This is a genomic window from Streptomyces sp. NPDC021019 (assembly GCF_044333295.1).
Taxonomy (GTDB): Bacteria; Actinomycetota; Actinomycetes; order Streptomycetales; family Streptomycetaceae; genus Streptomyces.
Genome location: NZ_JBIRQR010000001.1, coordinates 2,270,487 through 2,328,157 on the forward strand (window position 1 = coordinate 2,270,487; position 57,671 = coordinate 2,328,157).

The window sequence follows — 57,671 nt, forward strand, 5'->3', positions numbered from 1 at the left end:
GGGGCGCACGGCCTGCAGCGCCCGCCCGCACAGATGGGTCAGGCTCGGCCCCGCCATCGCCAGGCCGACCGCCGTGAGCGTCCACCCGATAAGGACCGCCACCGGGGTGGAGTCGTACCGTCCGGGCAGCGGGAACGCGCTCCCCGCAGGGCCCCGTGACGCGATCGCCTCGACCGCGAGTCCGGCAGCCGTCAGCGCCACGCCCCAGGGCAGTCCGGCCGGGGCGGGTGCGGGCTCCGGCAGTTCCTCGGAGCCGAAGGTGTCCCGGGCCGGATCGGGCCGCGTCCGCAGCGCCAGCGCGCTCGCCGTCGACGCGGCCACCGGTACGAGCGCCAGCAGCATCAGCGCGGCGGCCAGGGGCAGCGGGCTGCCCGCGCCGAGGAACTCCGCGGCGCCCCCGTCGAACGGCATGCCGGTGAGATCGCCGCGCAGATGCAGGAAGAAGAGCAGGGCCACCATGGAACCGAGCGTGGTGGAGACGGCGGTGGAGACCGCGGCCAGCGCGGACAGCCGGACCGGGCCGAGGCCCACGGAGGAGAGGCCCGGCCGGGGCCGGGTGCTCGGGTCGGCCCGCGCCACCGCCACGGCGAACTGCACGGTGGCGGCCAGCGGGACGAAGCACCACAGCAGCCGCAGCACCGAACCGGCGGACGCCGGGTGCGCGGCGGCGTACCCGAGGGCGCACAGGAGGAGGAACCCGACGCCGGCCGAGGCGGCGGCCACCAGGAGCCGCCGGGCCAGGACGAGGGGATGGGACCCGCGGGCTAGACGGAGAGCGAGCACGCCGCGCGGCCCTCCGCTTCCGGTTTCGCGGGCACGGTACCGGTGGCGACGCGGCGGCCGTCCAGCAGCGGGACGGCCCGGTCGGCGAGCGCGGCGACCTCGGCGTCGTGCGTCGCCAGCACGACGGTGATGCCGTGCGAACGGGCCGCCGTGGTCAGGGTGCGCAGCACCTGGGTACGTTCCGCGCGGTGCAGGGTCGCGGTGGGCTCGTCGGCGAAGATCACCTTCGGTGTGCCGCAGAGGGCGCGGGCCACCGAGACCCGCTGGCGCTGCGCCTGGAGGAGCGCGTGCGGCCGCTTCTTGGCGAACGCGGCGATGTCCAGGCGCTCCAGCCACTCGGTGGCGGTCTTCCGGGCGGCGCGGTGCGAGACGCCGCGCAGCAGCAGGGGCAGCGCGGTGTTCTCCCAGACGGTCAGCTCCGGCACCAGCTCCGGGTCGGAGGCGATCCAGCCGAAGCGCTCCCGGCGCAGCTGTTCGCGGACCCGGGGGGTCATGGTGTGGACGGGGACGCTGTTGAACCAGACCTCGCCCTGCTGGGGCACCAGCCGGCCGGAGAGACAGTGCAGCAGCGTGGTCTTCCCGCTGCCGCGCGGCCCGGTCACAGCGAGGATCTCGGCGTCCCGGACACCGAGGGAGACACCGCCGAGACCGGGCGATCCGTTGTGGGAGTGGTGCAGGGAACGCGCCCAGATCACGTCGTTGTCCGGCGGGGCCACCATGGCGTACACCTCGGTTCAGGTCAGATTTCCCGTTCCCCCGTACGGGGGAACGAAGACGCGGCCGATCGGTCACTCGGCACCGTAGATAGCCGGACCGGTGTGGGCGCACAGCACGCGGCCCGGATACGCCCCTTGTCACTCGAAGGGGCGTATCCGGGCCGGAGAAGCGTATGAAATGACCGCCGGTGGGCGATCAGCCGGGGGGCCTGGTGCCGGTCAGAGCTTCGTCCAGGCCTCCGTGAGGACGGCCCGCAGAATGCCCTCGATCTCGTCGAACGTCGACTGGTCGGAGATCAGCGGCGGCGCGAGCTGGATGACCGGGTCGCCGCGGTCGTCGGCCCGGCAGTAAAGGCCGTTGTCGTACAGCGCCTTGGAGAGGAAGCCGTACAGGACGCGTTCGGTCTCCTCGTCGGTGAACGTCTCCTTGGTGGCCTTGTCCTTCACCAGCTCGATGCCGTAGAAGAACCCGTTGCCGCGGACGTCGCCGACGATCGGCAGGTCGTGGAGCTTCTGCAGCGTCGTCAGGAAGGCGTTCTCGTTGTCGAGGACGTGCTGGGTGAGGTTCTCGCGCTCGAAGAGGTCGAGGTTGGCGATGCCCACCGCGGCGGAGACCGGGTGGCCGCCGAAGGTGTAGCCGTGCAGGAAGGTGTTGCCGCCCTCGTAGAACGGCTCCGCGATCCGGTCCGAGACGATGCAGGCGCCGATCGGGGAGTAGCCCGAGGTCATGCCCTTCGCGCAGGTGATCATGTCCGGCACGTAGCCGAACTTGTCGCACGCGAAGATGGTGCCGAGCCGGCCGAAGGCGCAGATGACCTCGTCGGAGACGAGCAGCACGTCGTACTTGTCGCAGATCTCGCGGACCCGCTGGAAGTAGCCGGGCGGCGGCGGGAAGCAGCCGCCCGCGTTCTGCACGGGCTCCAGGAAGACGGCCGCGACGGTCTCGGGGCCCTCGAAGAGGATCTCCTGCTCGATCTGGTCGGCGGCCCAGCGGCCGAAGGCCACCGGGTCGTCGCCGAAGAGCGGGGCGCGGTAGATGTTGGTGTTCGGCACCTTGTGCGCGCCGGGGACGAGTGGCTCGAAGGGGGCCTTCAGGGCCGGGAGGCCGGTGATGGACAGCGCGCCCTGCGGGGTGCCGTGGTAGGCGACGGCACGCGAGATGACCTTGTACTTGGTCGGCTGGCCCTTGAGCTTGAAGTACTGCTTGGCCAGCTTCCACGCGGTCTCGACGGCCTCGCCGCCACCGGTGGTGAAGAAGACCTTGTTGAGGTCGCCCGGGGCGTAGTCGGCGAGACGCTCGGCCAGCTCGACGGCCTTCGGGTGGGCGTAGGACCACACCGGGAAGAAGGCCAGCTCCTGGGCCTGCTTGTACGCCGTCTCGGCGAGCTCGTGACGACCGTGACCGGCGTTGACCACGAACAGGCCGGAGAGACCGTCCAGGTAGCGCTTGCCCTTGTCGTCGAAGATGTACGTTCCCTCGCCACGCACGATGGTGGGAACGGGCGCGTTCTCGTAGTCCGACATGCGGGTGAAGTGCATCCACAGGTGGTCGTACGCGGTTCGGCTGAGGTCCTTGCTCACGGCTATCGGGTTCCCCACATATAGGTCTGCTTCTTGAGCTTGAGGTAGACGAAGCTCTCGGTGGAGCGCACTCCGGGAAGGGTCCGGATGCGTTTGTTGATCATCTCCAGCAGGTGGTCGTCGTCCTCGCAGACGATCTCCACCATCAGGTCGAAGGAGCCCGCGGTCATGACCACGTACTCGCACTCGGCCATGGCCGACAGGGCTTCGGCCACCGGGTCGAGGTCGCCCTCGACATTGATGCCGACCATCGCCTGACGCCGGAACCCCACGGTGAGCGGGTCCGTGACGGCGACGATCTGCATGACGCCCTGGTCGAGCAGCTTCTGGACGCGCTGGCGCACAGCCGCTTCGGAGAGGCCGACGGCCTTGCCGATCGCGGCGTACGGACGACGTCCGTCCTCCTGGAGCTGCTGGATGATTGCGAGGGAGACGGCATCGACCGCTGGCGGTGATCCGTTCCCGGTCCTGGAGTCTGCGCTGCGACTGGCCACGCACCCACCATGCACCGCTCCTCGTCTGTCTCGCAACCCCAGATCGATGAAATTCGTTGTCTGGACGCCTGGATATGACTGAATCCGAAGTTGCGGGCGGGTGGGTATGTCGAAAGCGTCACCGGAACGATTAGGGTGGACGTCTCACCCATCGGACAGCCGACAGGAGGGGTGGTTGTGACCACCGAGGTGCGCCGTCTGCGCAACTACATCAACGGAGAGTTCCGGGACGCCGCGGACGGGCGGACCATCGATGTGGTCAGCCCGGTGACGGAAGAGGTCTACGCGACCTCGCCGCTCTCCGGTCAGGCCGACGTCGATGCCGCCATGGAGGCCGCCGCGGCGGCCTTCCCCGCTTGGCGCGACACCACGCCCGCCGAGCGCCAGAAGGCTCTGCTGAAGATCGCGGACGCGTTCGAGGAGCGGGCCGAGGACCTGATCGCCGCGGAGTCGGAGAACACCGGCAAGCCGCTCGGTCTGACCCGCAGCGAAGAGATCCCGCCGATGGTGGACCAGATCCGCTTCTTCGCGGGGGCCGCACGACTTCTCGAAGGCCGCTCGGCCGGCGAGTACATGGAGGGCCTGACCTCCATCGTCCGCCGCGAGCCGGTCGGCGTCTGCGCCCAGGTCGCGCCGTGGAACTACCCGATGATGATGGCCGTCTGGAAGTTCGCCCCGGCGCTCGCCGCGGGCAACACGGTCGTCATCAAGCCGTCCGACACCACCCCGGCGTCGACCGTGCTGATGGCCGAGATCATCGGGCAGATCCTGCCCAAGGGCGTCTTCAACGTCCTGTGCGGCGACCGGGACACCGGCCGCGCCATGGTCGAGCACCCGACCCCGGCGATGGCCTCCATCACCGGTTCGGTACGGGCGGGCACGCAGGTCGCCGAGTCCGCGGCCAAGGACGTCAAGCGCGTCCACCTGGAGCTCGGCGGCAAGGCGCCCGTCGTGGTCTTCGACGACGCCGACATCGCCAAGACCGTCGCGGGGGTCTCCGAGGCGGGCTTCTTCAACGCGGGCCAGGACTGTACGGCCGCCACCCGCGTCCTGGTCCACGAGTCGATCCACGACGCGTTCGTCACCGCGCTCGCCAAGGCCGCCGCCGACACGAAGACCGGGCAGCCGGACGACGAGGACGTGGCGTACGGTCCGCTCAACAACGCCAACCAGCTGAAGCAGGTCAGCGGCTTCATCGAGCGGCTCCCCGCCCACGCCAAGGTCGAGGCGGGCGGCCACCGGGTCGGCGACAAGGGCTACTTCTACGCGCCGACCGTCGTCTCCGGCCTGAAGCAGGACGACGAGATCATCCAGAACGAGGTCTTCGGCCCCGTCATCACCGTCCAGTCCTTCACCGACGAGCAGCAGGCCGTCGACTACGCCAACGGCGTCGACTACGCGCTCGCCTCCTCGGTGTGGACGACGAACCACTCCCGCGCCATGCGCATGTCCAAGAACCTCGACTTCGGCTGCGTGTGGATCAACACCCACATCCCGCTGGTCGCCGAGATGCCGCACGGCGGATTCAAGAAGTCCGGCTACGGCAAGGACCTCTCCGCGTACGGCTTCGAGGACTACACGCGCATCAAGCACGTGATGACCTCCATCGAGGACTGACGGCTCCGCTGCCGGTCGTGCACGGCCCCGGACTTCGGTCCGGGGCCGTTCCCGTGCCCCGCCGTGCAAGGCGTGCGGGGCAGGCTGTACAAGGTGTGCGGGGCGGACCCGCCCCGCTGGACGCTTGGTCCATTGTCCGCGCGACCGGCGACCGGCATTCTGCGCGAGTGCGAGCGATCAGCAAGAATCCCATGTCCCGCCGTTCCCTGCTGCGTGCCCTCGGGGCGGGAGCGGCCGGCGCCACCCTGGCCGGCTGCGGGGTGCCCGCGGCCTACGTCGAGCCCGGCGACCGGGCCGGCCGCGACAGCTCCGCCACCGATCACACCCTGCACTTCGCCAACTGGCCGCTCTACATCGACACCGACGACGACAAAGAGTCGCGGCGGCCCACCCTGGACGCCTTCTCGAAGCGGACCGGGATCTCCGTCACGTACACCGAGGAGATCAACGACAACGACGAGTTCTTCGGGAAGATCAGCCCCGCGCTGATGAACCACCAGGAGACCGGCCGCGACCTGATCGTCATCAGCGACTGGATGGCCGCCCGCTTCGTCCGGCTCGGCTGGGTCCAGGAGATGGACCGCGCCAAGCAGCCGAACGTCGCCGAGTACCTCGACCCCCTGCTGCGTTCTCCCGCCTTCGACGAGGGCCGGCGCCACAGCGTCCCCTGGCAGTCCGGGATCACCGGCATCGCCTACAACCGCAAGAGGCTCGGCCGCGAGATCCGGTCCACCGGCGACCTGTGGGCGGACGACCTCCGGGGCCGGGTCACCCTGCTCTCCGGACTCGACGAGTCGTTCGCGCTGCTGATGCAGGGCAACGGCGTCGACATCACCCGCTGGACGGCCGACGACTTCCACGAGATCTGCGAGCAGACACGGAAACGGGTCCGCTCGAAGCACATCCGCCGCTTCACCGGCAACGACTACATCAAGGACCTCGCCACCGGCGACGTGCTCGCCTGCCAGGCGTACTCCGGCGACGTCATCCAGCTCCAGGCCGACAACCCCGACATCGAGTTCGTCGTCCCCGAGGAAGGCGCCGAACTGTGGGCGGAGTCCCTGATGATCCCCAACCTCGCGCGCCACAAGCGCAACGCGGAACGCCTGGTGGACCACTACTACGACCCCGAGGTCGCCGCCGAACTGGCCGCCTGGGTCAACTACGTCTGCCCCGTGCCCGCCGCCCGGGACGTCCTGGCCTCTTCGAAGAACGCGGAGACCGCCGCACTCGCCGAGGATCCGCTGATCTTCCCCGACGGCGCGATGCGCGAGCGGCTCGCCATCGCCCGCGACATCACCTCCGGGGAGCGGATGGACTTCGCCAAGAAGTGGAACTCCATCGTCGGCTTGTGAAGCCCTGGCGGGGGTGCCGTGAAGGGGCGGCAAATGCGGGCGTACGCTGCGGACATGAGCGAGCGACACGCCCTCACGCGGCGTATACGCAGGTGGTTGGTGTTCTTCATCGTCTGTCTGGTGCTGAGCGGGCTCACGGCTTTCCCGCTCGTCACCGAACTCCGCTGGGCCGAGGACCTGCTGGGCGCCTCGGCCTCCCCGGTCCCCGAGCACCTTCCCGGTCTGATGGAGTGGATCACCCGGGTCCGCGAAGGGCTCGACACCGTCGATCGCGAGCAGCCCTTCATGCTGTACGGCACCGACTGGCTGGCCTTCGCCCACCTGGTCATCGCGGTCGCCTTCTACGGCCCCTACCGCGACCCGGTCCGCAACATCTGGGTCATCGAGTTCGGCATGATCGCCTGCGCCGGGATCATCCCGCTCGCCCTGATCTGCGGCCCGATCCGCGACATCCCGTTCTGGTGGAGCCTGATCGACATGTCCTTCGGGGTCTTCGGCGTGATCCCGCTGCTGATCGTCCGCCGCATGATCAAGCGCCTGGAGGCACTGGAGCAGGCGGCCACCGCGACCCCGGCGCCCGTCCCGGCGGGCGCCTGACGCACCCGGCCCGCCCGACCGGGCTCCTTCACGGCCGTCGGCCTCCGCGGGACGGCGACCGGCTCAAGCGGCCGGTGGCGGTCCGACGGCGGCCACCACGATGCCCATCGCCGTGACGTTCCCGCCCTTCCCGTTCGCGTCCGTCGCGCCGACGCCGTGGACCGGCGTGCGGGAGAGAGGTGGCGGGTGGCCGCCACCGCCGTGTCGTATCCCCGGCGGCCGCCCGTCCTGCACCACACCTGGCGGCCGCCCAGGGCGAGCACCGAGAGGCCGGCGCCGCACTGCACCGGCTTCCCGGAGCCGTGGGTGCGCACCGGGGCGCCCGGGCAGCGTGAACAGATCGACGGTCCGCGGCCCGTGCAGCCGCGCCGCCGTGCCCGGGAAGGGCATCAGGGCTTCCGGGCCACCACCCCGAACTGCGCGACCTCCGGCTCCCGCGGGTTCGTACGCCAGCGGGAGCAGGAGACGATCCCCGGCTCCAGGATCTCCAGACCGTCCAGGAAACCGGCGAACTCCTCCCTGCCGCGGGCGGTGATGGGCGGTGTGGCGTTCTCGTTCCAGAAGCGCATCGCCGCCTCGTTGCCCTCGCCGCCCAGCTCCTGCGTCGGGTGGGTCAGCACCAGGTGGCTGCCCGACGGCACGGCCGCCATCAGCGTCCGCACGATGGACCGCGCCTCGTCCGTGTCCAGCACGAAGTTCAGGATGCCGAGCATCATCACCGCGACCGGCCGCCCCAGGTCCAGGGTGGGCTCGGCGGCCCGCAGGATCTGCTCCGGGTGGTGCGCGTCCGCGTCGACGTACTCGGTCGCGCCCTCCAGCGAGCTGGTCAGCAGGGCGCGGGCGTGGGCCAGCACGATCGGATCGTTGTCCACGTACACGATGCGCGCGTGCGGAGCGGTGTGCTGGGCGATCTCGTGGGTGTTGTTCACGGTCGGCAGCCCGGTGCCGATGTCGAGGAACTGGTCGATGCCCACGTCGCCGGCCAGATGACGCACCACACGGCCGAGGAACGCCCGGTCCGCGCGCGCCACTTCACCGATGCTCGGGTACATCCCGGTCACCCGGTCGCCCACCTCCCGGTCCACCGGGTAGTTGTCCTTGCCGCCCAGCCAGTAGTTCCACACGCGGGCGTTGTGCGCCACGTCGGAACGTATCCGGGCTGTGGCCGGCTGCGGTCGGGGATCCATCACATCTGCTCCTCGATGCCCAAGGGCCCGACGTCTCGGTGCGGCGGCGGGCGGTGCGGGGGCTCCCCATCATGCCGGACCGATCAAGAACCGCCGTGACCGGGCGAGTTGGCCAGCAGCCGGTGAAGCGTGTCGATCCGGTTGGTGGTGATCGAGTCGACGCCCCGCTCGATCAGCCGGCGCATCGTGCGCTTCGTGTCGGCCGTCCACGCGGAGACGAGCAGCCCGTCCCGGTGCGCCCGGTCCGTCAGTTCCCGGCTCACCAGGCCGAAGCGGTAGTTCAGCCAGCGCGGCCTCACCGCGGCCAGCAGCTCCGGACGCGGCGGGGCCAGCGTGGTCCAGGTCAGGGCGATCTCGGCGGACGGATCGGCGGCGCGCACCCGCAGCATCGCGTCCGCGCTCGCGCAGTAGTAGGCCCGGTCGCCCGCCCCGCACTCCCGGACCGTCCCGACGATCTTCTTCACCGAGGCGTCCGTGGAGCCGGGCAGATCCACCATCACCCGGCGCGCCCCGGCGGCGAGCAGCGCCTCGCGGAGCGTGGGCACGCCGCCGCCCGTCAACTCCGCCAGCTCCGCGTGGTCCAGCCGGTCCAGCCTCCGGTCGTGGCCCCACAGCCGCTCCAGCGTCGCGTCGTGCAGCAGGACGGGCACCCCGTCGCGGGTCACCCGCACATCGATCTCGACCGCGTCCGCCCCCCGTGCGAGGGCGGAGCGGATCGAGGGCAGAGTGTTCTCGCGCGCGAGATACGGATCGCCGCGATGCCCCACGGCGGTGACGCTGGTGACGGTGTTGGCCATGGGGCCATTGTCGACGACCGGGTCAGCGGCCGGGAGCCCGGAGCCAGTTCGCCGTGTACATGTCGATCTCCTCGGCCAGCTTCCGCTTGCCCGCCGGGTCGAGGAACGATGCCTCCACGGCGTTCTTCGCGAGCTCCGCGATGCCGCGCTCGTCGAGCTCCAGCAGCCGGGCGGCCACCGCGTACTCGTTGTTGAGGTCGGTGCCGAACATCGGCGGGTCGTCGCTGTTGACGGTCACCAGCACGCCCGCCGCCACCATCTCCCGGATCGGGTGCAGCTCGATGTCCGTGACCGCGCGGGTGGCGACGTTCGACGTCGGGCAGACCTCCAGCGCGATGCGGTGCTCGGCGAGGTGCTCCAACAGTCCGGGGTCCTGGACGGAGGTGGTTCCGTGGCCGATGCGCTCGGCGCGCAGCGCGGTCAGGGCGTCCCAGATCGTCCGCGGCCCCGTGGTCTCCCCGGCGTGCGGCACCGAGTGCAGGCCCGCCGCGATGGCCCGGTCGAAGTAGGGCTTGAACTGGGGGCGGTCCACCCCGATCTCCGGCCCGCCGAGACCGAAGGAGACGAGTCCCTCGGGCCGGTGCTCCAGCGCGAGCCGGGCGGTCTCCTCGGCCGACTCGAGCCCGGCCTCGCCGGGGATGTCGAAGCACCAGCGCAGCACGACGCCCAGCTCGGCCTCGGCGGCCTTGCGCGCGTCCTCGATGGCCTCCATGAACCCGACCTCGGGGATGCCCCGCCGGGTCGAGCTGTACGGCGTCACGGTCAGCTCCGCGTACCGGATGTTCTGCCGGGCCATGTCCCGCGCCACCTCGAAGGTGAGCAGCCGGACGTCCTCGGGGGTGCGGATCAGGTCCACCACCGAGAGGTAGACCTCGACGAAGTGAGCGAAGTCCGTGAAGGTGAAGTAGTCGACCAGGGCCTCCGGGTCCGTGGGAACCTTGGTGTCCGGGTGCCGGGCGGCCAGCTCCGCGACGATCCGGGGCGAGGCCGACCCGACGTGGTGGACATGGAGTTCGGCCTTGGGCAGCCCGGCGATGAAGGGATGCGGATCGGTCATCGAGAATCTCCCGTTCGGCGTGACGTCGGCCGGGCGTACCGGCCCCACCGATCATCGCAGGCGGGGTCCGGGGCCTTGAAGCCTGGCCGTAGCATGACGGGACCACGATGGGGGAGGCCCATGTCAGACAACACAGAGCAGCCCGGGGGCGGGGCCGCGCCGCGCGATCCGTGGGCGCCGCCGGACAGCAGGGTGGAACTGGGCAAGGCGGCTGCGCCCACGCCGCCACCCGCCCCGGTCCACGCCCAGCCGACCGTGACGTCGATGCCGAGCGCCGGACCGGCCGCGGGGGACGGCACCGGGCCGATACCCCAGGCCGGCGGCTTCGGGCCCGCACCCTCGGACGTACCGCCGCCGCCGATCGGCCCGAACGGCCCCGGCCACGCGGCCCCGCCGCCCGCCGCGCACTACGGCTACCCGGCTCCGCCCCCGCAGCCGTACGGCGGCTACCCGGGCTACGGCGCCTACGGAGCAGGTCCGGCCGGCTGGGCCCCCGCGCCCAACAACGGACTGGGCACGGCCGCGATGGTGATCGGCATCATCTCGGTGGTCGGCTTCTGCTTCTACGGCCTCAACATCATCCTCGGCATCCTCGCGCTCATCTTCGGCATCATCGGCCTCGGCCGTGCCAAGCGCGGTGAGGCCACCAACCGGGGCATGGCGCTCGCCGGGGTCATCCTCGGCCCCGTCGGCATCGTCATCGGCGCCGCGTTCCTCGGGCTGGCCATCTGGGCAGCGACGAGCTCCGACAGCGACAGCGACAGGGACGGCAACGACAGCTACGACGACCCGTTCGCCACGTCGCTGGTCGTCGAGGACCGCCGCTAGGGCAGGGCCTGGCACCGCCGGCGCCAACGCCGTACACCTCGGCCGGGCAGGAACCGATCCCCGCCCGGCCGAGCTTCGGTGGCCGCCTCCCCCCGCGCCTCCGCAGGGGAGCCGCCCCGAATACCTGCGTACGGAACCCGCCCCGAATACCTGCGTGCGGAAGCCGCCCCGGACACCTGCGTACCGGAACCGTCGCCAGGCACCTGCGTACCGGAACCGACCCCCAGTCGCCCCCGTACGGAATCCGCCTCAGGCCTCCGCGCCCGCCCGCAGCCTCTCCCGCGCCTCCATCAGCGCGAAGCCCAGCAGATTGAGCCCCCGCCACTGCTGCGGCCGCTCCACCCGCTCGTCGTCCGCCGCGAGCCCGACGCCCCAGATCCGGTCCAGCGGGGACGCCTCCACCAGCACCCGGTTCCCGGTGCCCAGGAGGAAGCCGCCCAGCTCCGGGTCCTGACCGAACTTGTGCGTGCTGCCCTCCACCACCAGGGCGAACCGCTCCCGTATCCACACGTCCTCGTCGAAGGCGCGCACCAGGCGCCCCGCCCTCTTCGCCGCCGCGGGGCTCTTCGCGGACACCGCCGCCCGCTCCGCCTCCGGATCACCGAAGAGCCGCGCCTTGCCGGCCATCATCCAGTGCTCGGCACTCGCGTAGGTCACCCCGTCCACCGTGAACGGCGACGGCCACCACTGACTCAGACAACTCGGCCCCAGCCGCCCGTCCGGGCGCGGCCGGTGCCCCCAGAACGGCAGGTACTTCACCCGCCTGCCCCGCGCCACGTCCGCCAGAAGTTCATCGATCGGCCCCATGGCATGTGAGTGTGGCATCCGCCACTGACACTCCGTACGGGGATTTCCGCACCGACGCGACACATGGTCGACAGATTCCGTCGCGTAACCAAAAGGCAACAACGGAATCACTTGTTGGGCTTGAACCCCTCTGCCAGGATCGGCACTCAATTCACGAAGTAGCTACGCCGACCCCGCCCAGCGGGTACAGCGGCGGAGGAGAGCGTCATGAGCAACGGCTTCCAGGTCCACGACCGCTTCGCGGAAGGTGCGCAGTACATCGGCGGCAGGCTGCTCCCCGGTACCTCCGGCAGCCACCACGAGGTGGTGAACCCCGCGACCGGCGAGACCGTGCTCCGCTACGAGCTGGCGGGTGCCGACGACGTGGACGCCGCCGTCGCCGCCGCCCGCGCCGCCTTCCCCGGCTGGTCCGGAGCCACCCCCGGCGAACGCTCCGAGGCGATGCACCGCTTCGCCGCGGTCCTCGCCGAGCAGGCGGACGACTTCGCGTACGCCGAGTCCCTCCAGTGCGGCAAGCCGATCAAGCTCTCCACCGAGTTCGACGTCCCCGGCACCGTCGACAACGCCGCCTTCTTCGCGGGCGCGGCCCGCCACCTGGAGGGCAAGGCCGCCGCCGAGTACGACGGCGACCACACCTCCTACGTACGCCGCGAGGCGATCGGCGTCGTCGGCTCCATCGCCCCCTGGAACTACCCCCTCCAGATGGCGGCCTGGAAGGTCCTCCCGGCCGTCGCCGCGGGCAACACCATCGTCCTCAAGCCCGCCGAACTCACCCCGCTCACCTCGCTGATGTTCGCCCAGGCCGCCACCGAGGCCGGTATCCCCGACGGTGTGATCAACATCGTCACCGGCGCGGGCAAGGACGCGGGCGAGCACCTCGTGGGCCACCCCGACGTCGTCATGACCTCCTTCACCGGCTCCACCGCCGTCGGCAAGCGGGTCGCCGAGATCGCCACCGCCACCGTCAAGCGCCTCCACCTGGAGCTCGGCGGCAAGGCCCCCTTCGTGGTCTTCGACGACGCCGACCTGGAGGCCGCCGTCCACGGCGCGGTCGCCGGCTCCCTCATCAACACCGGCCAGGACTGCACCGCCGCTACCCGCGCCTACGTCCAGCGCCCGCTCTACGACGCCTTCGTCCGGGACGTCGCCGCGCTCATGGAGACCGTCCGGCTCGGCGACCCCTTCGACGCCTCGACCGACCTCGGCCCCCTGATCAGCCACGCCCAGCGCGACCGCGTCGCCGCCTTCGTCGAGCGGGCCCGCGGCTACGCCCGGGTCGTCACCGGCGGCGAGGCCCCCGGCGGCGACCTCGCCGACGGCGCGTACTACCGGCCCACCCTCGTCGCGGACGCCGCCCAGGACAGCGAGATCGTCCAGTCGGAGATCTTCGGCCCCGTCCTGGTGGTGCTGCCCTTCGACACCGACGACGAGGGCATCGCCCTCGCCAACGACACCCCGTACGGACTGGCCGCCTCCGCCTGGACCCGCGACCTGTACCGCGCGAACCGCGCCACCCGCGAGATCCAGGCGGGCTGTGTGTGGGTGAACGACCACATCCCGATCCTCTCCGAGATGCCGCACGGCGGATACAAGGCCAGCGGCTTCGGCAAGGACATGTCGGCGTACTCCTTCGAGGAGTACACACAGGTCAAGCACGTCATGTACGACAACACCGCGGTGGCCCGCAAGGACTGGCACCGCACGATCTTCGGGGACCGATAGCAGCTGCCGCACGACCGGGGCCCACGGGCCCGAGCGGCCTCCCACCCGAAAGGGCAACGCGTATGGAGAGTTACGAGCCCGAGCGCCTCTCGTCCGCCCGACTGGCGGCCATGAGGCGTTCCCTGACCAGCGGCAGGGGCGCCCTCACCCGCCGCTCCCTGCTGCGCGCCTCCGGCATGGGCGCGCTCGCACTGGGCGGCATAACCACCCTCGGCGCGTGCGGCATCCCGCCCGCCGGACGCGCCGACGCCCAGGCGGCCTCCGACGACCACTCGGCCGAGGAGAAGGAAGTCACCTTCTCCAACTGGACCGAGTACATGGACGTCAGCGAGGACGAGAAGGGCCGCCCCACCCTGGAGGCCTTCACCCAGCGCACCGGGATCAAGGTCAAGTACACCGAGGACATCAACGACAACGTCGAGTTCTTCGGGAAGATCAAGCCGCAGCTGGCGGCCGGCCAGAACACCGGGCGCGACCTCATATGCGTCACCGACTGGCTCGCCGCCCGCATCATCCGGCTCGGCTGGGCGCAGAAGCTCGACCCCTCGAACCTCCCGCACGCCTTCGCCAACGTGTCCGCCCAGTTCCGCACCCCCGACTGGGACCCGGGCCGCGCCTACTCCTATCCCTGGACCGGCATCCCGACCGTCATCGCGTACAACGTGAAGGCGACCGGCGGCCGCAAGGTCGACTCCGTCACCCAGCTGCTCGACGACCCGAAGCTCAAGGGCCGCGTCTCCTTCCTCTCCGAGATGCGCGACACCATCGGCATGACCCTCCTCGACCAGGGCAAGGACCCGGGGAAGTTCACCGACACCGACTTCGACGGCGCGATCGGCCGCCTCCAGAAGGCCGTCGACAAGAAGCAGATCCGCCGCTTCACCGGCAACGACTACACCGCCGACCTCAGCAAGGGCGACATCGCCGCCTGCGTCGGCTGGGCCGGGGACGTCATCCAGCTCCAGGCCGACAACCCGGACATCAGGTTCGCCATCCCGGCCGCCGGATACATCACCTCCAGCGACAACCTCCTGGTCCCCGCGCAGGCCCGGCACAAGACCAACGCCGAGAAGCTCATCGACCACTACTACGAACCGCCGGTCGCCGCCCAGCTCGCCGCGTACATCAACTACGTCTGCCCGGTCGACGGCGTACGCGACGAACTCGCGAAGATCGACGCGTCGATGGCCTCCAACACGCTGATCCTTCCCGACAAGGAGATGGCGGCGAAGTCCCGCTCCTTCCGCTCCCTGAGCACGAAGGAAGAGACGGCGTACGAGGAGAAGTTCGCCAAGCTCATCGGCGCCTGACCACCGGACCCGCCGCCGGCCGCATCGTCCGGGACAACCCGCCCGGCCCGGCCCGTCCGAGGTCACCCGTCACCCCTTTCCCCGAACTCCCCCCGAACACACTGGGACTGCGACCCATGACACAGCAGCAGACCGCGGGCGGCGATGTCCGCCTCGCCGGGATCAGCAAGACCTACGGCTCCTTCACCGCCGTGCGGCCGCTCGACCTGACCGTGCCCCAGGGCTCCTTCTTCGCCCTGCTCGGCGCGTCCGGCTGCGGCAAGACCACCACCCTGCGGATGATCGCGGGCCTGGAGGAGGCCACCACCGGCACGGTCTTCCTCGGGGAGAAGGACATCACCGGCCTGCCCCCGTACAAGCGGCCCGTCAACACCGTCTTCCAGAGCTACGCGCTCTTCCCGCACCTGGACATCACCGAGAACGTCGCCTTCGGGCTGCGCCGTCGCGGTATCAAGTCGGTCAAGAAGCAGGTCGACGCCATGCTGGAGCTCGTCCAGCTCGGCGACTTCGCCCGCCGCAAACCGCACCAGCTCTCCGGCGGCCAGCAGCAGCGCGTCGCCGTCGCCCGCGCGCTCATCAACCACCCGCAGGTCCTGCTGCTGGACGAACCGCTCGGCGCCCTCGACCTCAAGCTCCGGCGCCAGATGCAGCTGGAGCTCAAGCGGATCCAGACCGAGGTCGGCATCACCTTCGTGCACGTCACCCACGACCAGGAGGAGGCCATGACCATGGCCGACACCGTCGCGGTGATGAACGGGGGCCGGGTCGAGCAACTCGGCGCGCCCGCCGACCTCTACGAGAACCCGCGCACCACCTTCGTCGCCAACTTCCTCGGCACGTCCAACCTCATCGAGGGCGAGGTCGTCTCCACGGGCTCCGATCCGGTGGTGGCCGCGGGCGGCGGCAAGCTCACCCTGCCCCGCGAGCGATGTTCCGCCCCCACGGCGAGCGGCGACCGGCTCCTCCTCGGGATCCGGCCCGAGAAGATATCCCTGGCCCACGCGGACGACGCGGACTCCATAGCCGCCGGCCGCAACCGCGTCACCGGCCGCATCACCGACTCCAGCTTCATCGGCGTCTCCACCCAGTACGTGGTCGAGAGCCCGGCCGGGACGGCCCTCCAGGTGTACGAGCAGAACATCGAACGCGACACCCGCCTGGCCCCCGGCGCCGAGGTCGTCCTGCACTGGAACCCCGCCCACACCTTCGGACTCGACGCCGCCCAGGACATCGACGCCGGTGTGGAGAGCGTGGAGGACGCCGCGTGAGCGTCACCGAGGCGCCCCCCGCGCCCGCGACCGGCCCCCGGGAACCGGTGCTCCGCAAACCCTCCACCCGCAGGCGCCTCGTCCCGTACTGGCTGCTGCTCCCCGGCATCCTCTGGCTGGTCGTCTTCTTCGCCCTGCCGCTCGTCTACCAGGCCTCCACCTCCGTACAGACCGGCTCGCTGGAGCAGGGCTTCGAGGTCACCTGGCACTTCCAGACGTACGTGGACGCGCTGCACGAGTACTACCCGCAGTTCATCCGGTCCCTGCTGTACGCGGGCACCGCCACGATCCTGTGCCTGCTGCTGGGCTACCCGCTCGCCTACCTCATCGCCTTCAAGGCGGGCCGCTGGCGCAACCTGGTGCTCGTCCTGGTCATCGCCCCGTTCTTCACCAGTTTCCTCATCCGTACGCTGGCGTGGAAGACGATCCTCGCCGACGGCGGCGCGGTCGTGGACGTGCTGAACACGCTGCACGTCCTGGACGTCACCAGCTGGCTCGGCTGGACCGAGTCCAACCGGGTCCTCGCCACCCCGATGGCCGTCGTCTGCGGTCTGACGTACAACTTCCTGCCGTTCATGATCCTGCCGCTCTACACCTCGCTGGAGCGGATCGACGGCCGGCTGCACGAGGCGGCGGGGGACCTCTACGCCACCCCCGCCACCACCTTCCGCAAGGTGACGTTCCCCCTCTCCATGCCCGGCGTCGTCTCCGGCACCCTGCTGACCTTCATCCCGGCCAGCGGCGACTACGTCAACGCCGAGCTGCTGGGCTCCACGGACACCAAGATGGTCGGCAGCGTCATCCAGAGCCAGTTCCTGCGGGTCCTGGACTATCCGACGGCCGCCGCGCTCTCGTTCATCCTCATGGCGATCGTCCTGCTGGCGGTCACCTTCTACATCCGCCGCTCCGGTACGGAGGACCTGGTCTGATGCCCGTACTGCGCTGGATACGCCGGAACCTGGTCGTCATCGCTGGTCTGCTGACCCTCGCCTACATGATCGTTCCGAACATCGTCGTGATGGTGTTCTCGTTCAACAAGCCCAACGGGCGCTTCAACTACGCCTGGCAGCGGTTCTCGCTGGACGCCTGGAAGGATCCCTGCGGCGTCGCCGATCTGTGCGGCTCGCTCTCCCTCTCGCTCCGGATCGCCTTCTGGGCGACGCTCGGGGCGACCGCGCTCGGCACGATGATCGCGTTCGCGCTGGTCCGCTACCGCTTCCGGGCGCGCGGCGCGATCAACTCGCTGATCTTCCTGCCGATGGCGATGCCCGAGGTCGTCATGGCCGCGTCCCTGCTCACCCTTTTCCTCAACATGGGCGCCCAGCTCGGCTTCTGGACCGTGCTCATCGCCCACATCATGTTCTGCCTCAGCTTCGTCGTCACGGCCGTCAAGGCGCGTGTCATGTCGATGGACCCGAGACTGGAGGAAGCCGCCCGCGACCTGTACGCGGGCCCCGTGCAGACCTTCGTGCGGGTGACCCTCCCCATCGCGGCCCCGGGAATCGCGGCGGGGGCGCTGCTCGCCTTCGCGCTCTCGTTCGACGATTTCATCATCACGAATTTCAACGCGGGCTCCACCGTCACGTTCCCCATGTTCGTCTGGGGATCGGCGCAGCGCGGCACGCCCGTGCAGATCAACGTCATCGGCACCGCCATGTTCATCATGGCGGTATCGGTGGTTCTCGTCGGCCAGGTCATAGCCGCCCGACGGAAGAACAACGCTCGACCCTGAAAGTCCCGAAGGAGTTGGAAACCATGGCCCCAGCTGCCATGCGTACTGCCGCACGATCACTCTCCGGCGCCAAGCCGGTCTCCTACTGGCTGGACGATCCGGCGAAGCCCGATCCGCTGCCCGCCCTCACCGGCGACGAGCACACCGACCTGCTGGTCGTCGGCGGCGGCTACAGCGGTCTGTGGACCGCGCTCATCGCCAAGGAGCGCGACCCGGACCGGGACGTCCTCCTCATCGAGGGGCACGAGGTGGGCTGGGCCGCCTCGGGCCGCAACGGCGGCTTCTGCGCCGCCTCCCTCACCCACGGCCTGGCCAACGGCGTGGAGCGCTGGCCGGACGAGATCGCGGAGCTGGAGGAGCTGGGGGAGCGCAACCTCGACGCCATCGAGGCCGCGGTGGCTCGCTACCGCATCGACTGCGAGTTCGAGCGCACGGGCGAGATCGACGTCGCCACCGCACCCCACCAGCTTCAGGAGCTGCGGGAATGGCACGAGGAGATCGTGGGGCTCGGCATCACGGGCGTGGACTTCCTGGACCGTGAGGCCCTGCGAGCGGAGGTCGACTCGCCCACCTTCCTCGGTGGGCTCTGGGACCGGCGCGGCGTCGCGATGCTGCACCCGGCGAAACTCGCCTGGGGCCTGAAGCGGGCCTGCCTGGAGCTGGGCGTACGGATCCACGAGCACACCCGGGGCCTGGACCTGGTCCGCTCCGGACCGGGAATGGCCGTCCGCACCCCGTACGGCCGGGTCTTCGCGCGCCGCGTAGCGCTGGGCACCAACGTCTTCCCGTCGCTCGTCAAACGGATCCGTCCGTACACCGTGCCCGTCTACGACTACGCGCTGATGACCGAACCGCTCACGCCCGAGCAGCTCGCGTCCATCGGCTGGAAGGGGCGCCAGGGTCTCGGCGACAGCGCCAACCAGTTCCACTACTTCCGGCTTTCCGCGGACAACCGGATCCTGTGGGGCGGATACGACGCGATCTACCCGTACGGAGGCCGGCTCAGCGCCGATCTCGACCAGCGGCCGGAGACGTTCCTGAAACTCGCGGAGCAGTTCTTCACCTGCTTCCCGCAGCTTGCCGGGCTGAATTTCTCGCACGCCTGGGGCGGTGCGATCGACACCTGTTCCCGCTTTACCGCGTTCTTCGGAACGGCCCATCAGGGACGGGTCGCGTACGCCGCCGGATACACCGGTCTCGGCGTCGGATCGACCCGCTTCGGGGCCGACGTGATGCTCGATCTGCTCTCCGGCGAGGAGACGGCACGGACCCGCCTGGACATGGTCCGCTCCAAACCGATGCCGTTCCCGCCGGAGCCCTTCGCCTGGGCCGGGATCGAGATCACCAAGCGGTCCCTGGCCCGTGCCGACAGCAACGGCGGGCACCGCGATCTGTGGCTGAGGACGATGGACCGGCTGGGCCTCGGCTTCGACAGCTGAGCCGCTTCCGGTCCAGGGGCAGATGCCCAGGTCAGAGGTTGTGACTCAGCTCACTACCGATCGGTAGCACCAACCCGCGTCATAGTCGGCGCCGAACCCTCTCTCGCAGGTGTACGCACCGGCGGAACCCCGCCGGTGCTCACGTCAACGGGAGACTGGTCATGACTGGTTCGGAAACGAAAGCCGCGGTCGAGTGGCTCACATCGGTGGCACCGGACCCGGCCGCCTGTCGGTGGGAGTGGGAGCGCGGTCCGCAGGGGATCGCGCTCCTCCCGGCCGGCAGGCGCTGGGACGTTCTGATCCTCCCGCGCGAGCTGGGCTACCCGACGCTCGACGTCCTCACCCGTCTGATCGACCGCCCGGGCCCCGTTCTCACCGACGCCGGAGAGTCCCGCATGGGCTTTTTCGTCCCGCCGGGCACCGTCTCACGCTGGATCGGCACCGGGGTCAGGGGGTGCGGCCAGGGCACCTGGATCGCCGTCCCGCACCCGGGGCGGGCTACCGGGGGAGTGCGCTGGCTCGTCCCGCCGGACGGTTCGGGGACCCTCACGGACGCCGGACTCCTCGAACTCGCGATGCACGAGGCGGCGGGCGCGGCCGCCCTGGCCGCCCGTGCGGAGCGTCCGGAGGGGTGAGTCGGCCGCCAGAGGTCTTGACAACCTGATTGGTCTGGACCATGTTGTGCGCACGCCAACCCGAATTCCCCCCTGCGCGGAGGCTGTTGTGGAACGCACCGGACCAACCGTCAGATTTTCCGGACTTCTGGCCGTGTCGTCGGCCATCCTGCTCGCCGCCGGCGCCCTGGTCGCCACGGCCCCGGCGGCAGGCGCCGCCGACGTCGACCTGGCACGCAACGGCGGCTTCGAGGCGGGCCTGGACGGCTGGACCTGCGCGAACTCCAGCGGCGCGGCCGTCTCCACGCCCACCCGCAGCGGCGCCTCCGCGCTCAAGGCGACCCCGGCCGGCAACGACCACGCCAAGTGCTCGCAGAGCATCGCGGTCAAGCCCAACTCCTCGTACACGCTGAGTGCCTGGGTGCAAGGCGGCCACGTCTACCTCGGCGCGTCCGGCACCGGCACCACCGACGTCTCCACCTGGACCCAGTCCCCCGGTGCGTGGAAGCAGCTCACCACCACCTTCAAGACCGGCCCCTCCACCACCTCGGTGAGCGTCTACACCCACGGCTGGTACGGCACCCCGGCCCACTACGTCGACGACCTCGCCCTCGTCGGCCCCGGCGGCGACCCCGTCGTGATCCCTGCCGTCCCCGCCGGCCTGAAGACCACGGCGATCACCTCCTCATCCGTCGCGCTCTCCTGGAACGCCGTCTCCGGCGCGAGCGGCTACCACGTCTACCGCGGCGGTACGAAGGTCGCCACGGCCACCGGTCCCTCCGTCACCGTGACGGGCCTGACCGCCTCCACCGCGTACAGCTTCCAGGTCACCGCCGCCAACGCGGCCGGCGAGTCCGCGAAGTCGGCCGCCGTCACCGCGACCACCACGGCGGGCGGAGGCGGCGGCGACACCAAGCTCCCGCCCCGCGCCCTCGTCGGCTACCTGCACTCCAGCTTCGCCAACGGCTCCGGCTACACCCGGCTGGCGGACGTGCCCGCCTCCTGGGACGTCATCAACCTCGCCTTCGGTGAGCCCACCTCCGTCACCTCCGGCGACATCCGCTTCGCGCTCTGCCCGGTCGCCGAGTGCCCGAACGTCGAGTCCGAGGCGGAGTTCAAGGCCGCGATCAAGGCCAAGCAGGCCGCGGGCAAGAAGGTGCTGATCTCGATCGGCGGCCAGAACGGACAGGTGCAGCTCGCCTCCACCGCCGCCCGGGACGCCTTCGTCACCTCCGTCTCGAAGATCATCGACACCTACGGCCTGGACGGGCTGGACATCGACTTCGAGGGCCACTCCCTCTCCCTCAACACCGGCGACACCGACTTCCGCAGCCCCACCTCGCCGGTGATCGTCAACCTGATCTCCGCGGTGAAGTCCCTCAAGGCGAAGTACGGCCCGGACTTCGTCCTCACGATGGCGCCCGAGACCTTCTTCGTGCAGCTCGGCTACCAGTTCTACGGCTCCGGCCCCTGGGGCGGTCAGGACCCGCGCGCCGGCTCCTACCTGCCGGTCATCCACGCACTGCGCGACGACCTGACGCTGCTGCACGTCCAGGACTACAACTCGGGTCCGATCATGGGCCTGGACAACCAGTACCACTCCATGGGCGGCGCGGACTTCCACATCGCGATGACCGACATGCTGCTCGCGGGCTTCCCGGTGGCGGGCGACACCGGCAAGGTCTTCCCCGGCCTGCGCCCCGACCAGGTCGCCATCGGCCTCCCGGCCTCCACCCAGGCCGCCAACGGCCACACCTCACCGGCCGAGGTCAACAAGGCGCTCAACTGCCTGACCAGGAAGACCGACTGCGGCTCCTACCAGACCCGCGGGACCTGGTCCGACCTGCGCGGCCTGATGACCTGGTCGATCAACTGGGACCGCTTCAACAACTGGGAGTTCTCGAAGAACTTCGACGCCTACTTCGGCAACTGACCCACCACAGGGGCGCGAGCACGACGGGCCCCAGGCACCAACCGGCCAGCACGTCCAGCGGCCAGTGGTAGCCGTGCAGCACCAGACCGACGCCCGTCGCCGTGGTCAACAGGATCGCGGCGACGGGCGTCATCCACGCCCGGGGCCAGGAAGCCTCCCGGAGCCACGACGGACGGGGGAGGGCCAGCAGTACCAAAGCCGACGCCCCGTACGCCACGGCGGCCGTCGCCGTATGACCGGACGGGTAGTAGTTGACCGCCTCGGTCAACGGCCCCTGCCGGGCGGTCGCCACCTTCAGCGGGATCACCAGCGCGGGCACCGCCGCCATGGTGAGGGCCGCGTACACGGCGAGCCGCCGGGCGCCGCGCCACAGCGCGTACCCGACCGCGCAGGTCAGCACCGGAAGGGCCACCGGCAACCCGCCGAGATCGGAGAGCACCTGCGTCAGCGGAGCCGGGCCGTACCCGAACAGCTCCCCGCCCACGCGCTCGTCGAGCCGCAGCAGCGGACCCTCGACGGCGACCTGCCAGGTGATCAGCGAGAAGAGGACCGCGAGCAGACCGAGGCCGAGGAAGCGGAGAACGAGAGGGGCCGGCCACCCGGGAACAGGGGGGGTTGTTCCGGGATGGCCGGCGAGATCGGTTCGCCGCGCGCCCCGGGGGGTGTGGGGCGGGCGGCCGTCCGATCGGTGAGGAGTCCCGGAGCCGAAGGCTCCGGTGTGCGCGGACGCACGCCCGGGACGGCGCGGGGGGAGCCCCGGCCCGGCGTCGGCCGCGGTTTCCCGCGACCGAGGTGTTTCTCTCATCTGCAGAAACCGTACGGCAGTGGAGGGGCGGCCGACAGTCGACACCGCCTCCCGCCATCGCCCCCGCACACGTTCTTCACAGGCCCTCACCCGGATGGCGGACGGAAGCGGTGAAAGGCCGCCCCCGCCCGGTCCCGGGTTCGAAGGATCAGAGCGTGCCGAACGCCTGCTCGATCACGTCGAGGCCCTCGTTCAGCAGGTCCTCGCCGATCACCAACGGCGGCAGGAAGCGCAGGACGTTGCCGTACGTACCGCAGGTCAGCACCATGACGCCCTCGGCGTGACAGGCCTTCGCGAGCGCGCCGGCCGCCTCCGGGTTCGGGTCCTTCGAGCCGGACTTCACCAGCTCGATCGCGATCATCGCGCCGCGACCGCGGATGTCGCCGATGACGTCGCCGTTCGGCAGCTTGGTCCGCATCTCGGCGAGGCGGCCCTTCATGACCTCCTCGATCCGCCTGGCCTTCCCGTTCAGGTCCAGCTCACGCATCGTCTCGATGGCGCCGAGCGCACCGGCGCAGGCCACCGGGTTACCGCCGTACGTACCACCCAGGCCGCCCGCGTGCGCGGCGTCCATGATCTCGGCGCGGCCGGTCACGGCGGACAGCGGCAGACCGCCCGCGATGCCCTTGGCGGTGGTGATCAGGTCCGGGACGATGCCCTCGTCCTCGCAGGCGAACCACTGGCCGGTACGGCAGAAGCCGGACTGGATCTCGTCCGCGACGAACACGATGCCGTTGTCCTCGGCGAACCGCGCGATCGCCGGGAGGAAGCCCTTGGCCGGCTCGATGAAGCCGCCCTCGCCGAGCACCGGCTCGATGATGATCGCGGCGACGTTCTCCGCGCCGATCTGCTTGGTGATCTCGTCGATGGCCTGCGCGGACGCCTCGGCGCCGGCGTTCTCGGGCCCGGTCGGCCAGCGGTAGCCGTAGGCGACCGGGACGCGGTAGACCTCGGGCGCGAACGGGCCGAAGCCCTGCTTGTACGGCATGTTCTTCGCCGTCATGCCCATGGTGAGGTTGGTGCGGCCGTGGTAGCCGTGGTCGAAGACGACGACGGCGGTGCGCTTGGTGTACGCGCGGGCGATCTTCACCGCGTTCTCGACGGCCTCGGCGCCCGAGTTGAACAGCGCGGACTTCTTCGCGTGGTCGCCCGGTGTCAGCTCGGCGAGCTGCTCGCAGACCTCGACGTACCCCTCGTACGGCGTGACCATGAAACAGGTGTGGGTGAAGTCCGCGAGCTGCGCGGAGGCCCGTCGCACCACGGCCTCGGCGGAGGCGCCCACGGAGGTCACGGCGATCCCGGACCCGAAGTCGATCAGCCGGTTGCCGTCCACGTCCTCGATGATCCCGCCGCCCGCACGGGCGGTGAACACCGGCAGGGTGGAGCCCACACCTGCGGCGACGGCGGCGAGGCGGCGAGCCTGCAGCTCCACCGACTTCGGGCCGGGGATGGCAGTGACGACGCGGCGCTCCTGCGGGATTGCGGTCATGAGGGGCTCCTGGGGGTGTTTCGGACGCTCTTCTCCTCGCAGGCTAGGGGCGGGGGAGGGGTGCGGGCATGCTCCGATCGGGAGTGGTGGGGGTGTGTCCTTGTCCTCGGCGGACAGATGGCGGGCGGGTGGCGGGGCGAGGCGGTCCGGGAACCGGGAATGACCATGACGTACTGATTCCGGGTACTAGATTGAGCGACTGCACCGAGATACCGCCTTGGCACGTCAGGGGAGCAGTGGCAATGGGCACCGAGGGCACGTACGACTCGCAGCGTGAGCAGGGCGGGCAGGGTACGGACGATCCCGGCGCGCGGTGGCTCGGCGGCTCCTACGGGAACGAGGCCGGCGCCGCCCGGGTGCCTCGTCCCACGCCGCCTCCGCCTCCCCTGCCCCCGCTTCCGCCCCGGTCACCCGCCGCGGTCCTCGATGTGCGGCAGTGGCTCCGGGAGCATCGCGCGGACGCCGAGCCCGGCCTCTGGCGGTACGGATACCGGCCGAGGCCGGCAGGGGACCCGGCCGAGGTGCCCACCCGCGCGCTGGTCGTGGGTGCGCTCATCTCGATCGCCTGTGGGGTCTTCGCGTGGGCGGTCTGGCGCACCGACTACATCGCCGTGCAGCGGCTCCCCCTGAGACTGTTCACCCCCTCCGACTGGTGGCGCGGCGAACCCGGGCAGTCCGCGCGGACGGCCAGCGCCGTCTACAACAGCCTCTTCGCCGCCCTTCTGATCTATTTCTGCGGACGGCTCGGCAACTGGCCGGCGCTGTACCGAAGGCTGGTCATGGACCGGCCCCAACCCGCCAGAGCGCTTGCTGCCGCGCTCGCGGGTCTCCTCGTGGTGTGGATCGTCCTGGGCACGAGCCTGCTTCCGTTCTTCTACGCCGTCCTTCACGCGCTGGTGCCGGTGTCCGTGTTCCGAGGCGATCCGGAGACGGCTGCCGTCCTGGGGGTGGCCGTCTACGTCCTGATCGGGGCGGCTCTGCTGTGGCCGTTCGCCCGGACGGGCGGGTGGCTACAGCCCTTCCGGAAGCCCGGCCCCGCCAGCGCGCCCCCGGAATCCGAGCCCGGGACTGGGGAAGACCCCGCGCAGTGGCCGCAGTTGAGGGCTGCGGGGCAGCCCGGGGCCGCCGACCGGCTCGCCGCCGAGGTCGCAGCCCGGCGCATGAACGATGTCGACTGCGCCAGGATCGGCCACGCGTGGTCGCGGGTGGCGGCCGGGGCTCTGCCGCCCGGTGTCTTCGTCGACGGAGTGGCGAAGCGCGGGGCGGCGGCCTGTCCGCATCCCTCGGGCGACCGAGATCTCCCGGCCCGCGCCGCCACCCACGATCTGCTGACCGCGCAGGTGCGGATGGGCGCCTACGCGGAACATCCGCGCAATCCCGCCGCCCGGAGGGGGGCGGGAGCCGCTCTCGACCCCTCGGTCCTCGGCACCTCGCTCCTGGCGGTCGGCCCCCACGGCTTCGACCGGACGCGACGCCTGGTGAGGCCGGTGGTGGAGTCGCTCTCCCTCCAGGCACTGGCCGGGCGAGCGGCCGTGGTCGTCGTCTCCGCCGAAGGCGTCGAGCTGGGGCCCGAGGCTTCCTACGACGTCGTGGTGAAGATCGGCGACGCCGACTCGGTGTACGACCTCGACCTCTACGGCGGGATCACCGACCCGGACGAGGCCGCGATGCTCCTGTCGGAGGCATTCACCGGCGATCTGCCGGATGTGGACAGCCGTCGGGCCGCCGTCACGCTGGGCCAGCTGATCGGCCCGTTCAACGCCGCCCGCGGCCGCTTCCCGTCGCTGCCGGAACTGCGGGAACTGCTCGACGGCGGCCGTCAGGTGCTGGACCTGCTCCGCGATGACCTCCAGCCGGAGGAACATCGTTCCTATCTGCGGGAGGTCGACGCACGCGAGCGCCAGCTGGGTACGTCCGCGGACCTCAGCGGCGTGCTCGCGGACCGGATCGCGTTTCTCGACAGGCCCGCCTTCAGTACCTTCTTCGACACCCGGGGCCGGTCCAGGCCCTTCTCCCTGCGCGCCCTGGAACATCCGGTGCGCGTCCGGATCGTGCTGCCGGAGCGAAGTCATCCCGAGGCCTCGCGCATCCTCACCCGACTGGTCTTCGCCCAGTTCGTCTCCAGTGTCGGTGCGCGCCGGGACTCCTCGCTCTTCGCCGCGCTCGTCCTGGACGATGCCGCGAGCGCGATGACCACCGACTCCGTCCGGGCGGTGCAGCGTCTGCGGCAGCTGAACGCCGGGGCGGTCCTGGCCGTACGGTCCCTCGACGACGTGGGGCCGCATCTGCACGCGGCGCTGCTCGGCGCGGTCGGCTGCCTGATGACGTTCCCCGGCATCACCACCTGGGAAGGCACACGGTTCGCCGAAGCCTGGGGCAAGGAATGGGTCGAGACCCGCGAGGTCGCCCAGCACACCGTCTTCGCCGACCAGCCGTTCACCCGGGCCCTGCACGCCCTGCGCAAACTCGTCACCGGCAAGGCGGTGACCACGGACGCGGTGACCGTACGCCAGGTCGAGCGGGAGCGCTGGTCCGCCTCGGAGCTGGCGTACGCGGTGCCGGCCGGGCACGCCGTCCTCTCGCTCACCACCGTCCAGGGCGAACACGCACCCCCCCTCCTCGTCCACCTCGACGGCTGAGGCACCTGCCGGGAAGGCCTGAGGCGCCTACCGGCAGGTAGGGCGAAGTGCGGCCGAGAGCGGTTACCGGCACTCTGCCGCCCTGGCAGAATCGGAGAGTGCCGTTCGTACAAGACGGCGAAATTCGGTGTCACCGATCCGGCCGACGATCCGGCCGTCCGCACGGTGGCGCCGTGACCTCGTCCCCGACCTTGAGGGTTCCCGGCCCATGCCTCCCACGCTCGCCTCGCTCGTCCAGCACTCGGCGCTCAAGCTCACCGTGCGCGCGGGCGCGGACCGGCTCGGCACCCCCGTGCGCTGGGCCCACGCCAGCGAGCTGGCCGACCCCGTCCCGTACATGGACGGCGGCGAACTCCTCCTCGTGACCGCCACCAATCTCGACGCCGACGACCCCGAGTCCATGCGGCGCTACGTGCGGCGGCTGGCCGGGGCCGGGGTCGCCGGGGTGGGGTTCGCGGTCGGGGTGAACTACGACGACATCCCGGCCGCCCTCGTGGAGGCCGCCGAGGAGGCCGGGCTGCCGCTCCTCGAAGTTCCCCGCCGCACCCCGTTCCTCGCCATCAGCAAGGCCGTCTCCGCCGCCATCGCCGCCGACCAGTACCGCGCGGTGACCGCCGGCTTCGAGGCTCAGCGCGAGCTGACGAAGGCCGCGCTCGCCGGGGACGGGCCCGCCGACCTCCTCGCCCGGCTCGCCGTCCACATCGACGGCTGGGCCGCGCTGTACGACACCTCCGGAGCGGTCCTGGCCGCCGCCCCCGACTGGGCCGCCCGCCGAGCCGCCCGCCTCACCCCCGACGTCGAACGCCTCCGGGACCGCCCCGCCCCCGCCAGCATCGTCGTCGGGGACAGCGAGGACCGGGTCGAGCTCCAGTCGCTGGGCCTCGGCCGCCGGTCCCGCGGCGCGCTGGCCGTCGGTACGGGGGCGGCGCTCGGGACCGCCGAGCGCTACGCCGTGCACTCCGCCGTCGCCCTGCTCACCCTGACCACCGCCCGCTCCCGCTCCCTCCAGGGCGCCGAGCAGCGTCTGGGCGCCGCCGTCCTGCGCATGCTCCTCGCCGGACAGCCCGACCACGCGCGGGCGGTCGCCGGCGACCTCTACGGCGGGCTGCTCGACGCCCCGTTCCGGCTGCTCATCGCCGAGACCGCCGCCCCCGCCGGGTCCGAGCTGCTCACCGAGACGATGGAGGCCGCCGCCGCCCGCTCCGGCGAGGCGCTGCTCCTGGTCCCCGAGGGCGAGCGCGTCGTCGTGCTCGCCGCGGACGGCGGCTCCGCCGTCGCCGCCTGCGCCGCCTACGCCGAGGCCCAGGACGACCGCGCCCCGCGCGAGGGCGGCGCCGAGGACAGCGACGTCGTGGTCGGCCTCTCCGCCCCCTCGGGTCCGATCGCCGTCTCCGCCGCGTACAAGCAGGCCGAACAGGCCCTCTCCGTCGCCCGCAGGCGCGGCAGGGCGCTGGTCGAGCACGAGGAGCTGGCCACCGGCTCGGTGCTGCCGCTGCTCGCCGACGACGCGGTACGGGCCTTCGCCGACGGCATGCTCCGCGCGCTGTACGAGCACGACGCCAAGGGCCGCGGCGACCTCGTGGCCTCCCTGCGCGCCTGGCTCTCCCGCCACGGCCAGTGGGACGCCGCCGCCGCCGACCTGGGCGTGCACCGGCACACGCTGCGCTACCGGATGCGCCGCGTGGAGGAGATCCTGGGGCGCTCGCTGGACGATCCGGACGTCCGCATGGAGCTGTGGCTCGCCCTCAAGACGACCGAGGCGGCGACGCCCGCCGAGGGGTGAGCACCGGGCGTGACCCCGTATTGCATCGAGCAGTCCAAAACCCTAAAGTGCTCGCATGGCCCGACCGAGACAGTTCGACGAGGAACGAGCCCTGGATGCCGCGATGCGCACCTTCTGGGAGTACGGCTACGAGGCCACCTCCACCCAGGACCTGTGCGACGCCACGGGGCTGGGGCGCAGCAGCGTCTACAACACCTTCCGCAGCAAGCGCGAGCTGTTCGCGCGCTCGCTGGCGCGCTACCTGGACACCATGGCCGACGCTCAGGACGCCGTACTCGACGACGAGTCCCGCTCGCCCGGTGAGCGGGTGCGCGCCCTGCTCGACAAGGTCGTCGCCGACGAGTTCGACCACCGCCCCGGCGGTCGCAGCCTGGGCTGCCTGGGGGTCAACTCCACGGTCGAGCGGGCGGCGCGGGACCCGGAGGCGGCCCGGCTCCTGGACCGGGACGCGGCCCGCAGGCTGCGGAGCCTGTCCGGCGTCATCGCCGCGGGGCAGCGCGACGGTTCCATCGCCTCCGCGCGAGGCTCCGACGCCCTCGCCCGTTACGTCAACGCCGTCATCGGCGGCATGCGCGTCACCGCCCAGGGGGGAGCCGACCGCGCGGCCGTCCAGGCCGTCGCCGACACCGCGCTGGACGCCTTGATCCGCTGAGCGCTCCCGTCCCGCCGCACTCGGGTGCGGCGGCCCACTCATGCCCATGTTTTGAACTGCTCCATACAAAACTTCGTCGCACCCACTAGGGGGAGCCATCATGCCTCGTGCCGTCCACGTCCTGGCCTTCGGCATCTTCGCCATGGTCACCAGCGAATTCGTCGTCGCGGGACTGATGCCGCAGATGGCCGAAGGGCTGGGCGTCACCGTCCCGCAGATCGGCTACCTGATCACCGTCTTCGCCCTGTCCATGGCGCTCGGCGGACCGTTGCTCTCCGTCGCCCTGCTGCGGCTTCCGCCCAAGACCGCGCTCATGGTCCTCTTCCCGGTCTTCCTGGCCGGCAACGTGCTCGCCGCCACCGCCTCCGGCTACCCGGCCATGGTGGTCGCCCGCGTCATCACCGGGGTCGCCTCGCAAGCCTTCTTCGGCGTCGCGATATCGCTCGGCTCCCAGCTCACCCGCCCCGAGATACGCGGCCGGGCCGTGGCGGTCATCCTCAACGGGCTGATGCTCGGCACCCTGCTCGGTCTGCCGCTGGCCACCCTGACCGGCGAACGGTACGGCTGGCGCGCCGCGTTCTGGGTCATCTCCGCGCTGACGGCCGCCGCCGCCCTGTGCACCCTGATCGGCGTGGACCGGACCGGCCGGCCGGAGGGCAGCGGCACGTTCCGCTCCGAACTGACGGCCTTCCGTGCCCCCAGGCTCTGGCTCACCCTGCTCACCAGCACCATGGTCATCGGCGCGACCTTCTCCGCCTTCAGCTACCTCAACCCGATCCTCACCCGGGTCACCGGATTCTCCTCGGGGACCGTCCCGCTACTGCTCCTGGCATACGGCGCCGCCACCGTCATCGGCAACACCGTTGTCGGTCGGCTCGCCGACCGGCACGCCCTCCCCGTCCTGCTCCTCGGCCTCTCCCTGAACGCGGTGTTCCTGGCCGGATTCGCGCTGCTGGCCGGGTTCGGGGTCTGGGCGGTGCTCTGCATGCTGGGCATCGGCCTCGTCGGAGTCACCATGAACCCGGCCCTGGTCACGCGCGTGCAGCGCAGGGGCAACGCCCGGCCGCTCGTCAACACCGTGCACAGCTCCTTCATCACCTTCGGCGTGGTCCTCGGCTCGGCGCTGGGCGGTGTGGGCGTCGACCGGTTCGGCCTGCGGGCCCCTCTCTGGCTGGGTGCGGGACTCGCGGTGGCCGGTCTGCTCACCCTCGTACCGGATCTCGGCCGGCGAACGGGGCGGCCCGGAACGTCCCGGCCCGCGCGGTCCGGCGACACCGTCTCCGCCAATTCGGAGCACCCGGCCCCCGCTCCGCTCCACGCCGGACAAACGCCCTGAGCGCCTCCCCGCCCTACCGTGGAACCACAGAGGGGAGCCTCCCGGGCGCCCACGACCTTCGGTCACGACTTCGGTCACGACCTCCTCACGACCTCCTCACGACCTCCGAAGGGCCGGAACCTCCATGACTTCGCCCCACGCCTTCTGGGTGGCCGGCCGCCGGGCCACCGGTGCCGACAGCTTCGACGTCACCAACCCGTACGACGGACGCCTCGTCGGCACCGTCAGCGTGCCGACCGACGCCCAGGTCGAGGAGGCCGTCGCCGCCGCCCACGCGGTGCGCGACGAGTTCGCCGCCACCCCGGCGCACGTCCGAGCCGGGGCCCTCGACCACGTCGTACGGCGGCTGACGGAGCGCACCGAGGAGATCGCCCAGCTGATCTCGGCGGAGAACGGCAAGCCGATCAAGTGGGCCCGCGGCGAGGTCGGCCGGGCCGTGTCCGTGTTCCGGTTCGCCGCCGAGGAGGCCCGCCGCTTCAACGGCGGCGAGGCCCAGCGGCTCGACACCGACCTCGGCGGCACCGGCCGGCTCGGGCTGACCCGGCGCTTCCCGCGCGGGGCCGTCCTCGGCATCGCGCCCTTCAACTTCCCGCTGAACCTCAGCGCCCACAAGGTCGCCCCGGCCATCGCCGTCGGCGCCCCGATCATCCTCAAGCCGGCCCCGGCCACCCCGATCTCCTCCCTCCTCCTGGGCGAGCTGCTCGCCGAGACCGACCTGCCGGCCGGCTCCTGGTCCGTCCTGACGGTCCCCAACGACAAGATGCCCGCCCTCGTCCAGGACGAGCGGCTCCCGGTCATCTCCTTCACCGGCTCCGGCCCGGTCGGCTACGCGATCATGGAGTCGGCGCCCCGCAAGCACTGCACCCTGGAGCTCGGCGGCAACGGCGCGGCCGTCGTCCTCGGCGACTACGCGTCGGAGGCGGACCTCGACTGGGCCGCCACCCGGATCGCCACCTTCTCCAACTACCAGGGCGGCCAGTCCTGCATCTCCGTGCAGCGCGTCATCGCCGACGCCACTGTCTACGACCGGCTCGTCCCCAAGATCGTCGCCGCCGTCGAGGCCCTGGTCACCGGTGACCCGGCCGACGCCGCCACCGACGTCGGCCCCCTCGTCAGCGAGGACGCGGCCAAGCGCGTCGAATCCTGGGTCGACGAGGCCGTCCAGGGCGGCGCCCAACTGCTCACCGGTGGCAAGCGCGACGGGGCCACCTACGCGCCGACCGTCGTCGCCGGCCTCTCCGACGGTGTGAAACTCTCCGGCGAAGAGGTCTTCGGCCCGGTCATGTCCCTCCAGAAGGTGGACGGCGAGGCCGAGGCGTTCGCCGCCGTCAACGCCTCCGCGTACGGCCTCCAGGCCGGCGTCTTCACCCACGACCTCCAGACCGCCTTCCGCGCCCACCGCGCCCTGGAGGTCGGCGGCGTGATCATCGGCGACGTCCCCTCGTACCGCGCCGACCAGATGCCGTACGGCGGCGCCAAGCAGTCCGGCGTCGGCCGCGAGGGCGTCCGCTACGCCATGGACGACTACACCTACGAGCGCGTCCTGGTCCTCACCGGCCTCGCCCTGTAACACCCCGGACGACCCCCGCCCCCGCCTGGACAGCGGGCGCGGGCGGGGGCGCGAGACGGACGGCCCGAACCCACTGTGCGGGGGTTCGGGCCGTCCGCGTATCCGCGCGCGGGCACTGGTGCGGGTGCCGAACCACGGGTACACGGGTTACATACGGACCAGGAGCAGCCCAGTAGCAGCAGCGACTAGCAGTCCGTGCGTCCAGGTTCAGGGGTCCATCCGTCCGGTGGCGCGCGGCGAGGTGAGGTCCCGCATGTCCGCACCACACAACACGCCCCAGGCCCCCAGGGCGCCCAAGGTCACCGAGCGCGAGGCGCGTCGGGTCGCCGAGGCCGCCCGGGAGCAGGACTGGCGCAAGCCCAGCTTCGCCAAGGAGCTGTTCCTGGGGCGCTTCCGCCTGGATCTGATCCATCCGCACCCCCTGCCGCCGCCCGACGACATCCGGCGCGGCGAGGAGTTCCTGGCGCGGCTGCGCACGTTCTGCGAGACGCGTGTCGACAGCGCGCGGATCGAGCGCGAGGCGAGGATCCCCGACGAGGTGATCGCCGGGCTCAAGGAGCTGGGCGCGCTCGGGATGAAGATCGAGACCAAGTACGGCGGGCTCGGCCTCACCCAGGTGTACTACAACAAGGCGCTCGCCCTGGCCGGCTCGGCCAGCCCCGCGATCGGCGCGCTGCTCTCCGCGCATCAGTCGATCGGCGTACCGCAGCCCCTGAAGATCTTCGGCACCCAGGAGCAGAAGGACGTCTACCTGCCCCGGCTGGCCACCACCGACATCTCCGCCTTCCTGCTGACCGAGCCGGACGTCGGCTCCGACCCGGCCCGCCTCGCCACCTCCGCGGTGCCCGACGGGCCGGACTACGTCCTCGACGGCGTGAAGCTCTGGACCACCAACGGCGTCGTCGCCGACCTCCTCGTCGTCATGGCCCGGGTCCCCGCCTCCGAGGGCCATCCCGGCGGCATCACCGCGTTCGTCGTCGAGGCCGACGCCCCCGGCGTCACCGTCGAGCACCGCAACGCCTTCATGGGCCTGCGCGGCATCGAGAACGGCGTCACCCGCTTCCACCGGGTCCGGGTGGCCGGCGCCTGCCGGATCGGGCCCGAGGGCGCCGGTCTGAAGATCGCCCTGACCACCCTCAACACCGGCCGCCTCTCGCTGCCCGCGATGTGCGTGGGCGTGGGCAAGTGGTCCCTGAAGATCGCCCGTGAATGGTCAGGCGTCCGGGAACAGTGGGGCAGGCCCGTCGCCCGGCACGAGGCGGTCGGCGCGAAGATCTCGTTCATCGCGGCCACCACCTTCGCCCTGGAGGCCATCGTCGACCTCTCCTCGCAGATGGCCGACGAGGACCGCAACGACATCCGCATCGAGGCCGCCCTCGCCAAGCTGTACGGCTCCGAGATGGGCTGGCTGATCGCCGACGAGCTGGTGCAGATCCGCGGCGGCCGGGGGTTCGAGACCGCCGAGTCGCTGGCCGCCCGCGGCGAACGCGCCGTGCCCGCCGAGCAGATGCTCCGGGACATGCGGATCAACCGGATCTTCGAGGGCTCCACCGAGATCATGCACCTGCTGATCGCCCGCGAGGCCGTCGACGCCCACCTCAAGGTCGCGGGCGACATCATCGACCCCGACAAGCCGCTCTCCAACAAGGCGAAGGCGGGCGCGAACGCCGCCGGGTTCTACGCCCGCTGGCTGCCCAAGCTCGTCGCCGGGCCGGGACAACTGCCGCGTACGTACGCCGAGTTCCACCCGACCGGGCACCGCGACCTCTCCGGTCACCTCCGGTACGTCGAACGCTCCTCGCGCAAACTGGCCCGGTCCACCTTCTACGCCATGTCCCGGTGGCAGGGGCGGATGGAGACCAAGCAGGGCTTCCTCGGCCGGATCGTCGACATCGGGGCGGAACTCTTCGCGATGAGCGCCGCCTGCGTCCGAGCCGAGCACCTGCGCGGGACGGGGGAGCACGGCCGCGAGGCCTACCAGCTCGCGGACGCCTTCTGCCGGCAGGCCCGCATCCGGGTCGAGGAGCTGTTCACCCGCCTGTGGTCCAACACCGACGACCTCGACCGGCGCGTCGTCGACGGCGTCCTGGCGGGGACGTACACCTGGCTGGAGGACGGCGTCGTCGACCCCAGCGGCGAGGGCCCCTGGATCGCGGACGCCACCCCCGGACCCTCCGTCCAGGAGAACCAGCACCGTCCGGTGCGCTGAGCCCCGGGGCCGAGCGGGGTGCGTCCACCCCGTCCACGCACCGGACGCACCCCGTACGCCCCGCCCGCGGCCGGGCAGGATGAGGGCCGTGACCGTCATCGACATTCCCGGCTCCAAGTCCGTCACCGCCCGCGCCCTCTTCCTGGCCGCCGCGGCGGACGGCACCACCACCCTGCTGCGGCCGCTGCGCTCGGACGACACCGAGGGCTTCGCCGAAGGACTGAAGAGCCTCGGCTACACGGTCGACCGGGAGGCCGACCGCTGGCACGTCGAGGGCCGCCCCGCCGGGCCTGGCGTACCCGACGCCGACGTCTTCTGCCGCGACGGCGCGACCACCGCCCGCTTCCTGCCCACCCTCGTCGCGGCCGCCGCCTCCGGCACGTACCGCTTCGACGCCTCCGCCCAGATGCGCCGCCGCCCGCTCGCCCCGCTCACCCGCGCCCTCACCGCCCTCGGTGTCGACCTGCGCCACGAGGCGGCCGAGGGGCACCACCCGCTGACCGTCCGGGCCGCCGGGATCGAGGGCGGCGAGATCGCCCTGGACGCGGGGGAGTCGTCCCAGTACCTCAGCGCACTGCTGATGCTCGGACCGCTCACCGCGAAGGGGCTGCGGATCGAGGTCACCGAGCTGGTCTCCGCGCCGTACGTCGAGATCACCCTCGCGATGATGCGCGACTTCGGCGTGGAGGTACTGCGGGAGGGGAACACCTTCACCGTCCCTCCCGGCGACTACCGGGCCACCGCGTACGCCGTCGAGCCCGACGCCTCCACCGCGAGCTACTTCTTCGCCGCAGCCGCCCTCACCGGCCGCCAGGTCACCGTCCCCGGCCTCGGCGCCGGCGCGCTCCAGGGCGACCTGCGCTTCGTCGACGTCCTGCGTGCCATGGGCGCCGAGGTGGAGGTGGGCGCCGACGCCACCACCGTCCGCTCCACCGGCCGGCTCCGCGGCCTCACCGTCAACATGCGCGACATCTCCGACACCATGCCGACCCTCGCCGCCATCGCCCCCCACGCGGACGGACCCGTGCGGATCGAGGACGTCGCCAACACCCGGGTCAAGGAGTGTGACCGACTGGAGGCCTGCGCCGAGAACCTGCGCGCCATGGACATCACCGTCCACACCGGGCCCGACTGGATCGAGATCCACCCCGGGACACCGAAGCCGACCCGGATCGCCACCCACGGCGACCACCGCATCGTGATGTCCTTCGCCGTCGCCGGACTGCGCACCCCAGGACTGACGTACGACGACGCCGGCTGCGTACGCAAGACGTTTCCGCGCTTCCACGAGGTGTTCCAGGACTTCGCGGACGGCCTCGCGGCGCGCTGACGGGAGGGGCGGCGCGGCCCACCCGGGACGCGCTGTCCCCGCACACAGCCGGAGCGGCAACAATGGGGGGCATGAGCGACAGCCCCGCCCCCCTCGCCGATCCGCACCTCGTCTTCGACGCCGCGGACGGCCGCCGGGATCTCGTGATCCTCGGCTCCACCGGGTCCATCGGCACCCAGGCCATCGACCTGGTCCTGCGCAACCCCCACCGCTTCCGGGTCACGGCGCTCTCGGCCGCCGGCGGCCGGGTCGCCCTGCTGGCCGAGCAGGCCCACCGGCTGCGGGTCGACACGGTCGCCGTCGCCGCCGAGGACGCGGTCCCCGCCCTGCGCACGGCGCTGCGGGAGAGTTACGGGCCCGGCGAGCCGCTCCCCGAGATCCTGGCCGGACCCGACGCCGCCGCCACCCTCGCCGCGAGCGCCTGCCACACCGTGCTCAACGGCATCACCGGTTCCATCGGCCTCGCCCCCACCCTGGCCGCGCTGAAGGCGGGCCGCACGCTCGCCCTCGCCAACAAGGAGTCGCTGATCGTCGGGGGCCCGCTGGTGAAGGCGCTCGCCGCCCCCGGCCAGATCATCCCGGTCGACTCCGAGCACGCCGCGCTCTTCCAGGCGCTGGCCGCCGGCACCCGCGCCGACGTCCGCAAGCTCGTCGTCACCGCCTCCGGCGGACCCTTCCGGGGCCGTACGCGCGATGAGCTGGCCGACGTCACCCGGGAGCAGGCGCTCGCCCACCCGACCTGGGCGATGGGACCGGTCATCACCATCAACTCCGCGACCCTGGTCAACAAGGGCCTGGAGGTCATCGAGGCGCACCTCCTCTACGACATCCCGTTCGACCGGATCGAGGTCGTGGTCCACCCCCAGTCCTACGTGCACTCCATGGTCGAGTTCAGCGACGGCTCCACGCTCGCCCAGGCCACCCCGCCGGACATGGGCGGCCCCATCGCCATCGGCCTCGGCTGGCCCCAGCGCGTCCCGGACGCCGCCCCCGCCTTCGACTGGACGAAGGCGTCCAGCTGGGAGTTCTTCCCGCTGGACACCGAGGCCTTCCCGTCGGTCGGCCTCGCCCGGCACGTGGGCGGGCTCGGCGGCACCGCGCCGGCCGTCTTCAACGCCGCGAACGAGGAATGCGTGGACGCTTTCCTCGCCGGACAGCTGCCCTTCAACGGAATCATGGATACGGTCACCGCTGTGGTGTCCGAACACGGCACCCCCGCCCCGGGAACCTCGCTCAGCGTCGCGGACGTCCTCGAAGCGGAAACGTGGGCCCGCGCACGGGCCCGGGAACTCTCGGCGAAAGCGACAGCGGAGGCGCGCGCATGAGTCTGACCTCGGTCCTGCTGACGGTCCTGGGGATCGCCGTCTTCGTCGTGGGCCTGCTCTTCTCCATCGCCTGGCACGAGCTGGGCCACCTCTCCACGGCCAAGATGTTCGGCATCCGGGTCCCGCAGTACATGGTCGGTTTCGGCCCGACGCTCTGGTCGAAGAAGAAGGGCGACACGGAGTACGGCATCAAGGCCATCCCGGCCGGCGGCTACATCCGGATGATCGGCATGTTCCCGCCAGGACCCGACGGCCGGCTCGAAGCCCGCTCCACATCGCCCTGGCGCGGCATGATCGAGGACGCACGCTCCGCCGCCTACGAGGAACTGGAGCCGGGCGACGAGAAGCGGCTCTTCTACACGCGCAAGCCGTGGAAGCGCGTCATCGTGATGTTCGCCGGCCCCTTCATGAACCTGATCCTCGCGGTCGCCATCTTCATGGGCGTCGCGATGACCTTCGGCTTCCAGACACAGACCACCGAGGTCGCCGGCGTCCAGCAGTGCGTGATCTCGCAGAGCGACAAGCGCGAGACCTGTGAGGACGGCGACCCCGTCTCGCCCGCCAAGGCCGCCGGCCTCCAGGAGGGCGACCGCATCGTCGCCTTCGACGGGAAGAAGGTCGACGACTGGGCGACGCTCTCGGACCGCATCCGCGACACCATCGGCCCCGCCACCCTCGTCGTCGAGCGCGACGGCAGGGAAGTGACCCTCGACGCCGTCCTGCGCGAGAACGCCGTCGCGAAGAAGGACGGCAACGGCCAGGTCGTCCCGGACCAGTTCATCAAGGCGGGCTACCTGGGCTTCGCCGCCCGGACCGAGATCGTGCCGCTCTCCTTCGCCGACTCCACCGTCCGCATGGGCGACATGATCGAGAACGGCGTCGACTCGATCATCGCGCTGCCGTCCAAGATCCCGGCCCTCTGGGACGCCGCCTTCAGCGACGGCCAACGGGCCGACGACTCGCCGGTCGGCGTGGTGGGCGCGGCCCGGATCGGCGGAGAGGTGATGAACCTCGACATCCCGGCGCAGAACCAGGTGGCGATGATGCTGTTCCTGCTCGCCGGCTTCAACCTCTCGCTGTTCCTGTTCAACATGCTGCCGCTGCTCCCGCTGGACGGCGGGCACATCGCGGGCGCGCTCTGGGAGTCCCTGCGGCGCAATGTGGCCAAGGTCTTCCGGCGCCCCGACCCCGGCCCGTTCGACGTGGCCCGGCTGATGCCGGTCGCCTACGTGGTCGCCGGACTCTTCATCTGCTTCACGCTGCTGGTCCTGGTGGCCGACATCGTGAACCCCGTCAAGATCTCCTGACGGCCGCGCGGCGCCCTCAGGTGTCGGCCGGGCACACCCCCCGTGTCCGGCCGCTCACCAACGGGTGGACTTGTCGACACGGTGCGTCCGCCCCGCCTCCGGTGCCGTAACCTCGAAGGCTGGAGCCCGCCGATCTCGGGACCTTGATCCACACCTTGGGGATGCACAGCGCATGACTGCGATTTCTCTCGGAATGCCGGCCGTTCCGACCAAGCTCGCCGACCGAAGGGTCAGCCGACAGATCCAGGTCGGCACGGTCGCGGTCGGCGGCGACGCGCCCGTCTCCGTGCAGTCGATGACGACGACGCGTACGTCGGACATCGGTGCTACGCTCCAGCAGATCGCCGAGCTGACGGCGTCCGGCTGCCAGATCGTCCGGGTCGCGTGCCCGACGCAGGACGACGCCGACGCGCTCGCCACGATCGCCCGGAAGTCGCAGATCCCGGTGATCGCCGACATCCACTTCCAGCCGAAGTACGTCTTCGCCGCGATCGACGCCGGCTGCGCCGCGGTCCGGGTGAACCCGGGCAACATCAAGCAGTTCGACGACAAGGTCAAGGAGATCGCCAAGGCGGCCGCCGAGACCCGCACGCCGATCCGGATCGGCGTCAACGCCGGCTCCCTGGACGCGCGGCTCCTGAAGAAGTACGGCAAGGCCACCCCCGAGGCCCTCGTCGAGTCGGCCCTGTGGGAGGCGTCCCTCTTCGAGGAGCACGGCTTCGGCGACATCAAGATCTCGGTCAAGCACAACGACCCGGTCGTGATGGTCAACGCCTACCGCCAGCTCGCCGCCCAGAGCGACTACCCCCTGCACCTCGGCGTCACCGAGGCCGGACCGGCGTTCCAGGGCACCATCAAGTCGGCCGTCGCGTTCGGCGCGCTGCTCTCCGAGGGCATCGGCGACACCATCCGCGTCTCCCTCTCGGCCCCGCCGGCCGAGGAGGTCAAGGTCGGCCTCCAGATCCTGGAGGCGCTCAACCTCAAGCAGCGCCGCCTGGAGATCGTCTCCTGCCCGTCCTGCGGCCGCGCCCAGGTCGACGTCTACAAGCTCGCCGACCAGGTCAGCGCCGGCCTGGAGGGCATGGAGGTCCCGCTCCGCGTCGCCGTCATGGGCTGCGTCGTCAACGGCCCCGGCGAGGCCCGCGAGGCCGACCTCGGCGTCGCCTCCGGCAACGGCAAGGGGCAGATCTTCGTGAAGGGCGAGGTCATCAAGACCGTCCCCGAGTCGAAGATCGTCGAGACCCTCATCGAAGAGGCCATGAAGATCGCCGAACAGATGGAGAAGGACGGCATCCCGTCCGGCGAGCCCGAGGTCTCCATCAGCTGACCCGCGTCGCACCGGCTCGCCGCCGCCCCACCGGGCCCCGCGCCCGGTGGGGCGGCGGCGCGTCCGGGGTCCGGCCCCCGCACGCCCCACCGCCCTGCCCGGCGACCGTCTTCCGGACTCGAGCGGCGTTCGACAGGCTCGTCGGTTACAGTGCGGAAATCAGCAGACCGCATGGTGAGGCCCCCTCGTGTTGACGCAGACCACCACCCGGGTCCTCGAACCCAGCGACCTCCAGGCAGCGCTCGCCATCCTGGAGAGCGAGCCCGTGGCCAACGCCTTCGTGACGTCCCGCGTGCAGGTCGCCGGGCTCGACCCCTGGCGCCTCGGCGGCGAGATGTGGGGCTGGTACGCCGACGGGATGCTCCGCTCCCTGTGCTACTCCGGCGCCAACCTCGTCCCCATCTGCGCCGGCCCCGAGGCCGTCCGCGCCTTCGCCGACCGGGCCCGCCGGGCCGGCCGCCGCTGCTCCTCCATCGTCGGCCCCGCCGAACCCACCACCCAGCTCTGGCGGCTCCTCGAACCCAGTTGGGGCCCCGCCCGCGAGGTCCGCGCCAACCAGCCCCTCATGGTCACCGAGAGCCTCTCCGCCGACGTCACGCCCGACCCGCTCGTCCGCCGCATCCGCAAGGACGAGACCGAGGCCCTGATGCCGGCCTGCGTGGCGATGTTCACCGAGGAGGTCGGCATCTCCCCGCTCGCCGGCGACGGCGGACTCCTCTACCAGGCGCGCGTCGCCGAACTCATCGGCGCCGGCCGCTCCTTCGCCCGCATCGACGACGGCAAGGTCGTCTTCAAGGCGGAGATCGGCGCGGCCACCCCACAGGCCTGCCAGATCCAGGGGGTCTGGGTCGCCCCCGAACACCGCGGCAAGGGCCTCTCCGAGACGGGCATGGCCGCCGTCCTGCGCTACGCACTCGCCGACGTCGCCCCCGTCGTCAGCCTGTACGTCAACGACTACAACACCCCCGCCCGCAAGGCCTACCACCGTGTCGGATTCCGTGAGGTCGGCGCGTTCATGAGCGTCCTGTTCTGAACCGTCACACGTGCGCGCCCCCGGAACGCACGGTTCTGACCGCCCGCCCCGGCCAGTAGGGTTCCCGCATGGCAGCAGCAGTCCCCGGAGAAGGCCCCGCAGCACCCGACGCCGAGATCGGCCCCGTCGACCTGGCCGCCCGCGTCGACGAAGCCCTGCGCGTCCAGGCGGCCGCCTTCGGACTGAGCCAGGACGAGATCGACGTACGCCGCCACATCGTCCTCAGGCACCTGGAGCACCCCCACGCCCGCGCACTCGGCGCCACCGCCCCCGACGGACGGCTCGTCGGCTTCGTCTACGGGCTGCCCAACGACCGCGCCCAGTGGTGGTCCACCGTCGTCGAGCCCTACCTGCGGGCCACCGGCTCCGACGGCTGGCTCGACGACTCCTTCGTCATCACCGAACTCCACGTCCACCCGGACCACCAGCGGCGCGGCATCGGCCGCACCCTGATCACCGCCATCACCGACGCCGTCGGCCAGCCCAGGTCGATCCTCTCGGCGATCGACAAGGACAGCCCGGCCCGCACCCTGTACCGCTCGCTGGGCTACCGCGATCTGGCCCGCCAGGTCGTCTTCCCGAGCGCCCCGCAGCCCTACGCGGTCATGGGCGCACCCCTGCCGCTGCTGCGCGCGAGGCCCGGGGCCTGAATGGATTTCCGCCAGCCCGCACCGCCCGGCTAACCTCGGGCTCACCACCCTTGCGAGCAGGAGTTCATCATGGCCCAGGTCCAGCGCATGTCCCGATTGATGGTCAAGACACTGCGCGACGACCCGGCGGACGCCGAGACGCTCAGCCACAAGCTGCTGGTCCGCGCCGGATACGTCCGCCGCAACGCGGCCGGCATCTGGTCCTGGCTGCCGCTCGGCAAGAAGGTCCTGGACAACATCTCGAACGTGGTCCGCGAGGAGATGGACGCCATCGGCGCGCAGGAGGTCCTGCTGCCCGCCCTGCTGCCCAAGGAGCCCTACGAGGCGTCCGGCCGCTGGGAGGAGTACGGCGACCTGCTCTTCCGCCTCAAGGACCGCAAGGGCGGCGACTACCTCCTCGGCCCCACCCACGAGGAGATCTTCACCCAGACCGTCAAGGACCAGTGCACGTCCTACAAGGACCTGCCGGTGATGCTCTACCAGATCCAGACGAAGTACCGCGACGAGGCCCGCCCCCGCTCCGGCGTGCTCCGCGGCCGCGAGTTCCAGATGAAGGACTCGTACAGCTTCGACACCACCGACGAGGGCCTCGCGCACTCCTACGCCCTGCACCGGGCCGCGTACATCAAGATCTTCGAGCGCCTCGGCCTGGACCACCGCGTCGTCTCCGCCGTCTCCGGCGCGATGGGCGGCTCGGCCTCCGAGGAGTTCCTCGCTCCCGCCGCCGCCGGTGAGGACACCTTCGCCGACTGCCCGAACTGCGACTACGCCGCCAACACCGAGGCCGTGACCTTCGCGCTCGCCCCGGTCGACGGCTCGGCGCACGGCGCGGTCGAGGAGCTGGACACCCCCGACACCCCGACCATCGAGACCCTCGCCGCGCACCTGGGCGTCCCCGCCTCCGCCACCCTGAAGAACCTGCTGGTCAAGGTGGACGGCGAGATCGTGGCCGTCGGCGTCCCGGGCCACCGCGAGGTCGATCTCGGCAAGCTCGGCGAGCACCTGGCCCCCGCCGTCGTCGAGCTGGTCACCGCCGAGGACTTCGTCGGCCGCGACGACCTCGTACGCGGCTACGTCGGCCCCCAGGGCCTGGAGAAGGTCCGCTACCTCGCCGACCCCCGCGTCGCCCCCGGCACCTCCTGGGTCACCGGTGCCAACCAGGAGGGCAAGCACGCGAGGAACGTCGTCGCGGGCCGCGACTTCGAGGTCGACCAGTACCTCGACGTCGTCGTGGTCGAGGAGGGCGACCCCTGCCCGAAGTGCGGCACCGGCCTCACCCTGGACCGCGCCATCGAGATCGGCCACATCTTCCAGCTGGGCCGCAAGTACGCCGACACCTTCCAGCTCGACGTCCTCGGCCAGCAGGGCAAGCCCGTCCGGGTCACCATGGGCTCGTACGGCATCGGCGTCTCCCGGGCCGTCGCCGCCCTCGCCGAGCAGACCGCCGACGACAAGGGCCTGTGCTGGCCCCGCGAGATCGCCCCGGCCGACGTCCACGTCGTCGCCGCCGGCAAGGCCCTCCAGACGGAGCTGGCCCTCGACGTCTCGGAGAAGCTCAACGCGGCGGGCCTGCGGGTCCTGGTCGACGACCGCCCCGGCGTCTCGCCCGGCGTGAAGTTCACCGACTCCGAGCTGCTCGGCGTCCCCAAGATCCTGGTCGCGGGCCGCCGCTCCGCCGACGGCGTCCTGGAGCTCAAGGACCGCCGCACCGGCGAGCGCGAGGAGCTGACCGTCGACGAGGCGATCGCCCGCCTGACGGCCGACCCGGCCTGATCACGCACACCCGCCTACGAGGAGGGCCCCCGCGCACCGTGCGCGGGGGCCCTCCTCGTACGTACGCCGGACTACAGCCAGCCCGCGAACTCCAGGTTGACCTCGCCCATCTGCCGCCGTCCCTCGGCCAGCGCGCGGGTGCCCGACTCGACCGCCCGGAACAGCGTCCAGCCGTGCAGCCGCGCCTGCTCCACCTCCAACGACTCCGCCAGCCGCTTGACCCGGCGCCGGGCCGTCACCGGGCCACCGGGCGAGGCGATCAGATCCTCCACCCGGTCTCGCACCAGCCGCGCCAGGTCATAGGCGCGCTCGCCCACCAGCGGCTCCGGACCCACCGTCAGCCACGGCGCCCGCTCCCCGGAGAACACCTTGCTCTGCCGGAAGTTGCCATGCAGCAGGAGGAGTTCGGGTGACGCCTCGACCAGCTCCGCCCGCGCCGCCAGCGCCGCCTCCACCAGCGGCGCCAGTTCCGGGTCGGCCTCGGCGGCCGCCCGCATCCCGGCGCTCTGCCGATCGGTCCGCCCGGCCACGCTCTCGAAGGCGTGCCCCGTCGGCGGCTCCACCCACAGCCGCCGCAGCGTGCCCGCCGCCTCCAGCAGCGCCTTCGCCTCCGGCAGCGAGCGCAGCGACACCTCGTGGTGCAGCCGCTCCAGCAGCAGCGCACCGGACGCGTCGAGCTCCGGCGCGGCCAGCGGCTTCACCGCTCCCCACCCGTTCCAGTGCTCCAGCGCCGCCCGTTCCAGCCCGGGACCGGCGACCGGCGGGGCGATCTTCAGCGCTGCCGGGGTCCCGTCCGGCCGCCGCACCAGAACCACCAGGGAGCTGCGCCCGCCGGGGGCGGCCACCCGCTCCACGGTGAGGCCGCCCCCGGCGGTGAGCGCCTGCTCGGTCAGCGCGGGAAGCGCGTCCAGCCAGTCGGCCGCGGCGGTGTCCCCGTACATCTCACCGAGCGCGCGCACCAGGCGCTGCGGCGGTTCGAAACCCATACGTCGTGTGTTCCCTTTCCGGTTCTTGGTGTCAGCGCGCGTTCTCCGTATCAGCGCGCGCCGTCCGCGCCGGCGGCCTCCAACGGGCCCGTCGCGGCCGGATCCGCACCGGCGGCCCGCTCGGCGAGCCCCGGAAAGGCTACGTTGCCGCCCCGCCAGCGGGCCGACCGCACCGCGGCCTCCCGCAGCGCGCCCGCGGCCTCCTCGCGGCGAGCGCCCTCGGTGGCCCGCACGAGATCGGCGTAGGCGCCCGCGATCCGGTCCTCCAGCACCGCGGCCAGCCGTACCGCCGACGGGGAGTCCGTGACGGCGAACGGCAGCGCGTACGCGGCGTCCGAGGCCACCGGCATCCCGCCCAGGTCCCGTACGGTGCGCGCCAGGGCGTCCCGGCGGGCCCGGTGCCCGTCGTACGCCGCGCGAGCCGCCTCGCCCCGCTTCCCGTCCAGGCGGCCGCCCAGCAGCCCGTAGCCGTACACCGCGGCGTGCTCGGCGGCCAGGGCCGCCTGGACGGCGGTCAGCTCGGGGGAGTCGGCGTCCTCCTCGGAGGGCCGGGCGGATCGGGTGCTCATGCGGCTGTCTCCTCGGCCAGTTCGGTCAGCAGATACGCGTGCGCCGCCGCGGCCGCCGCCACCGAGGCCAGCAGCCGGGCCAGCTCCGGCTCGACGTTCAGCAATGCCTGCGCGTACGCGTCGGCCCGGCGGCGCTCGTCGGCGGCCAGCTCCCGCACCGCGGCCTTCGGGGCGGCGGACACCGGGCCGGGTGCGGCCGGCGGGGCGTCTGCCTTCGGGGCGCCCTTCGCGCGCGGCGGCGCCAGCGCTTTGCCGTGCTCCCGTACGGCGGCCCGCAGGGGCGCCAGGCCAGCGGCCGTCGTCGGATGCGCTTCGGCCACCAGGTCGTACCGGGCGAGCAGGAGGGCTCCGTCGCGCGCCGCCCTCTCGCGCAGATCCCTCCCGGCCTTCGAGGCGGCGGCCCGCGCGCCGGAGTGCGCGGGCTCCCCGCCGTCCGTCGCCCCGTCGCCGCCCCCGCAGCCGGTCAGCACCGCACCCAGGGCGAGGGCTCCCGAAGCGGTGAGCACCCCCCTGCGCGTCGTCCCCGTGTGCCGCACGTTTCTCCTTCGGGCCTGGACCGATCCTGACAGGATCTGTCCTGATGTGATCACCGCAGGCGAGCGTACCCGCGGCCGAGCGACGGGCGGACGGCAACACCCCTGGCGACCGGATACCCTTTGACCTGACGCACGAAGATCCCCACAACAGCACACGCGGCCGAGGAGTCACCCGGATGAGCACCACCCAGAGCGAGAGGCTGCGCGGGTTGCTGGAACCGCTCGTCAGCGCGCAGCAGCTGGACCTCGAGGAGATCGAGGTGTCCCGGGCCGGCCGCCGAGGAGTGCTGCGGATCATCGTGGACTCAGAAGAGGGCGTGGAGCTGGACGCCTGTGCGGAGCTGAGCCGCGCGATCTCCGAGAAGCTGGACGAGACCGACGCGATGGGCGAGGGCGAGTACGTCCTCGAAGTCAGCTCCCCCGGCGCGGACCGCCCGCTGACCGAGCACCGCCACTACGTACGCGCCATCGGCCGGCTGGCCAGGTTCCACCTGACCGGCGACGGCTCCGGTGAGCTGGTCGCCCGCATCCTCGCGGTGGACGAGGACGGGCTCGACCTCGAAGTGCCCGGCGTCAAGGGCCGCAAGCCCACCGCCCGCCGCCTCGCCTTCGACGAGATCGCCAAGGCGCGCGTGGAGATCGAATTCAACCGCAAGGACAAGAAGGAAGAGGAGGCGTAGCCGTGGACATCGATGTGAAGCTTCTGAAGGGCTTGGCGCAGGACAAGGAGATCCCCTTCGACGTGCTCGTCGGGGCGATCGAGTCGGCCCTCCTCATCGCGTACCACCGCACCGACGGCAGCCACCGCCGGGCCCGCGTGGAGCTCGATGCGAACGGCCACGTCACGGTGTGGGCCAAGGAGGACCCGGCCGACCTCGAGGAGGGCCAGGAGCCCAAGGAGTTCGACGACACCCCGTCGGGCTTCGGCCGGATCGCCGCGACCACCGCCAAGCAGGTCATCCTGCAGCGGCTGCGCGACGCCGAGGACGACCGCACCTTCGGGGAGTACGCGGGCCACGAGGGCGATGTCGTCACGGGCGTCGTCCAGCAGGGCAAGGACCCGAAGAACGTCCTGGTCGACATCGGCAAGATGGAAGCCATGCTGCCGGTCCAGGAGCAGGTCCCGGGCGAGGAGTACGTGCACGGCCTGCGCCTTCGTACGTACGTCGTACGGGTCGCCAAGGGCGTCCGGGGTCCGTCGGTGACGCTCTCGCGCACCCACCCGAACCTGGTGAAGAAGCTCTTCGCCCTGGAGGTCCCGGAGATCGCGGACGGCTCGGTGGTCATCGAGGCCATCGCACGCGAGGCCGGCCACCGCACCAAGATCGCCGTGCGCTCCACCCGGGCCGGCCTGAACCCCAAGGGCGCCTGCATCGGTCCGATGGGCAGCCGTGTGCGTAATGTCATGGCCGAGCTGCACGGCGAGAAGATCGACATCGTGGACTGGTCCGACGACCCGGCCGAGATGGTCGCCAACGCCCTGTCGCCCGCCCGGGTGAGCAAGGTCGAGGTCGTCGACCTCGGCGCCCGCTCCGCTCGCGTCACCGTGCCGGACTACCAGCTGTCGCTGGCGATCGGCAAGGAGGGCCAGAACGCCCGCCTCGCCGCCCGCCTCACGGGCTGGCGCATCGACATCCGTCCGGACACCGAGACGGACGAGGAGCGCGAGAACGCCGACCGCGAGCGGGCCGAGCGGGCCCGGGAGCGCTCGGAAAGGCGTTGACCCGGAGGGGCTTCAGGGAATAGATCTGAGCGGTACGCCGCTGAGATCACGACAACATCCGTTCGATTCTTGCCCCAAAGCGGCGAGGTCGGTACGGGGAGGTAGACTTAAACGTGTCTGGCCGGACGCAAGCCCGCGCTTGCCCTGAGCGAACCTGTGTGGGATGCCGGGAGCGAGCGGCCAAGAGCGAGCTGCTGCGCATCGTGGTGGACGAGGGCGCCTGCGCCCCTGATCCACGCGGTACGCTGCCCGGCCGGGGTGCGTATGTGCACCCCGTCTCCGTCTGCCTCGACCTGGCGGTCCGCCGCCGGGCGTTCTCCCGGGCCTTCAAGGCCAAGGGGCCGTTCGACACCGCGGCACTGACGCGGTTCGTCGAGCGGGCTGCACCGTAAGAAACGTAAGAAAAGTGAACGGCACGGGTCCCCGTGCGGTCAGGTACCTCGCGAGTTGGAAGTAGGTCGAGATTGCGATGAGCAGCACTCGATGAGTACGCGATGAGTACGCCCATGAAGTAGCGACGGTCCGGCGGTAACCCGGACCTAAAAGGAGCGAAGTGGCTAAGGTCCGGGTATACGAACTCGCCAAGGAGTTCGGCGTCGAGAGCAAGGTCGTCATGGCCAAGCTCCAAGAACTCGGTGAATTCGTCCGTTCGGCGTCCTCGACGATCGAGGCGCCGGTTGTACGTAAGTTGACCGACGCACTGCAGGGGCCCGGCGGCAACGCCGGCAAGTCCGCTGCCAAGCCCGGTGCGCCCCGCAAGGCGGCGCCCGTGAAGCCCGCAGCGCCCTCCCCGGCAGCCGCGGCACGCCCCGGGGCCCCGAAGCCCGGCGCACCGGCTCCCAAGCCGGCCGCCGAGGCCGAGACCCCCAGCAGCACCCCGGCGGCGCCCTCCGCGCCGTCGGCGGGCCCCCGTCCGGGTCCGAAGCCCGCGCCGAAGGCGGCCCCGGTGACCCCGGTCCCGGCCGCCGAGTTCTCGGCTCCGGCTCCGGCCCAGCCGGCTGCCCCGCAGCAGCCCCAGGCCCCGCGTCCCGCGGGTGCCACCCCCGGCCCCCGTCCCGCACCCGCCCGTCCGGCTCCGGCCGGCGGCCAGCGCGACGGCGGCCGTGACGGTGGCCAGCGCGACGGCGGCCGTGGTGGCGAGCGTGGCGGCGACCGCCCCGCACGTCCCGCGGGCCAGGGTGCCCCGCGCCCCGGCGGCGCCCGTCCGGCCGGTCCCCGTCCGGGCAACAACCCCTTCACCTCCGGCGGTTCCACCGGCATGGCGCGCCCCGGCGCGCCCCGTCCGGGTGGTGCCCCGCGCCCCGGTGGCGGCTCGGAGCGCCCCGGCGCCCCGCGTCCCCAGGGCAGTGGCCCCGGTGGCGCCCCGCGCCCCCAGGGCGGTCAGGGTCAGGGCGGTGCCCGTCCCACTCCGGGCGGCATGCCCCGTCCGCAGGCTCCGCGTCCCGGCGGCGGTCCCGCCGGTAACCGCCCGAACCCGGGCATGATGCCGCAGCGTCCCGCAGCGGGCCCGCGTCCCGGCGGCGGCCCCGGCGGTGGCCGTGGTCCCGGCGGCGGTGGCGGTCGTCCCGGCGGTGCCGGTGGCGGCGCTGGGCGTCCCGGTGGCGGCGGCGGCTTCGCCGGTCGTCCCGGTGGCGGCGGCGGTGGCGGCTTCGCCGGTCGTCCGGCCGGTCCCGGTGGCGGCGGCGGTGCCGGTCGTCCCGGTGGCGGCGGCGGCTTCGGCGGTCGTCCCGGCTTCGGCGGCCGTCCCGGTGGCCCCGGTGGCCGCGGTGGCACACAGGGTGCGTTCGGCCGTCCCGGCGGTCCGGCGCGTCGTGGCCGTAAGTCGAAGCGGCAGAGGCGCCAGGAGTACGAGGCCATGCAGGCCCCGTCGGTCGGCGGCGTCATGCTGCCTCGCGGCAACGGACAGCCCGTCCGGCTGTCGCGCGGCGCCTCGCTCACCGACTTCGCGGAGAAGATCAACGCCAACCCGGCGTCGCTCGTCGCCGTGATGATGAACCTCGGCGAGATGGTCACCGCCACGCAGTCCGTTTCCGACGAGACGCTCCGGCTTCTCGCCGAGGAGATGAACTACGTCCTGGAGATCGTCAGCCCCGAGGAGGAGGACCGCGAGCTGCTCGAGTCCTTCGACATCGAGTTCGGCGAGGACGAGGGCGGCGAAGAGGCTCTGGTCTCGCGTCCGCCGGTCGTGACCGTCATGGGTCACGTCGACCACGGTAAGACCCGACTGCTGGACGCGATCCGCAAGACGAACGTCGTCGCGGGCGAGGCCGGCGGCATCACGCAGCACATCGGTGCGTACCAGGTCTCCTCCGAGGTCAACGGCGAGGACCGCAAGATCACCTTCATCGACACCCCGGGTCACGAGGCGTTCACCGCCATGCGTGCCCGTGGTGCGAAGTCGACCGACATCGCGATCCTCGTCGTGGCGGCCAACGACGGTGTGATGCCCCAGACGATCGAGGCACTGAACCACGCCAAGGCGGCCGAGGTGCCGATCGTGGTCGCGGTCAACAAGATCGACGTCGAGGGCGCCGACCCGACCAAGGTGCGCGGTCAGCTCACCGAGTTCGGTCTGGTGGCCGAGGAGTACGGCGGCGACACCATGTTCGTCGACATCTCCGCCAAGCAGGGCCTCAACATCGAGGCTCTCCTGGAGGCCGTCGTCCTCACCGCCGACGCCTCGCTCGACCTGCGGGCCAACCCGGAGCAGGACGCGCAGGGTATTGCGATCGAGTCCCACCTCGACCGCGGTCGCGGTGCCGTCTCGACCGTCCTGGTCCAGCGTGGAACGCTGCGCATCGGTGACACGGTGGTCGTGGGCGACGCCTACGGCCGAGTCCGCGCCATGCTCGACGACAGCGGTCAGAACGTCCAGGAAGCGGGTCCCTCGACCCCGGTCCTGGTGCTCGGTCTCACCAACGTCCCGGGTGCCGGCGACAACCTCCTGGTGGTCGACGAGGACCGTACGGCCCGCCAGATCGCCGAGAAGCGTGCCGCCCGTGAGCGCAACGCCAACTTCGCCCGCAAGGGTGTCCGGTTCTCCCTGGAGAACCTGGACGAGGCGCTCAAGGCCGGTCTGGTCCAGGAGCTCAACCTCATCATCAAGGGCGACGCGTCCGGTTCGGTGGAGGCTCTCGAGTCCTCGCTGCTCCAGCTCGACGTCGGCGAAGAGGTCGACATCCGGATCCTGCACCGCGGTGTGGGTGCGGTCACCGAGTCGGACATCAACCTGGCGACCGGCTCCGACGCCATCGTGATCGGCTTCAACGTGCGCGCCGCAGGGCGTGCCGAGCAGATGGCCGAGCGCGAAGGCGTGGACGTCCGGTACTACTCGGTCATCTACCAGGCGATCGAAGAGATCGAAGCGGCCCTCAAGGGTCTGCTCAAGCCGGAGTACGAAGAGGTCGAGCTCGGCACGGCGGAGATCCGCGAGATCTTCCGCTCGTCCAAGCTGGGCAACATCGCCGGTGTGCTGGTCCGCTCCGGCGAGGTCAAGCGCAACACCAAGGCGCGCCTGCTGCGCGATGGCAAGGTCATCGCGGAGAGCCTCAACATCTCCGGTCTGCGCCGCTTCAAGGACGACGTCACCGAGATCCGCGAAGGCTTCGAGGGCGGTATCAACCTCGGAAACTTCAACGACATCAAGATCGACGACGTCATCGCGACGTACGAGATGCGCGAGAAGCCGCGAGGCTGATCAACTCTCGGGTCCGCGAGGATCCGCGGGGAATTCGGAGGGGTCCCGTGAGTCACTCACGGAACCCCTCCACCTCGGGTCCGAAAGGATCCGGGGGTACTCGGAAGGGCCGCGTGAGTCGACTCACGCGGCTCCTCCGCCAAGGTCGGGGCCGGTCGACGGGTCGTATTTCCGTCGATCGGCTCCGGCCGTTCCGGTACGGTTCTGATGTCCCCGGCAAGCTCTGGCGGGGCACGAACCCGAACCGGCGGGACATCCGGACACACATGTATGTGGGGACCCTGTCCTTCGATCTGCTCCTCGGCGACGTACGGTCGTTGAAGGAGAAGCGTTCCGTCGTCCGCCCGATCGTCGCCGAGCTCCAGCGCAAGTACGCGGTGAGCGCGGCCGAGACCGGCGGACAGAATCTCCACCGCAGGGCCGAGATCGGCCTTGCCGTGGTCTCCGGTGACACCGGACACCTCACGGACGTACTGGACCGCTGCGAACGGCTGGTCGCGGGACGTCCCGAGGTGGAGCTGCTGTCGGTGAGACGGCGGCTGCACAGTGACGAAGACTGACAGTCGAGCGAAATCAGAAGGAAGAGTGACGGACCGGTGACCGACAACGCGCGGGCCCGCAAGCTGGCCGATCGCATCCAGGTCGTGGTCGCGGAGACCCTGGACCGGCGAATCAAGGATCCGCGGCTGGGATTCGTGACGATTACGGACGCCCGGGTCACCGGCGACCTGCGGGAGGCCACGGTCTTCTACACGGTCTACGGCGACGACGAGGAGCGCGCGGCCTCCGCCGCCGCGCTGGAGAGCGCCAAGGGCGTCCTCCGCACCGAGGTCGGCCGGCAGACCGGGGTCAGGTTCACGCCGAGCCTGGCCTTCGTCCCGGACGCCCTCCCGGACAACGCCCGCACCATCGAGGACCTCCTCGACAAGGCGCGGGCCAAGGACGCGGAGGTGCGCCAGGTTTCCACGGGCGCGCAGTACGCCGGCGACGCCGACCCGTACCGCAAGCCCGAGGACGAGGACGACGAGACCGGGACCGACGGATCCTCCGAGAAGAACGAGGGCCCGGCCTCCGCATGACCGAGCAGACCACCACGCCGGACGGCCTTGTCATCGTCGACAAGCCGTCCGGCTTCACTTCGCACGACGTCGTCGCCAAGATGCGCGGCATCGCCCGCACCCGGCGGGTCGGCCACGCCGGCACGCTGGACCCGATGGCGACCGGAGTCCTCGTGCTCGGGGTCCAGCGGGCCACCAAGCTGCTGGGCCACCTGGCCCTGACCGAGAAGGAGTACCTCGGCACGATCCGGCTCGGCCAGGACACCGTCACCGACGACGCCGAGGGCGAGATCACCTCGTCCACCGACGCCTCCGGCGTGACCCGCGAGTCCATCGACGCGGGGGTGGCCGCACTCACCGGCCGGATCATGCAGGTCCCGTCCAAGGTCAGCGCCATCAAGATCGACGGCAAGCGGTCCTACGCACGGGTGCGCGGCGGCGAGGAGTTCGAGATCCCGGCCCGTCCGGTGACCGTCTCCTCCTTCCGCGTCTACGACGTCCGCGAGGCCGTCGCCGAGGACGGCACTCCCGTCCTCGACCTGGTCGTCTCCGTCGTCTGCTCCTCGGGGACCTACATCCGCGCCATCGCCCGCGACCTCGGCGCCGGACTCGGCGTCGGCGGCCACCTGACCGCGCTGCGCCGCACCCGGGTCGGTCCGTACGGACTGGACGCGGCCCGGACGCTCGACCAGCACCAGGAGGAGCTGACCGTGATGCCGGTCGCCGAGGCGGCCGCCTCCGCGTTCCCCCGCTGGGACGTGGACGAGAAGCGCGCCAAGCTGCTCCTCAACGGCGTACGGCTGGACATGCCGGCCCATCCGCCGGGAGCGGTCGCGGTCTTCGGGCCCGACGGCGCGTTCCTCGTGCTCGTCGAGGAGGAGAAGGGCAGGGCCAAGAGCCTCGCCGTCTTCGCCTGAGCCACCCCCGCGCCCTGTCGCCCCCGCGCCTGTCGCCCCCGCGCTTCGGCGGGTCATGCGTGGAGCGGGCACCCACCCCCCAACCCGGTGCCCGCTCCACGTTCCCCTCCCCGGCACCATTCCTGCTCCCCGGGGGACACGCTTATTCACCCCATTGGACGGGCGCTCGGAGTGAATACCGGGGGCGTGGGGGGCGCTTTCCCCGTCCGCGCGCTCCAGGAGATCACCGGCGGCCTAACGTCGCACCATGGGCAGTGGGGACCGGTCGAAGCTGGTAAGAATCTGTGATCAGGCCGGCCGGCCGCGCGGGACGGGATTCGTCGCGGACGACCGCGGCACGGTCGTCACCGCCCATCAGGCCGTGACCTCCCCGGGCCCGCTCCTCCTCCACGGCACCGACGGCCGGACCTCCACCGTCGCGCCCGACGACATCACCGCCCTGCCCGCCCTGGGTCTCGCCCTCCTGCGCACCGGCGGGCCCGACGCCCTCGACGCGGAACCCCTGCCCATCGCCGGACGCGACCGCGCCGAGCCCGGCGGCTACGTGGACATCGCCGCCCACGGGCGGCGCGAGGCCCGGGTGCTCGGGACCACCCCCGCCACCTACACCGCACCGGACGGCGGCGGCCACCCGGTCCCCGCCGCCCTGGAGCTCGCGCTGGGCACCGACGGCCGGGACGCCCTGCGCTCCGGGGGCGCGGCCATCGGCGGGCCCGTCACCGACCCGGCCACCGGAGCCGTCGTCGGCATCCTCTGCACCGCCCTCACCGCCCCGCACGAGGCGGCCGGCCTGGCCCTCCCGATCACCCGGGGCGCGGACGACACGCTGGACGCCCTGCTGCGCCGCAACGCCGGCGCCGCCCCCGCCTACGGCCCCGACCTCAACCTCGCCGGGGCCCTCCAGCTCACCGCCATCTCCGTCGGCTCGGCGGACGGCCCGCGAGCCCGCACCGCCCCCGTCGAGCGCGAGGACATCCACGCCGAGTTCGCCGCCTTCGCAGCGGGAACGGGCCTGGTCCTCGGCCTCGTCGGAGCGCCCGGCAGCGGCCGCACCACCGAGCTGGCCGCCCTCGCCGCCCGCCGCGCCGACGGCGGCGCGCCAGCCCCCACGCTCTGGCTGCGCGGCGCGGACCTGCTGGCCGACGACACCTCGATCGCGGACGCCGCGAGCCGGGCCCTCGCCCGCGCCGCCCGGATCGTCACCGCGGCGGGGGCCCGCGGCGACATGACCACGGCCACCCCGGAGCGCGTCGCCCGGCTCGCCGCCGACGCGGGGCACCCGCTCCTGGTGGTCCTCGACGGCCCCGAGGAGATGGAGCCGCTGCTGGCCCACCGGCTCGCCGGCTGGACGGCGGACACCGCCGCCTGGCTGCGCCAGCAGGGCGTCCGGCTCGTCGTGGCCTGCCGCCCCGAGCACTGGGAGACCGCCGGCGGCCTCTACCCACCGGACGTCCTGCACCGCCCGGACCGCCCCGCCCGCAGGCTGCCGCCCGCCCTGCGCCTGGGCGACCTCACCCCCGAGCAGGCCGGGCGGGCCAAGGAGGCCCACGGCATCCCGCCCGCCGCCCTCGCCCCCGGCCACGACCGGCACCCGCTCACCCTGCGACTCCTCGCCGAGGTCCGCGCCGCGCTGCCGCCCGGCGTGCCGGGCCGGCCCGACACCGAGGACGTCTTCGGCGCCCACCTCGACCTGCTGTGCGTGCGCGTCGCCGTCCGGATCGCGGCCGCCGCCGACGAACAGCCGCGCGGTGCCGCTGTGCGCCGCCTCGCCGCGCGCGTGGCGGGCCAGGTCCACGAGGCGGCCCGTCGCTGTCTGGGGCCGGGCCAGGGCGAGCTGGACCGGACGGCGTTCGAGGAGATCTTCCCCTGGCGCACCGGCTGGGCCTCCGCCGTCCTCACCGAGGGCCTCCTCGTCCCCGCCGGTGCGGGCTACCGCTTCGCCCACGAGGAGCTCGGCGACTGGGTACAGGGCGCCCACCTCGACCTGGACGCGGCCCTGCGCTCCCTGGTGCACCGCTGGCACCGGGGGAGCGGCCCGGACCGGGTGCCGCACCCCCGCACCGCCGGCGAACCCCGCAGCCTGCCCGTGCCCCGGCACCGCATCGGACCGGTGATCCAGGCGATGGTGCTCCTCGGCCGCCGCCAGGGCACCGCCGCGCTCGCGCACCGGATGGCCGACCTGATCGAGGCGCTGGACCGGCTGTGGGCCGACACGGGCCCCCGCGACGAGGACGCCGCCTGGTGGGCGGCCCACCTGCTGAACGGGAGCCTGCTGCGGGTGCCCGACGCCCGCCCCTATCTCGGCGTCCTGCGGGTCCTCGCCGGACGCATCACCCGCCGCTCCGCCACCCCCGAAGGACCGGGGGACCTCGGGGCGTACGGGGAGTTCGGACCCTGGTTCTGGCGGCGGCTGAGGTTGCCCGAGGAAGACCGGATCGATCTGCTCCGCCGCCTCGTGCCCGCCGACGGACTGCCCCGCACCGACGGCGACGAACGCTATCTGGACGCGGTCGCCCGCCGCCTCGCCCTGGACGCCCCGGCCGTGCAGCCGCTGCTGTGCCGCTGGTTCACCGACGAACGCCCGTTGCTCGTGGGCCCCGACGCCCCGGACGTCCCGCTGCGCCCCACGGTCGCCGCCGCCGCGCAGGCCCTGTTGTACGCCCGCCGCGACCTCGCCCCCGACGACCTGGCCGACGCGCTGATCGCCACCCCGCACCAGCGCGCCGGGGAGCTGCTGCTGGCCCTCGCCGAGGACGAGCCCACCGCGCTCTGCCGGGCCGTGGAGCGCTGGGCCCGCGACGAGGACCGCCCGGCCCGCCGCTCCGCCGCCGCCCGCTACGGCGGACTCCTCCAGCAGCGGGTCACCGCCGAGGGCGACCGGGCCCTGCTGCGCTCCGCCGCCCTCGTGCTGCTGGACCGCCCCGAGGACGCCGCCCTGCACGCCGCCGCCCTCACCCTCCTCGTCCGCGACCCGGTGGCCAGGGAGACCCACCTGCCCGGGGCGCTGCGCGCGTTCGCCGCCGGAGACCCCCGGCTGCCCGTCGAACTGCTCGCCGAGGTGTTCCCGGCTCACCAGGAGCCCGTCCTCGCCGCCCTCCGCGCCCGCCTCGCCCGCCCCGGGGACGGCGGGGGAGCGGTGCTGCGGGCGCTGGCCGGACTCGACACGCCCGCGCTCGCGCTGCACGTCGCCGGACTCGTACGGGAGTACATCGACGCCCATCCCGAGGACGGCACGCACGCCGCCGAGTACGTCGACCTCCGCCTGGAGCACGGTCCGGCCGCCCGGGCCCTTCTCCTGCCCCTGGTGACCGGGCTGCTGCGGGACCGCCCCGCACCGCCGCCGGTCCGGGCCGCGCTCGCCCGGGTCCTCGCCGGGGCCGGAAGCGCCGCGTCCCGGCCGCTGCGGGCGGAGCTGCTGGAGGTCCTGCTGGAGTTCGAGCAGGACACCGGCCGGGACCCGGACGTGCTGGAGGCCCTGCTCCGGGCCGCCGCCGAGGGCTCGGAGCGCCGCCCGGAGATCCGTACACGCGCACTCGTCCACCGGACCGGGATGCTGCTGGTCCGTACCCCCGAGGGGGCCGCCCGTTTCGACCGGCGGCTGGTCGCGCTCGCCCGCGACGTGCCCGGATTCGCCGCACTCGTCACCCGCTGGCTGGCCGACGCCCCGCAGGAGTGGGCGGCGGTCGTGGGGCCGAGCGCCCGGCGCACGGTCGAGGCGTTGGAGACATCACGCCCGCCGATGCCGATGCCGATGCGGGCGGCGGGACGTGAGCATGGCAGTCTTAGACCTGCGTAATCGACATACACACGTACACAGGTTCGGGCGAGGAGCGGTCACAGTGCAGCGCTGGCGTGGCTTGGAGGACATCCCCCAGGACTGGGGGCGCAGCGTCGTCACCATCGGCTCCTACGACGGCGTGCACCGCGGACACCAGCTGATCATCGGCCGGGCCGTCGAGCGCGCCCGTGAGCTGGGCGTCCCGTCGGTCGTCGTCACCTTCGACCCGCACCCCAGCGAGGTCGTCCGCCCCGGCAGCCACCCGCCGCTGCTCGCCCCGCACCACCGCCGTGCCGAGCTGATGGCCGAGCTGGGCGTGGACGCCCTGCTGATCCTGCCGTTCACCGCCGAATTCTCCCAGCTGTCGCCCGCCGACTTCATCGCGAAGGTCCTCGTCGACCGGCTGCACGCCAAGGCCGTCATCGAGGGCCCCAACTTCCGCTTCGGCCACAGGGCCGCGGGGAACGTCGCGCTCCTGACCGAGCTGGGCGCCACCTACGACTACACCGTCGAGGTCATCGACCTGTACGTCACCGGAGAGGCGGGCGGCGGACAGCCGTTCTCCTCCACGCTGACCCGGCGGCTGATCGCCGAGGGCGACGTCGCCGGGGCCGCCGAGATCCTCGGCCGCCCGCACCGGGTCGAGGGCATCGTGGTGCGCGGCGCGCAGCGCGGCCGGGAGCTGGGCTTCCCGACGGCCAACGTCGAGACCCTCCCGCACACCGCGATCCCCGCCGACGGCGTCTACGCAGGCTGGCTGGAGGTGGACGGCGAGTCGATGCCCGCCGCGATCTCGGTCGGCACGAACCCGCAGTTCGACGGCGTCGATCGGACCGTCGAGGCGTACGCCATCGGCCGCGTCGACCTGGACCTGTACGGGCTGCACGTGGCCGTCGACTTCCTCGCCTACGTCCGGGGCATGCTGAAGTTCGACTCGATCGACGACCTCCTGGTCGCCATGGCCGCCGATGTGAAGCGCGCCGCCGAGCTGACCGCCGCGTACGACAGCACCCACTGACGTACCCCGGGGGCGTGCGATCCGCCCGGGGAGGACAGATGCTGACAGGGTGCGCGACATCCTGCCCGACCTCCGTGCCCGGTGCGCCGACGGCATCCCCTTCGCCCTGGCGACCGTCGTCGCCGTGCACGGCAGCGCGCCCCGCGACCCCGGCGCCGTGCTGGCCGTCGACGCGGCGGGGACGGTGGCCGGCAGCGTCTCCGGAGGCTGTGTCGAGGGCGATGTGTACGAGGTCGCCCGCGAGGTGCTCGCCGGGGCCGGGCCGCGTGTGGTGTCGTACGGGATCAGCGACGACGAGGCGTTCGGTACCGGCCTGACCTGCGG

General features: G+C 71.9%; 48 protein-coding genes (2 of these 48 cut by a window edge). 35 read left to right on the plus strand and 13 right to left on the minus strand.

The window, feature by feature from the left end:
- The 4 genes from ACH4RG_RS10490 to ACH4RG_RS10505 form a co-directional block, all read right to left on the minus strand.
- Positions 1 to 783, minus strand: the 5' portion of a protein-coding gene (locus tag ACH4RG_RS10490; protein ID WP_397923934.1) for a hypothetical protein. The gene continues 378 nt to the left of window position 1, outside the view; the window shows 783 of its 1,161 coding nt (coding positions 1-783); it begins with the start codon at positions 781 to 783; its stop codon lies beyond the left edge, outside the window.
- Positions 765 to 1,502: an ABC transporter ATP-binding protein gene (locus tag ACH4RG_RS10495; RefSeq protein ID WP_397923932.1), complete on the minus strand. Its 738-nt coding sequence runs from the start codon at positions 1,500 to 1,502 to the stop codon at positions 765 to 767. Before ACH4RG_RS10495 ends, ACH4RG_RS10490 begins: the two co-directional genes overlap by 19 nt.
- 216 nt (positions 1,503 to 1,718) lie before the next feature.
- On the minus strand, positions 1,719 to 3,098 hold the full coding sequence (locus tag ACH4RG_RS10500; protein WP_397923930.1) for an aspartate aminotransferase family protein: 1,380 nt from the start codon (positions 3,096 to 3,098) through the stop codon (positions 1,719 to 1,721).
- Positions 3,083 to 3,574, minus strand: coding sequence for an Lrp/AsnC family transcriptional regulator (locus ACH4RG_RS10505; RefSeq protein ID WP_228923198.1), 492 nt, complete (start codon positions 3,572 to 3,574; stop codon positions 3,083 to 3,085). The genes ACH4RG_RS10500 and ACH4RG_RS10505 overlap by 16 nt, the downstream gene beginning before the upstream one ends.
- 177 nt (positions 3,575 to 3,751) lie before the next feature.
- Here ACH4RG_RS10505 and ACH4RG_RS10510 point away from each other — a divergent pair, with 177 nt between their 5' ends.
- From ACH4RG_RS10510 to ACH4RG_RS10520, 3 genes are all read left to right on the plus strand, one after another.
- Entirely contained in the window at positions 3,752 to 5,191 is a 1,440-nt protein-coding gene (locus ACH4RG_RS10510; protein WP_397923928.1) for a gamma-aminobutyraldehyde dehydrogenase, read from the plus strand.
- Positions 5,192 to 5,382: 191 nt separating this feature from the next.
- Positions 5,383 to 6,546, plus strand: a complete 1,164-nt coding sequence (locus ACH4RG_RS10515) for a spermidine/putrescine ABC transporter substrate-binding protein (protein ID WP_398539352.1) — start codon at positions 5,383 to 5,385, stop codon at positions 6,544 to 6,546.
- Positions 6,547 to 6,600: 54 nt separating this feature from the next.
- Positions 6,601 to 7,143: a hypothetical protein gene (locus ACH4RG_RS10520; protein ID WP_397923924.1), complete on the plus strand. Its 543-nt coding sequence runs from the start codon at positions 6,601 to 6,603 to the stop codon at positions 7,141 to 7,143.
- A 389-nt stretch (positions 7,144 to 7,532) separates the two neighbouring features.
- Here ACH4RG_RS10520 and ACH4RG_RS10525 read toward each other — a convergent pair whose 3' ends face one another.
- From ACH4RG_RS10525 to ACH4RG_RS10535, 3 genes are all read right to left on the minus strand, one after another.
- The gene (locus ACH4RG_RS10525) at positions 7,533 to 8,330 is read right to left on the minus strand and encodes an SAM-dependent methyltransferase (protein ID WP_397923920.1); all 798 of its coding nucleotides are present in this window, start codon (positions 8,328 to 8,330) and stop codon (positions 7,533 to 7,535) included.
- 83 nt (positions 8,331 to 8,413) lie between these two features.
- On the minus strand, positions 8,414 to 9,127 hold the full coding sequence (locus ACH4RG_RS10530) for a glycerophosphodiester phosphodiesterase (protein ID WP_397923918.1): 714 nt from the start codon (positions 9,125 to 9,127) through the stop codon (positions 8,414 to 8,416).
- A 22-nt stretch (positions 9,128 to 9,149) separates the two neighbouring features.
- Positions 9,150 to 10,184: an adenosine deaminase gene (locus ACH4RG_RS10535; RefSeq protein WP_397923916.1), complete on the minus strand. Its 1,035-nt coding sequence runs from the start codon at positions 10,182 to 10,184 to the stop codon at positions 9,150 to 9,152.
- Positions 10,185 to 10,304: 120 nt separating this feature from the next.
- Here ACH4RG_RS10535 and ACH4RG_RS10540 point away from each other — a divergent pair, with 120 nt between their 5' ends.
- Positions 10,305 to 11,012 carry a DUF4190 domain-containing protein gene (locus ACH4RG_RS10540; protein ID WP_397928708.1) on the plus strand — a complete coding sequence of 236 codons (708 nt, stop codon included), beginning with the start codon at positions 10,305 to 10,307 and terminating at the stop codon, positions 11,010 to 11,012.
- A 249-nt stretch (positions 11,013 to 11,261) separates the two neighbouring features.
- Here ACH4RG_RS10540 and ACH4RG_RS10545 read toward each other — a convergent pair whose 3' ends face one another.
- On the minus strand, positions 11,262 to 11,819 hold the full coding sequence (locus ACH4RG_RS10545) for an NADAR family protein (protein ID WP_397928705.1): 558 nt from the start codon (positions 11,817 to 11,819) through the stop codon (positions 11,262 to 11,264).
- A 207-nt stretch (positions 11,820 to 12,026) separates the two neighbouring features.
- Here ACH4RG_RS10545 and ACH4RG_RS10550 point away from each other — a divergent pair, with 207 nt between their 5' ends.
- The 8 genes from ACH4RG_RS10550 to ACH4RG_RS10585 all read left to right on the plus strand — a co-directional run bounded on the left by ACH4RG_RS10550 (position 12,027) and on the right by ACH4RG_RS10585 (position 21,837).
- Positions 12,027 to 13,541, plus strand: coding sequence for a gamma-aminobutyraldehyde dehydrogenase (locus tag ACH4RG_RS10550; RefSeq protein ID WP_397923910.1), 1,515 nt, complete (start codon positions 12,027 to 12,029; stop codon positions 13,539 to 13,541).
- A 62-nt stretch (positions 13,542 to 13,603) separates the two neighbouring features.
- On the plus strand, positions 13,604 to 14,851 hold the full coding sequence (locus ACH4RG_RS10555; protein ID WP_397923908.1) for a PotD/PotF family extracellular solute-binding protein: 1,248 nt from the start codon (positions 13,604 to 13,606) through the stop codon (positions 14,849 to 14,851).
- A 116-nt stretch (positions 14,852 to 14,967) separates the two neighbouring features.
- Complete coding sequence (locus ACH4RG_RS10560; RefSeq protein ID WP_397923906.1) at positions 14,968 to 16,119, plus strand: ABC transporter ATP-binding protein; 1,152 nt, start codon at positions 14,968 to 14,970, stop codon at positions 16,117 to 16,119.
- A complete protein-coding gene (locus tag ACH4RG_RS10565; RefSeq protein ID WP_398163135.1) occupies positions 16,116 to 17,048 on the plus strand; it encodes an ABC transporter permease in 933 nt (310 codons plus the stop codon). Before ACH4RG_RS10560 ends, ACH4RG_RS10565 begins: the two co-directional genes overlap by 4 nt.
- The gene (locus ACH4RG_RS10570; RefSeq protein WP_397923902.1) at positions 17,048 to 17,851 is read left to right on the plus strand and encodes an ABC transporter permease; all 804 of its coding nucleotides are present in this window, start codon (positions 17,048 to 17,050) and stop codon (positions 17,849 to 17,851) included. Before ACH4RG_RS10565 ends, ACH4RG_RS10570 begins: the two co-directional genes overlap by 1 nt.
- 23 nt (positions 17,852 to 17,874) lie before the next feature.
- Positions 17,875 to 19,290 (plus strand): NAD(P)/FAD-dependent oxidoreductase, encoded by a 1,416-nt coding sequence (locus tag ACH4RG_RS10575; protein WP_397928695.1) that lies wholly within the window; start codon positions 17,875 to 17,877, stop codon positions 19,288 to 19,290.
- A gap of 161 nt (positions 19,291 to 19,451) precedes the next feature.
- A complete protein-coding gene (locus ACH4RG_RS10580; RefSeq protein WP_397923898.1) occupies positions 19,452 to 19,925 on the plus strand; it encodes a hypothetical protein in 474 nt (157 codons plus the stop codon).
- Positions 19,926 to 20,013: 88 nt separating this feature from the next.
- Positions 20,014 to 21,837: a chitinase gene (locus ACH4RG_RS10585; protein ID WP_398539353.1), complete on the plus strand. Its 1,824-nt coding sequence runs from the start codon at positions 20,014 to 20,016 to the stop codon at positions 21,835 to 21,837.
- Here ACH4RG_RS10585 and ACH4RG_RS10590 read toward each other — a convergent pair.
- Both ACH4RG_RS10590 and gabT read right to left on the minus strand, forming a co-directional pair.
- Positions 21,788 to 22,642 carry a phosphatase PAP2 family protein gene (locus tag ACH4RG_RS10590; protein ID WP_398539354.1) on the minus strand — a complete coding sequence of 285 codons (855 nt, stop codon included), beginning with the start codon at positions 22,640 to 22,642 and terminating at the stop codon, positions 21,788 to 21,790. The two genes, ACH4RG_RS10585 and ACH4RG_RS10590, sit on opposite strands and share 50 nt — an antisense overlap.
- 148 nt (positions 22,643 to 22,790) lie before the next feature.
- The gene (gene gabT / locus ACH4RG_RS10595; protein ID WP_397923892.1) at positions 22,791 to 24,131 is read right to left on the minus strand and encodes a 4-aminobutyrate--2-oxoglutarate transaminase; all 1,341 of its coding nucleotides are present in this window, start codon (positions 24,129 to 24,131) and stop codon (positions 22,791 to 22,793) included.
- A 242-nt stretch (positions 24,132 to 24,373) separates the two neighbouring features.
- Here gabT and ACH4RG_RS10600 point away from each other — a divergent pair, with 242 nt between their 5' ends.
- From ACH4RG_RS10600 to ACH4RG_RS10660, 13 genes are all read left to right on the plus strand, one after another.
- Positions 24,374 to 26,770: an ATP/GTP-binding protein gene (locus ACH4RG_RS10600; protein WP_398539355.1), complete on the plus strand. Its 2,397-nt coding sequence runs from the start codon at positions 24,374 to 24,376 to the stop codon at positions 26,768 to 26,770.
- A gap of 208 nt (positions 26,771 to 26,978) precedes the next feature.
- On the plus strand, positions 26,979 to 28,553 hold the full coding sequence (locus ACH4RG_RS10605; protein WP_398539356.1) for a PucR family transcriptional regulator: 1,575 nt from the start codon (positions 26,979 to 26,981) through the stop codon (positions 28,551 to 28,553).
- 55 nt (positions 28,554 to 28,608) lie between these two features.
- Positions 28,609 to 29,205, plus strand: coding sequence for a TetR/AcrR family transcriptional regulator (locus ACH4RG_RS10610; protein ID WP_398163142.1), 597 nt, complete (start codon positions 28,609 to 28,611; stop codon positions 29,203 to 29,205).
- Between the two features lie 100 nt (positions 29,206 to 29,305).
- Positions 29,306 to 30,541, plus strand: coding sequence for an MFS transporter (locus ACH4RG_RS10615; protein ID WP_398539357.1), 1,236 nt, complete (start codon positions 29,306 to 29,308; stop codon positions 30,539 to 30,541).
- 124 nt (positions 30,542 to 30,665) lie between these two features.
- A complete protein-coding gene (locus tag ACH4RG_RS10620; protein WP_398539358.1) occupies positions 30,666 to 32,111 on the plus strand; it encodes an aldehyde dehydrogenase family protein in 1,446 nt (481 codons plus the stop codon).
- A gap of 253 nt (positions 32,112 to 32,364) precedes the next feature.
- Positions 32,365 to 34,320, plus strand: coding sequence for an acyl-CoA dehydrogenase family protein (locus ACH4RG_RS10625; RefSeq protein ID WP_398539359.1), 1,956 nt, complete (start codon positions 32,365 to 32,367; stop codon positions 34,318 to 34,320).
- Between the two features lie 88 nt (positions 34,321 to 34,408).
- Entirely contained in the window at positions 34,409 to 35,650 is a 1,242-nt protein-coding gene (gene aroA / locus ACH4RG_RS10630; RefSeq protein ID WP_398539360.1) for a 3-phosphoshikimate 1-carboxyvinyltransferase, read from the plus strand.
- 71 nt (positions 35,651 to 35,721) lie between these two features.
- Positions 35,722 to 36,975: a 1-deoxy-D-xylulose-5-phosphate reductoisomerase gene (gene dxr, locus ACH4RG_RS10635; protein WP_397923876.1), complete on the plus strand. Its 1,254-nt coding sequence runs from the start codon at positions 35,722 to 35,724 to the stop codon at positions 36,973 to 36,975.
- Positions 36,972 to 38,282, plus strand: coding sequence for a M50 family metallopeptidase (locus ACH4RG_RS10640; protein WP_397923874.1), 1,311 nt, complete (start codon positions 36,972 to 36,974; stop codon positions 38,280 to 38,282). The genes dxr and ACH4RG_RS10640 overlap by 4 nt, the downstream gene beginning before the upstream one ends.
- A 172-nt stretch (positions 38,283 to 38,454) precedes the next feature.
- Positions 38,455 to 39,609: a flavodoxin-dependent (E)-4-hydroxy-3-methylbut-2-enyl-diphosphate synthase gene (ispG, locus tag ACH4RG_RS10645; protein WP_397923872.1), complete on the plus strand. Its 1,155-nt coding sequence runs from the start codon at positions 38,455 to 38,457 to the stop codon at positions 39,607 to 39,609.
- Between the two features lie 187 nt (positions 39,610 to 39,796).
- Positions 39,797 to 40,642, plus strand: a complete 846-nt coding sequence (locus tag ACH4RG_RS10650; RefSeq protein ID WP_397923870.1) for a GNAT family N-acetyltransferase — start codon at positions 39,797 to 39,799, stop codon at positions 40,640 to 40,642.
- A gap of 68 nt (positions 40,643 to 40,710) precedes the next feature.
- The gene (locus ACH4RG_RS10655) at positions 40,711 to 41,292 is read left to right on the plus strand and encodes a GNAT family N-acetyltransferase (RefSeq protein WP_398163146.1); all 582 of its coding nucleotides are present in this window, start codon (positions 40,711 to 40,713) and stop codon (positions 41,290 to 41,292) included.
- Positions 41,293 to 41,361: 69 nt separating this feature from the next.
- A complete protein-coding gene (locus ACH4RG_RS10660) occupies positions 41,362 to 43,065 on the plus strand; it encodes a proline--tRNA ligase (RefSeq protein ID WP_397928676.1) in 1,704 nt (567 codons plus the stop codon).
- A gap of 71 nt (positions 43,066 to 43,136) precedes the next feature.
- Here ACH4RG_RS10660 and ACH4RG_RS10665 read toward each other — a convergent pair whose 3' ends face one another.
- Genes ACH4RG_RS10665 through ACH4RG_RS10675 form a run of 3 tightly spaced genes read right to left on the minus strand, consistent with a single transcriptional unit; the run spans position 43,137 to position 45,156 of the window.
- The gene (locus ACH4RG_RS10665) at positions 43,137 to 44,051 is read right to left on the minus strand and encodes an aminoglycoside phosphotransferase family protein (protein WP_397923864.1); all 915 of its coding nucleotides are present in this window, start codon (positions 44,049 to 44,051) and stop codon (positions 43,137 to 43,139) included.
- A gap of 50 nt (positions 44,052 to 44,101) precedes the next feature.
- Positions 44,102 to 44,620, minus strand: coding sequence for a ferritin-like domain-containing protein (locus ACH4RG_RS10670; RefSeq protein WP_397923862.1), 519 nt, complete (start codon positions 44,618 to 44,620; stop codon positions 44,102 to 44,104).
- Positions 44,617 to 45,156, minus strand: coding sequence for a hypothetical protein (locus tag ACH4RG_RS10675; protein ID WP_397923860.1), 540 nt, complete (start codon positions 45,154 to 45,156; stop codon positions 44,617 to 44,619). Before ACH4RG_RS10675 ends, ACH4RG_RS10670 begins: the two co-directional genes overlap by 4 nt.
- A 176-nt stretch (positions 45,157 to 45,332) precedes the next feature.
- Between ACH4RG_RS10675 and rimP the strand changes: the two genes are divergently transcribed.
- The 10 genes from rimP to ACH4RG_RS10725 form a co-directional block, all read left to right on the plus strand.
- Positions 45,333 to 45,836, plus strand: a complete 504-nt coding sequence (rimP, locus tag ACH4RG_RS10680; RefSeq protein WP_397923858.1) for a ribosome maturation factor RimP — start codon at positions 45,333 to 45,335, stop codon at positions 45,834 to 45,836.
- Between the two features lie 2 nt (positions 45,837 to 45,838).
- Positions 45,839 to 46,879: a transcription termination factor NusA gene (gene nusA / locus ACH4RG_RS10685; RefSeq protein WP_007452815.1), complete on the plus strand. Its 1,041-nt coding sequence runs from the start codon at positions 45,839 to 45,841 to the stop codon at positions 46,877 to 46,879.
- 113 nt (positions 46,880 to 46,992) lie between these two features.
- Complete coding sequence (locus ACH4RG_RS10690) at positions 46,993 to 47,271, plus strand: YlxR family protein (RefSeq protein WP_397923856.1); 279 nt, start codon at positions 46,993 to 46,995, stop codon at positions 47,269 to 47,271.
- Positions 47,272 to 47,432: 161 nt separating this feature from the next.
- Positions 47,433 to 50,576: a translation initiation factor IF-2 gene (gene infB, locus ACH4RG_RS10695; RefSeq protein WP_397923854.1), complete on the plus strand. Its 3,144-nt coding sequence runs from the start codon at positions 47,433 to 47,435 to the stop codon at positions 50,574 to 50,576.
- A gap of 266 nt (positions 50,577 to 50,842) precedes the next feature.
- On the plus strand, positions 50,843 to 51,136 hold the full coding sequence (locus ACH4RG_RS10700; RefSeq protein WP_018960670.1) for a DUF503 domain-containing protein: 294 nt from the start codon (positions 50,843 to 50,845) through the stop codon (positions 51,134 to 51,136).
- A gap of 36 nt (positions 51,137 to 51,172) precedes the next feature.
- Positions 51,173 to 51,655, plus strand: a complete 483-nt coding sequence (gene rbfA, locus ACH4RG_RS10705) for a 30S ribosome-binding factor RbfA (RefSeq protein WP_397923852.1) — start codon at positions 51,173 to 51,175, stop codon at positions 51,653 to 51,655.
- Positions 51,652 to 52,551, plus strand: a complete 900-nt coding sequence (gene truB / locus ACH4RG_RS10710; RefSeq protein ID WP_397923850.1) for a tRNA pseudouridine(55) synthase TruB — start codon at positions 51,652 to 51,654, stop codon at positions 52,549 to 52,551. The genes rbfA and truB overlap by 4 nt, the downstream gene beginning before the upstream one ends.
- A gap of 247 nt (positions 52,552 to 52,798) precedes the next feature.
- The gene (locus ACH4RG_RS10715) at positions 52,799 to 56,347 is read left to right on the plus strand and encodes a trypsin-like peptidase domain-containing protein (RefSeq protein ID WP_398539361.1); all 3,549 of its coding nucleotides are present in this window, start codon (positions 52,799 to 52,801) and stop codon (positions 56,345 to 56,347) included.
- Between the two features lie 43 nt (positions 56,348 to 56,390).
- Positions 56,391 to 57,347 (plus strand): bifunctional riboflavin kinase/FAD synthetase, encoded by a 957-nt coding sequence (locus ACH4RG_RS10720; RefSeq protein ID WP_397923846.1) that lies wholly within the window; start codon positions 56,391 to 56,393, stop codon positions 57,345 to 57,347.
- Between the two features lie 49 nt (positions 57,348 to 57,396).
- Positions 57,397 to 57,671, plus strand: the 5' end (the start) of a protein-coding gene (locus tag ACH4RG_RS10725; protein WP_398539362.1) for an XdhC family protein. 853 nt of this gene lie beyond the right edge of the window; the window shows 275 of its 1,128 coding nt (coding positions 1-275); it begins with the start codon at positions 57,397 to 57,399; the stop codon falls past the right edge of the window.

Coding starts and splice junctions, on each gene's coding strand:
- ACH4RG_RS10495 (WP_397923932.1), bottom strand. CDS start 1,502: ATGGTGGCCCCGCCGGACAACGACGTGATCTGGGCGCGTTCCCTGCAC.
- ACH4RG_RS10620 (WP_398539358.1), top strand. CDS start 30,666: ATGACTTCGCCCCACGCCTTCTGGGTGGCCGGCCGCCGGGCCACCGGT.
- ACH4RG_RS10615 (WP_398539357.1), top strand. CDS start 29,306: ATGCCTCGTGCCGTCCACGTCCTGGCCTTCGGCATCTTCGCCATGGTC.
- ACH4RG_RS10570 (WP_397923902.1), top strand. CDS start 17,048: ATGCCCGTACTGCGCTGGATACGCCGGAACCTGGTCGTCATCGCTGGT.
- ACH4RG_RS10515 (WP_398539352.1), top strand. CDS start 5,383: ATGTCCCGCCGTTCCCTGCTGCGTGCCCTCGGGGCGGGAGCGGCCGGC.
- ACH4RG_RS10590 (WP_398539354.1), bottom strand. CDS start 22,642: ATGAGAGAAACACCTCGGTCGCGGGAAACCGCGGCCGACGCCGGGCCG.
- ACH4RG_RS10530 (WP_397923918.1), bottom strand. CDS start 9,127: ATGGCCAACACCGTCACCAGCGTCACCGCCGTGGGGCATCGCGGCGAT.
- ACH4RG_RS10605 (WP_398539356.1), top strand. CDS start 26,979: ATGCCTCCCACGCTCGCCTCGCTCGTCCAGCACTCGGCGCTCAAGCTC.
- ACH4RG_RS10660 (WP_397928676.1), top strand. CDS start 41,362: ATGGCCCAGGTCCAGCGCATGTCCCGATTGATGGTCAAGACACTGCGC.
- rimP (WP_397923858.1), top strand. CDS start 45,333: ATGAGCACCACCCAGAGCGAGAGGCTGCGCGGGTTGCTGGAACCGCTC.
- ACH4RG_RS10580 (WP_397923898.1), top strand. CDS start 19,452: ATGACTGGTTCGGAAACGAAAGCCGCGGTCGAGTGGCTCACATCGGTG.
- ACH4RG_RS10550 (WP_397923910.1), top strand. CDS start 12,027: ATGAGCAACGGCTTCCAGGTCCACGACCGCTTCGCGGAAGGTGCGCAG.
- ACH4RG_RS10655 (WP_398163146.1), top strand. CDS start 40,711: ATGGCAGCAGCAGTCCCCGGAGAAGGCCCCGCAGCACCCGACGCCGAG.
- ispG (WP_397923872.1), top strand. CDS start 38,455: ATGACTGCGATTTCTCTCGGAATGCCGGCCGTTCCGACCAAGCTCGCC.
- ACH4RG_RS10625 (WP_398539359.1), top strand. CDS start 32,365: ATGTCCGCACCACACAACACGCCCCAGGCCCCCAGGGCGCCCAAGGTC.
- ACH4RG_RS10555 (WP_397923908.1), top strand. CDS start 13,604: ATGGAGAGTTACGAGCCCGAGCGCCTCTCGTCCGCCCGACTGGCGGCC.
- ACH4RG_RS10525 (WP_397923920.1), bottom strand. CDS start 8,330: ATGGATCCCCGACCGCAGCCGGCCACAGCCCGGATACGTTCCGACGTG.
- ACH4RG_RS10665 (WP_397923864.1), bottom strand. CDS start 44,051: ATGGGTTTCGAACCGCCGCAGCGCCTGGTGCGCGCGCTCGGTGAGATG.
- ACH4RG_RS10520 (WP_397923924.1), top strand. CDS start 6,601: ATGAGCGAGCGACACGCCCTCACGCGGCGTATACGCAGGTGGTTGGTG.
- ACH4RG_RS10575 (WP_397928695.1), top strand. CDS start 17,875: ATGGCCCCAGCTGCCATGCGTACTGCCGCACGATCACTCTCCGGCGCC.
- ACH4RG_RS10610 (WP_398163142.1), top strand. CDS start 28,609: ATGGCCCGACCGAGACAGTTCGACGAGGAACGAGCCCTGGATGCCGCG.
- gabT (WP_397923892.1), bottom strand. CDS start 24,131: ATGACCGCAATCCCGCAGGAGCGCCGCGTCGTCACTGCCATCCCCGGC.
- ACH4RG_RS10715 (WP_398539361.1), top strand. CDS start 52,799: ATGGGCAGTGGGGACCGGTCGAAGCTGGTAAGAATCTGTGATCAGGCC.
- ACH4RG_RS10560 (WP_397923906.1), top strand. CDS start 14,968: ATGACACAGCAGCAGACCGCGGGCGGCGATGTCCGCCTCGCCGGGATC.
- ACH4RG_RS10545 (WP_397928705.1), bottom strand. CDS start 11,819: ATGGGGCCGATCGATGAACTTCTGGCGGACGTGGCGCGGGGCAGGCGG.
- ACH4RG_RS10640 (WP_397923874.1), top strand. CDS start 36,972: ATGAGTCTGACCTCGGTCCTGCTGACGGTCCTGGGGATCGCCGTCTTC.
- ACH4RG_RS10670 (WP_397923862.1), bottom strand. CDS start 44,620: ATGAGCACCCGATCCGCCCGGCCCTCCGAGGAGGACGCCGACTCCCCC.
- truB (WP_397923850.1), top strand. CDS start 51,652: ATGACCGAGCAGACCACCACGCCGGACGGCCTTGTCATCGTCGACAAG.
- ACH4RG_RS10540 (WP_397928708.1), top strand. CDS start 10,305: ATGTCAGACAACACAGAGCAGCCCGGGGGCGGGGCCGCGCCGCGCGAT.
- ACH4RG_RS10600 (WP_398539355.1), top strand. CDS start 24,374: ATGGGCACCGAGGGCACGTACGACTCGCAGCGTGAGCAGGGCGGGCAG.
- dxr (WP_397923876.1), top strand. CDS start 35,722: ATGAGCGACAGCCCCGCCCCCCTCGCCGATCCGCACCTCGTCTTCGAC.
- ACH4RG_RS10700 (WP_018960670.1), top strand. CDS start 50,843: ATGTATGTGGGGACCCTGTCCTTCGATCTGCTCCTCGGCGACGTACGG.
- ACH4RG_RS10535 (WP_397923916.1), bottom strand. CDS start 10,184: ATGACCGATCCGCATCCCTTCATCGCCGGGCTGCCCAAGGCCGAACTC.